The sequence below is a fragment of the Bacillus sp. HY001 genome (assembly GCF_007558965.1).
Lineage (GTDB): Bacteria > Bacillota > Bacilli > Bacillales > Bacillaceae_G > Bacillus_A > Bacillus_A mobilis.
Genome location: NZ_VLTE01000020.1, coordinates 1 through 52,628 on the forward strand (window position 1 = coordinate 1; position 52,628 = coordinate 52,628).

General features: G+C 34.3%; 51 protein-coding genes and 4 pseudogenes. 4 read left to right on the top strand and 51 right to left on the bottom strand.

Translation table 11 applies throughout. The features are described from left to right. From FOT98_RS11605 to FOT98_RS11750, 30 genes and pseudogenes are all read right to left on the bottom strand, one after another. Positions 1–2,063, bottom strand: a pseudogene (locus FOT98_RS11605) (hypothetical protein); the annotation flags it as partial. A 30-nt stretch (positions 2,064–2,093) separates the two neighbouring features. Further along, positions 2,094–3,236: pseudogene (locus FOT98_RS11610) on the bottom strand (VirB4 family type IV secretion system protein); the annotation flags it as partial. Positions 3,237–3,352: 116 nt separating this feature from the next. Continuing rightward, on the bottom strand, positions 3,353–5,185 hold the full coding sequence (gene ltrA, locus FOT98_RS11615; RefSeq protein WP_000914978.1) for a group II intron reverse transcriptase/maturase: 1,833 nt from the start codon (positions 5,183–5,185) through the stop codon (positions 3,353–3,355). A gap of 733 nt (positions 5,186–5,918) precedes the next feature. After that, positions 5,919–6,872: pseudogene (locus tag FOT98_RS11620) on the bottom strand (VirB4 family type IV secretion system protein); the annotation flags it as partial. 2 nt (positions 6,873–6,874) lie between these two features. Beyond that, positions 6,875–7,789, bottom strand: a complete 915-nt coding sequence (locus FOT98_RS11625) for a hypothetical protein (protein ID WP_000892011.1) — start codon at positions 7,787–7,789, stop codon at positions 6,875–6,877. Continuing rightward, positions 7,790–8,140 carry a PrgI family protein gene (locus tag FOT98_RS11630; RefSeq protein WP_001233525.1) on the bottom strand — a complete coding sequence of 117 codons (351 nt, stop codon included), beginning with the start codon at positions 8,138–8,140 and terminating at the stop codon, positions 7,790–7,792. A gap of 66 nt (positions 8,141–8,206) precedes the next feature. Further along, positions 8,207–8,626, bottom strand: a complete 420-nt coding sequence (locus tag FOT98_RS11635) for a hypothetical protein (protein WP_001216648.1) — start codon at positions 8,624–8,626, stop codon at positions 8,207–8,209. A 149-nt stretch (positions 8,627–8,775) separates the two neighbouring features. Continuing rightward, positions 8,776–8,964, bottom strand: a complete 189-nt coding sequence (locus FOT98_RS11640) for a hypothetical protein (RefSeq protein ID WP_000727316.1) — start codon at positions 8,962–8,964, stop codon at positions 8,776–8,778. A gap of 208 nt (positions 8,965–9,172) precedes the next feature. Continuing rightward, entirely contained in the window at positions 9,173–10,096 is a 924-nt protein-coding gene (locus tag FOT98_RS11645) for an Rpn family recombination-promoting nuclease/putative transposase (protein WP_000118205.1), read from the bottom strand. A 106-nt stretch (positions 10,097–10,202) separates the two neighbouring features. Then, a complete protein-coding gene (locus FOT98_RS32330; RefSeq protein ID WP_000353863.1) occupies positions 10,203–10,364 on the bottom strand; it encodes a hypothetical protein in 162 nt (53 codons plus the stop codon). A 665-nt stretch (positions 10,365–11,029) separates the two neighbouring features. Beyond that, complete coding sequence (locus FOT98_RS11650) at positions 11,030–12,913, bottom strand: TnsD family Tn7-like transposition protein (protein ID WP_000888139.1); 1,884 nt, start codon at positions 12,911–12,913, stop codon at positions 11,030–11,032. 6 nt (positions 12,914–12,919) lie between these two features. Continuing rightward, on the bottom strand, positions 12,920–14,560 hold the full coding sequence (locus FOT98_RS11655) for an ATP-binding protein (RefSeq protein WP_001285624.1): 1,641 nt from the start codon (positions 14,558–14,560) through the stop codon (positions 12,920–12,922). Next, positions 14,553–16,697 (bottom strand): Mu transposase C-terminal domain-containing protein, encoded by a 2,145-nt coding sequence (locus tag FOT98_RS11660; RefSeq protein ID WP_000631828.1) that lies wholly within the window; start codon positions 16,695–16,697, stop codon positions 14,553–14,555. Before FOT98_RS11660 ends, FOT98_RS11655 begins: the two co-directional genes overlap by 8 nt. Then, on the bottom strand, positions 16,678–17,517 hold the full coding sequence (locus tag FOT98_RS11665) for a heteromeric transposase endonuclease subunit TnsA (protein ID WP_001129155.1): 840 nt from the start codon (positions 17,515–17,517) through the stop codon (positions 16,678–16,680). Before FOT98_RS11665 ends, FOT98_RS11660 begins: the two co-directional genes overlap by 20 nt. 118 nt (positions 17,518–17,635) lie before the next feature. Continuing rightward, positions 17,636–18,064 carry a protein-tyrosine phosphatase family protein gene (locus tag FOT98_RS11670; RefSeq protein ID WP_033695785.1) on the bottom strand — a complete coding sequence of 143 codons (429 nt, stop codon included), beginning with the start codon at positions 18,062–18,064 and terminating at the stop codon, positions 17,636–17,638. A 27-nt stretch (positions 18,065–18,091) separates the two neighbouring features. Beyond that, complete coding sequence (locus FOT98_RS11675; RefSeq protein ID WP_001027747.1) at positions 18,092–18,373, bottom strand: HesB/IscA family protein; 282 nt, start codon at positions 18,371–18,373, stop codon at positions 18,092–18,094. Between the two features lie 16 nt (positions 18,374–18,389). After that, positions 18,390–19,334: a thioredoxin-disulfide reductase gene (gene trxB, locus FOT98_RS11680; protein WP_000549739.1), complete on the bottom strand. Its 945-nt coding sequence runs from the start codon at positions 19,332–19,334 to the stop codon at positions 18,390–18,392. Positions 19,335–19,357: 23 nt separating this feature from the next. Beyond that, positions 19,358–21,121, bottom strand: a complete 1,764-nt coding sequence (gene arsA, locus FOT98_RS11685; RefSeq protein ID WP_000182869.1) for an arsenical pump-driving ATPase — start codon at positions 21,119–21,121, stop codon at positions 19,358–19,360. 18 nt (positions 21,122–21,139) lie between these two features. Further along, positions 21,140–21,499, bottom strand: coding sequence for an arsenite efflux transporter metallochaperone ArsD (arsD, locus tag FOT98_RS11690; RefSeq protein ID WP_000717840.1), 360 nt, complete (start codon positions 21,497–21,499; stop codon positions 21,140–21,142). 65 nt (positions 21,500–21,564) lie between these two features. Further along, on the bottom strand, positions 21,565–21,969 hold the full coding sequence (gene arsC, locus FOT98_RS11695) for an arsenate reductase (thioredoxin) (RefSeq protein WP_000428325.1): 405 nt from the start codon (positions 21,967–21,969) through the stop codon (positions 21,565–21,567). A gap of 26 nt (positions 21,970–21,995) precedes the next feature. Then, complete coding sequence (arsB, locus tag FOT98_RS11700; protein WP_000072354.1) at positions 21,996–23,051, bottom strand: ACR3 family arsenite efflux transporter; 1,056 nt, start codon at positions 23,049–23,051, stop codon at positions 21,996–21,998. Positions 23,052–23,079: 28 nt separating this feature from the next. Then, the gene (locus FOT98_RS11705) at positions 23,080–23,427 is read right to left on the bottom strand and encodes an ArsR/SmtB family transcription factor (RefSeq protein WP_000416301.1); all 348 of its coding nucleotides are present in this window, start codon (positions 23,425–23,427) and stop codon (positions 23,080–23,082) included. A 585-nt stretch (positions 23,428–24,012) separates the two neighbouring features. Then, a pseudogene (locus tag FOT98_RS11715) lies at positions 24,013–24,554 on the bottom strand (recombinase family protein). 363 nt (positions 24,555–24,917) lie between these two features. Further along, positions 24,918–25,259 (bottom strand): zinc ribbon domain-containing protein YjdM, encoded by a 342-nt coding sequence (locus FOT98_RS11720; protein ID WP_000067663.1) that lies wholly within the window; start codon positions 25,257–25,259, stop codon positions 24,918–24,920. A gap of 135 nt (positions 25,260–25,394) precedes the next feature. After that, positions 25,395–25,634, bottom strand: a complete 240-nt coding sequence (gene dltC / locus FOT98_RS11725; RefSeq protein WP_000077294.1) for a D-alanine--poly(phosphoribitol) ligase subunit DltC — start codon at positions 25,632–25,634, stop codon at positions 25,395–25,397. Positions 25,635–25,675: 41 nt separating this feature from the next. After that, positions 25,676–26,200 (bottom strand): hypothetical protein, encoded by a 525-nt coding sequence (locus tag FOT98_RS11730; protein WP_000426344.1) that lies wholly within the window; start codon positions 26,198–26,200, stop codon positions 25,676–25,678. An 86-nt stretch (positions 26,201–26,286) separates the two neighbouring features. Then, positions 26,287–28,050, bottom strand: coding sequence for a SulP family inorganic anion transporter (locus FOT98_RS11735; RefSeq protein WP_001214613.1), 1,764 nt, complete (start codon positions 28,048–28,050; stop codon positions 26,287–26,289). A gap of 131 nt (positions 28,051–28,181) precedes the next feature. After that, on the bottom strand, positions 28,182–28,622 hold the full coding sequence (locus FOT98_RS11740) for a hypothetical protein (protein WP_000021465.1): 441 nt from the start codon (positions 28,620–28,622) through the stop codon (positions 28,182–28,184). 1 nt (position 28,623) lies between these two features. Continuing rightward, positions 28,624–28,977, bottom strand: coding sequence for an ArsR/SmtB family transcription factor (locus FOT98_RS11745; protein WP_000536398.1), 354 nt, complete (start codon positions 28,975–28,977; stop codon positions 28,624–28,626). Positions 28,978–29,249: 272 nt separating this feature from the next. Then, positions 29,250–29,792 (bottom strand): recombinase family protein, encoded by a 543-nt coding sequence (locus FOT98_RS11750; protein WP_000904931.1) that lies wholly within the window; start codon positions 29,790–29,792, stop codon positions 29,250–29,252. A gap of 180 nt (positions 29,793–29,972) precedes the next feature. On the opposite strand from FOT98_RS11750, the gene FOT98_RS11755 reads away from it, so the two are divergent. From FOT98_RS11755 to rnjA, 3 genes are all read left to right on the top strand, one after another. Then, positions 29,973–31,436: a SulP family inorganic anion transporter gene (locus FOT98_RS11755; protein WP_000229539.1), complete on the top strand. Its 1,464-nt coding sequence runs from the start codon at positions 29,973–29,975 to the stop codon at positions 31,434–31,436. A gap of 22 nt (positions 31,437–31,458) precedes the next feature. Beyond that, the gene (locus FOT98_RS11760) at positions 31,459–31,878 is read left to right on the top strand and encodes a universal stress protein (protein ID WP_000277007.1); all 420 of its coding nucleotides are present in this window, start codon (positions 31,459–31,461) and stop codon (positions 31,876–31,878) included. Positions 31,879–31,981: 103 nt separating this feature from the next. Then, positions 31,982–33,649, top strand: coding sequence for a ribonuclease J1 (gene rnjA, locus FOT98_RS11765; RefSeq protein ID WP_000854867.1), 1,668 nt, complete (start codon positions 31,982–31,984; stop codon positions 33,647–33,649). Between the two features lie 150 nt (positions 33,650–33,799). Here rnjA and FOT98_RS11770 read toward each other — a convergent pair whose 3' ends face one another. The 10 genes from FOT98_RS11770 to FOT98_RS11815 all read right to left on the bottom strand — a co-directional run bounded on the left by FOT98_RS11770 (position 33,800) and on the right by FOT98_RS11815 (position 43,230). Continuing rightward, the gene (locus tag FOT98_RS11770) at positions 33,800–34,288 is read right to left on the bottom strand and encodes an arsinothricin resistance N-acetyltransferase ArsN1 family A (RefSeq protein ID WP_000405749.1); all 489 of its coding nucleotides are present in this window, start codon (positions 34,286–34,288) and stop codon (positions 33,800–33,802) included. A gap of 110 nt (positions 34,289–34,398) precedes the next feature. After that, complete coding sequence (locus tag FOT98_RS11775) at positions 34,399–35,469, bottom strand: flavin-containing monooxygenase (RefSeq protein WP_000658827.1); 1,071 nt, start codon at positions 35,467–35,469, stop codon at positions 34,399–34,401. A 26-nt stretch (positions 35,470–35,495) separates the two neighbouring features. Further along, positions 35,496–35,699, bottom strand: a complete 204-nt coding sequence (locus FOT98_RS11780; protein ID WP_000236376.1) for a hypothetical protein — start codon at positions 35,697–35,699, stop codon at positions 35,496–35,498. 79 nt (positions 35,700–35,778) lie between these two features. Then, positions 35,779–37,164: an FAD-dependent oxidoreductase gene (locus FOT98_RS11785; RefSeq protein WP_000802654.1), complete on the bottom strand. Its 1,386-nt coding sequence runs from the start codon at positions 37,162–37,164 to the stop codon at positions 35,779–35,781. A 182-nt stretch (positions 37,165–37,346) separates the two neighbouring features. Continuing rightward, the gene (locus tag FOT98_RS11790; protein ID WP_000658768.1) at positions 37,347–37,667 is read right to left on the bottom strand and encodes an ArsR/SmtB family transcription factor; all 321 of its coding nucleotides are present in this window, start codon (positions 37,665–37,667) and stop codon (positions 37,347–37,349) included. A 180-nt stretch (positions 37,668–37,847) separates the two neighbouring features. Then, positions 37,848–38,570 (bottom strand): hypothetical protein, encoded by a 723-nt coding sequence (locus FOT98_RS11795; protein ID WP_002019908.1) that lies wholly within the window; start codon positions 38,568–38,570, stop codon positions 37,848–37,850. A gap of 105 nt (positions 38,571–38,675) precedes the next feature. Continuing rightward, on the bottom strand, positions 38,676–39,125 hold the full coding sequence (locus FOT98_RS11800; RefSeq protein WP_001124741.1) for a hypothetical protein: 450 nt from the start codon (positions 39,123–39,125) through the stop codon (positions 38,676–38,678). A 362-nt stretch (positions 39,126–39,487) separates the two neighbouring features. Beyond that, positions 39,488–40,801, bottom strand: coding sequence for a DUF3854 domain-containing protein (locus FOT98_RS11805; RefSeq protein ID WP_001108764.1), 1,314 nt, complete (start codon positions 40,799–40,801; stop codon positions 39,488–39,490). Next, on the bottom strand, positions 40,791–42,566 hold the full coding sequence (locus FOT98_RS11810) for an LPD1 domain-containing protein (protein WP_001048059.1): 1,776 nt from the start codon (positions 42,564–42,566) through the stop codon (positions 40,791–40,793). The genes FOT98_RS11805 and FOT98_RS11810 overlap by 11 nt, the downstream gene beginning before the upstream one ends. Before the next feature lie 112 nt (positions 42,567–42,678). Then, on the bottom strand, positions 42,679–43,230 hold the full coding sequence (locus FOT98_RS11815; RefSeq protein WP_001027668.1) for a hypothetical protein: 552 nt from the start codon (positions 43,228–43,230) through the stop codon (positions 42,679–42,681). A 348-nt stretch (positions 43,231–43,578) separates the two neighbouring features. On the opposite strand from FOT98_RS11815, the gene FOT98_RS11820 reads away from it, so the two are divergent. Then, positions 43,579–44,394, top strand: coding sequence for a hypothetical protein (locus FOT98_RS11820; protein WP_001165543.1), 816 nt, complete (start codon positions 43,579–43,581; stop codon positions 44,392–44,394). Between the two features lie 238 nt (positions 44,395–44,632). Here the strand turns inward: FOT98_RS11820 and FOT98_RS32335 are convergent, their stop codons facing one another. The 11 genes from FOT98_RS32335 to FOT98_RS33550 form a co-directional block, all read right to left on the bottom strand. Continuing rightward, a complete protein-coding gene (locus FOT98_RS32335) occupies positions 44,633–44,794 on the bottom strand; it encodes a hypothetical protein (protein ID WP_000130911.1) in 162 nt (53 codons plus the stop codon). Positions 44,795–44,905: 111 nt separating this feature from the next. After that, the gene (locus tag FOT98_RS11825) at positions 44,906–45,529 is read right to left on the bottom strand and encodes a hypothetical protein (RefSeq protein WP_001088469.1); all 624 of its coding nucleotides are present in this window, start codon (positions 45,527–45,529) and stop codon (positions 44,906–44,908) included. Beyond that, on the bottom strand, positions 45,526–46,071 hold the full coding sequence (locus FOT98_RS11830; protein ID WP_078387195.1) for a hypothetical protein: 546 nt from the start codon (positions 46,069–46,071) through the stop codon (positions 45,526–45,528). The genes FOT98_RS11825 and FOT98_RS11830 overlap by 4 nt, the downstream gene beginning before the upstream one ends. Positions 46,072–46,109: 38 nt before the next feature. After that, a complete protein-coding gene (locus FOT98_RS11835; protein WP_000871008.1) occupies positions 46,110–48,035 on the bottom strand; it encodes a WxL domain-containing protein in 1,926 nt (641 codons plus the stop codon). Positions 48,036–48,066: 31 nt separating this feature from the next. Continuing rightward, complete coding sequence (locus tag FOT98_RS11840) at positions 48,067–49,152, bottom strand: DUF916 domain-containing protein (RefSeq protein WP_000844610.1); 1,086 nt, start codon at positions 49,150–49,152, stop codon at positions 48,067–48,069. Positions 49,153–49,222: 70 nt separating this feature from the next. Further along, positions 49,223–49,828: a WxL domain-containing protein gene (locus FOT98_RS11845; RefSeq protein ID WP_000672678.1), complete on the bottom strand. Its 606-nt coding sequence runs from the start codon at positions 49,826–49,828 to the stop codon at positions 49,223–49,225. A gap of 71 nt (positions 49,829–49,899) precedes the next feature. Continuing rightward, a complete protein-coding gene (locus tag FOT98_RS11850; protein ID WP_000879954.1) occupies positions 49,900–50,106 on the bottom strand; it encodes a hypothetical protein in 207 nt (68 codons plus the stop codon). Positions 50,107–50,178: 72 nt separating this feature from the next. Continuing rightward, positions 50,179–50,382: a hypothetical protein gene (locus FOT98_RS11855; RefSeq protein ID WP_000879955.1), complete on the bottom strand. Its 204-nt coding sequence runs from the start codon at positions 50,380–50,382 to the stop codon at positions 50,179–50,181. A gap of 68 nt (positions 50,383–50,450) precedes the next feature. Beyond that, on the bottom strand, positions 50,451–50,654 hold the full coding sequence (locus FOT98_RS11860) for a hypothetical protein (protein WP_000956364.1): 204 nt from the start codon (positions 50,652–50,654) through the stop codon (positions 50,451–50,453). Positions 50,655–50,696: 42 nt separating this feature from the next. Further along, entirely contained in the window at positions 50,697–51,563 is an 867-nt protein-coding gene (locus FOT98_RS11865; protein WP_000201160.1) for a hypothetical protein, read from the bottom strand. A 1-nt stretch (position 51,564) separates the two neighbouring features. After that, on the bottom strand, positions 51,565–52,497 hold the full coding sequence (locus FOT98_RS33550; protein ID WP_000555803.1) for a hypothetical protein: 933 nt from the start codon (positions 52,495–52,497) through the stop codon (positions 51,565–51,567). Positions 52,498–52,628: the final 131 nt, after the last annotated feature.

Consider the following 52,628-nt stretch of genomic DNA (forward strand, 5'->3'; position numbering starts at 1 on the left):
GCATGATTTTTAAATCCTTGCACTTTTTGACTCAAGTGTTTGTTCCATGCAGCCTCTTTTTCTTGTTGTGGTACATCTGCAGGGAATTGCTTCATGAATCCTGCCTTATGATCTGCTGTATATGCCTTTTTAAATGCAGCAGTGGACGCACCCACAAGTGAGTCTACTTGTCCCATATTTTGATGGCCACTCTCTAGTGTTTCTCCCTTTACTCCTTCAACCGCTTTCCCAACTTTTCCAAGTGCAAGTTGAGAAGCAAAGGCATCTTTATTTACATAAGACTTATCAAACAGGTTGTTGCCTTGCTTATCTTTCGCATCAACTGGCATTGCTCCAGCTTTTATTGCCGCTTGTTCTGCATGATTTCTAAATCCCTGAACTTTTGAGTTTAGATGGTCATTCCATTTTTTCTCTTTCTCTTCCGCTGACATGTTTTCTGGTAATTGACTCATAAACGCATCTTTATGGTCTGCCTCATATCCTTTTTGGAATGCGTTAGTTGCAGCGTTAACTAAATCTCTAGCGTTTCCATATGGTGTAGCATTTTTCTTCATATTTTGTAAATCTTGTTTTCGCTGATTTTTGAAATGAGACATTTGATCACTATTTGTTTTTGCTACTTTTTTTGCAATCTCTGCATCAGATGCACCAGGGAATGCTTGTTTTAAACGGCTCGCAACTGCAGAATCAGGATTATCAGCTTTCCAATTTTCAAAATCTTTCGTAGCTAAGTCTTGTGCAATATCTTCATCTGTTAACTCTGGATATTGTTCTCCATTTAACCCTTTATACGTATCTAGACCTTTCTTCACACTAGAACCAATATGCTTCCCAGCACTAGTAACTCCTTCAAGTCCAGCTGCCAATGTTCTTCCTGTTACTGCACCAGGAACTCCACCTGCTTTACTTCCAGCAAATGTTCCTACTGCCATTCCTTCTGGTCCAAGTCCTGCACCCATTGCTAACCCCGCGAGTCCGCCCGTTGCTTTTCCAACCATGCTTCCAATTTGACCTGCTTTTAACATACGAGCTGCACGAGATGTTGTACCTACATCTGTCCCTAAATTGGCTCCCAACGCGTTTTTAGGGTTATCAGCATCTTCTTTTTTATCTTCCTCACCTTCTTTTCTAGCTTTTGTCTTCTCTTTATTACTACGATGGTCATCACGTATCCCTTTAACGATACCTGCCATACTTGCTAAGGCTCCCATTCCAAGCATCGTACCTGCTCTATTTACCGCTCCCGCCGTATTTGTACTTAAACCAATGAACCCTTTTACAATTTCACCTATAGGAATAAACATAGCAAATAAGATTAATTTAATAATGGTATTATCTGATTTGCCTACTAGTACAAAAATCAACCATATAGTAATCGCATGGATACCTTGGATGAGTACTGTACCAACAAATTCACGCATCCAATATAGAGTTTGTTGTTTCTTTTGAGGAAATAACCACATACCAACCATAATCGGTCCCATTAACATCAAAATATATAGAGATACCGCTCGCATTAAATAGAAGAAGTTTGCCCAAAGTGACAATCCAACTTCAATCAACATCGCAAAAATTTGAAATAAATAATCATCCTTATTTTTATCCATAGACAATTCGGCAATTGTCTGACCTGGTTTAAAAACATCTAGCGATTGTTCTCCTATTGCTCTTTTAAACTCCGATGCTACCCAAGTATTCATATCAAATATAATGTTATAGAAGAAATCTAGATGCCATATACAAATAGAAACGATCATTAAATCCTTCGCATATTCAATGATATATGTTCGATTTGTTGGATTAATAGCAGCAGCTGAATACTTTGCACCAGCAATTACAGCACTGACTAAGACTAAAAAGGCTGCAAATTTAAACATGACTGGTAATCCCGTATTTAATACACTCCCAGCTGTGTCGTCTTTAAATAAAAAATTTAATTTTGCACTATCCCCACCAAAAATTAAATCGGGGATAGTATCAATTAATTTATAGATTGGAGAAAGAAAGGTCTTGACCATAGAAACAATTAAGCCGCCGACCCATCCTATTATCTTATCAAGCATAATTTCACCTTCCTTTTCAAAGGTACGCTATTATCCTGCGTACCCTTGTACTTTCTTCATGTTATTTAAAAGCTCTTGCAGTACGGCTTCATTGGATTCAATGAACATCATTTCTTTATCTGATGGATCTGTTTGAATCCAAACTGAACTATCTCCTATGCGGAAAATCCCTTCACCTTTCCCTGGATTGTTGAGAATAATGTCAAGCTCCCCAGCAGTTAAGTTAAAGTTCTCTTGGATTTTTTTCTTATCAATCTTATTTTGCTCTAAGAAGAAATAAGAGAAAGTAGATTGCAAGATACCACGCGCTTTCACATTTTCCAAAATACGAACAAAGTCCTGACTTGCCCAACACATACCGGCATTTCTTTTACGTGAACGACGTGCTACTTTTTCTAAGAAGTTAACAGTTTGTTCATAATCGATAAACTGCCACATCTCATCCACATATAACACTTTTCGTTTGATAGCGTGTTCTGGACTCTTAATCCAATGCTCCCAAATATAGTTCAAGATAACGTGGAAGGCGATCGGTTTTAAGAAGCCCTCTTCTAAATGACTAATATTAAAGTTAACAACACGTGATTCATTTAACTGTGTTTCTACACCGCGTCCAAAATTACTTTGTCCATCAAATAATGGTTTTGAGCCATCACGTAAAAACGGACGAATCGCAGCAATTAACTCTTCTGCTTTCACATCGTCTCCATGGTTTTCTACTATTACATCATAAATTTCTTTTAACTCTGGCTCCGGCTTTCTCACTTGAGACTGAATTAATTGTCCATCCACCTTCTTCACTTCATCTGTATATAAAGATGAGGGATGAGAAGTAATACCATGTTTATCGAATACTTCACGAATTGCATCTTCTAACATTGTGCGCTGGAATACATTTAATCCTGGTTGATCAAAATCTTGTCCGCGAATAATAATGTCAAAGAATCCTAGTATTTCATTGATTTTCTCTAAAATAGGCACAAATCTTACATACTTCACGCCATCACGCTCTACGAGTTCTTTCTTGTCATATTGTTCAAGCGCTTCTAGCTCTTCATCTTTATCCGTAATCTGAAGTTCTGTTACTGCAATTGCACAAGGATTAATAATGATATTACTTTCTGGTGAAATATTTAAGTTAATACCACCTAATCGTTTGGTGATTTTTACGAATTATGATGATAGGTAAGGCTTTGATGTAATCTCCACCTTTTCCCCCACCTCACACCGTACGTGCTAGTTTCCTAGCATACGGCGTTCCATCGTTTCCAACTGACTTTAAAATCAAATTATGTTACTATCGGTTCATTTCCAGCTTTAGTTCTTAGCACATTCAGTTTATCCATTTGTTTCTTGTTAAGTTTAAAAGACCGAAGGTAATGTGTAATCTTATTAAGATTCGTCATGTGAATCAGTTTGTGTATAAACCAATCTACAATTACCAAGTTGTTGTACTTGTCATCCCCACCTTGTTTAATGGGAACAATGTGATGACAATGAACACGTTCAATACCAATTTCCTCACCAGTTACATAACACTTACCATATTGAGCAACGTATTTTGATATCCTATTATCGTTGTACTCAATACTTTTATTCTTCGAATAAGTCCTCATAACTTGGTTGAGAACATCCTTAGGTATTGCCTTAAGATTACTATGTACTTTATTACGCCCCGTTTCCGTATAGTTACAGATAACCTGCGAAAAATTCCACGGGTTTTTATGATGTATTCCTGTAACTGGTAAGAGTGGAGTGTTCTGTACAACGTAAATCTTAGTGTTAGGTTGTATTCCTTTGGTCTTCCTTTTAAAATTCACAGATGTTTCACAGAACTTCATGTGCTTCATATTGTTTCTAAGTCTGGTTCTTATGACTCTTCGCAGAGAGTAATTTACCTCCGTTAAATCCATGTAAATTGTAACCGCATATTTAAAGTAATTTTGTATACCAAGAAGGGTTGAATTAAATTGAGTAACTTTCTCTGAAGTGGGCTCCTTTTGAATTCCTTTGATTCGTTCTTTTAGTTGTCTTTTAGCTTTTGTAATAGCTTTGTCGGACATACTGGTTTTTGCAATATATCCAAATTTAGCTTTACCTTGTTTAACCACTTTGATTTTGAATCCAAGGAAAACTGACGAGTTTTTCTTGAGATTAACCACTTTGGACTTTTTGGGGTTAATTTCTAATCCCAAGCGGGATTTGAGAAAATCAACTGTCGCATGATAAAAGCGTTGTGCTTCATCATAAGTCCGACACATTATTTTGAAGTCATCCGCGTATCTCACTACATAACCACATTTTAGATTCGTGTACTTCCTAGCATATTGTCGAAACCCTAAATGCCGAGTAGAGATTCTGTGAGGTTTGTAGGTTTCCCATTGGCTACTTATCCACCAATCAAGTTCATTTAGAACAATGTTGGAAAGTAAAGGAGAAATAATTCCTCCTTGCGGAGTACCCTTATTGGGAATACCCTCTCCTTCTATCTCAGATTTAAGGATTTTTGAAATAACACATAGAAGTGATTTGTCTCTTATTCCCAGAGTCCACATTTGCCTTAATAGCTTTTTGTGGCATACATTATCAAAGAACCCCTTAATGTCAATATCAACACAGTAGTGTTGGTGACCTATGTTAATAAGACTTACAACTCTACTTAGTGCATGGTGTGTACTTCTGTTCGGTCTAAATCCATAACTATGGTTATGAAACTTAGCTTCACAAATAGGTTCCAATACTTGGAGGATAGATTGTTGTACTAATCTGTCCCAAATTGTTGGAATCCCCAGGGGTCGCTTCTTATCACTGCCCTCTTTTGGGATAAGGACTCTTTTAACTGCTTGTGGTTGATAGTTATTTAATCGTTTCCTAACTTCATGAATAATCTTTGTATCGTTTAGGTGCCAAATATCTTTAATGGTTAAATTGTCAACTCCAGCCGTGTTACTCCCCTTATTAGTTTTGATGTTGCGGTATGCTAATCTAATATTTTCTTCCGAACCGATAATATCAATTAATTTATAGAAATTGTTACCATTAAGGCTATTAGAATATAACTCATCATACTTTCTTTGCATGTCGTAATATTCACTGTGCCTTAGTTTAGTTTTCTTTAACATGGGCTGTAACCTCCCCTTATTTACTGGAGGTTTACATCTCTTTAGTCTTACTCGAAACCATGTCAACCATAAGTAACAGTCAGTTTTCAATCGACTAGTGGCTATCCCTCCACGTTCATTACACGTTTCATAGGTACTGTGCCACCACTTTCACTGTCATAAACCTAGGTTATACAATTTACAATTGTTTTCCCTAGAACCACTTCATCGGAAGCAAGCCCTCAGTGTTGACAGCTTACCACGTTCCGTCATTCCTATCTGTGCATATACCGTTAGGTTTCTCCTATGAGCCTGCTACCTTGATATTGCCTGTAACAATATATGGACTTTCATAAAGGCGAGTTTTACTCATCCACAGTAGCGACACTAATTGTGTCAGTAAGCCTTTCGACTTACTTCCGATATAGACCCGTACCATCAGAGATTCGTCCGCACATACCATACTCTATTGGTTCATAGTGCATACTAACCATAGGTAATTTATAGACTTCCGGTTTATAGGTTACACCACCCACCTCTGAGTGACTTTCGTATCCTATAGGATTACGGTAACTCTCAACCGACTTCACCGAGCTTCATACAGTTCAGTTCTTGCTAACTTCACTGCATGTCGGAGTATTAAAGGAAGCCCTTCAAGGCGTTACCCTATCATTTGACTTCTTGGAATGACAGTTCACTGTTGAACTGTAAGTTCGACAATGCCTAAGCTTTTCACTTAGGAACGTGTCGCACCACCCTCGGGATCTATGATCATCGCATGTGTATCTGCAAGTGATGTTTCACGAGCTAGCTTCATTTTTAAGAGTAAACTTTTACCGGAACCTGAAATCCCTGTCACACCAATGTTATAGTTTGGTGGACGATAATCTGCGTTACCAAATGAATTTAAAAATTCTACTTGGCCAGTAATTTTGTTCTTTCCTATTGGTATACCACCGTTAAATCTTCCGGAACCTGATACAAAGGGAGCAAATGTACATAGAGCACGTCTATCGATATTGCGATATGTATCTTGCAGAGTATTTGGTGCACCTAGTGGCATAACTGCTTTCAAGCCACTCTTCACACGATTCCAAGTACTCGCTATTTTAAAGTGAGATGCTTGCATTTCATCTTCGATATACTCACATAAAACATCTAATTCTTTCTTTGAGTCAGCATACGCAACCGCCATGGTACTTACCATATAAGAGTCATTCTCATTAAATTGAATTTCATCCATTAAATTGTTTGTATCCTGAATTTTTGCATCTAAATCTTTTTCTTGGTCAATATTTCCACGTGTACGTTGGAAAGAAAGGTTCGAACGTAACATCGTCAGCTGCATATCTAACGAACGCATCGCTTTTGCTTTTGGCTCTTTATGAATATCAATCATGACATCAACCTCTCCAGCTGAAGTTAACATGTTCAGCCAATTGGTCTGCATCATACGAGGGTATCCATCACGTGGAATATAAAATGGACGGAAGAAAGTATTACTTCCCAAAGACTGCTTAATTACCCCATAGTCTTCTGAATCAATTTTCATTCCTTCTGGGGCAATGACATCAAACACAGTTGTTTGATTTTCTAATTGAGGCGGAACTTCTTCTTGTTCGTACGCTTCCTCCTCTAGTTCCAATTCGTCATTCTTTTCAGCTTCTAACTTCTTTTTTTCTTTTTTCTTCTTTCCAAACAATTTCATACTTATGCCACCCCATTATTTGATTTTTCAGCTTTTTCTTCCGCTAGCACTTTCTTCATTAACTCTAGTTTTCTCTCATTTGTTTCACCAGTTGAATAGAGAGAGAAGTTCTCATTTTCAATTAAATCTTGGAAACGTGCTTTCACCGCTTTACGACGGTTAAACGCTACATATTGGAGTTCTATTAATTTATCTTTTGTTAACATTTCTACACTAATTTTTGCTTTCGATAGTAGATTTCGGGAAGCATTATAGCGACGATATAATTCGTTAAACGCTTTATCTACAATCTTTTCTTCCAATTCATCCTCTGTATCAGCTGTAATCGTACTAATATCCACTTTGTATGGATAAATTAAATATCGCTTTTGTTCATATCGAGGCTGCGAACGTTGCCAGTACTCTAAGTTGTCGATAACTTCTTGCCCATAAAGTACTGTCTCTGGTGTAAGGTCCTTCGCACCTTTCATTGTTTCTGTCATTTTTCGTACAGGATCTGTTAAATCTACAAACTTACTTTGGATATATACCTTCGTATTAAACTCTAATGTGGTTAACCATGATTCAATTTTGATATCAATCGCTTCTTGTTCCGCATTGGAAAGTAAATAATAGTTTACTGGGTGTGCCTCCGCGATTAGGATAAACGTGTCATCATGATAACGAATCATATGATTTTCAACTTCCTTAATGTCTTCTATAAAAGCACGAAAGAAATCAACATTATCCTCATCAATTTCCGATTCAGCAGGCGTATTCTTTTTATTTTTCTTTCCATTTTTTTCAGCAGTACGTTTCTCTAACCCGCCCTGGCTTTTCCCCTTTTTCTTAGAACCAAACATCGGTTTTCCATTCATTTTCCGATAAAAGAAAAACCCTACAATGGCTACCAACGCAAAATATATCATTTCTAACATCTATAAATTCTCCTTTACCCATGTAATTGGCTCGTATCCTTTTCTCCACTTGCCTTTTTCAGAACGGCTACGCATTTTGATAAGTAAATATTTATCTAGATACATGTGTTGTTTTTCTTTATAAATAAAAGCAAACGTTATTACAACTACTACTGTTGGTATTGCTAAAATTAAGCAAATAAAAAATGCTACCGCCGCATTAAAAGGTGCAAATAACCGCCATAAGAATGGCACATATAAATAAAGGGATGCTCCGCCACCCAATAGATAAATCAATTGGCGTTTGCTCAGCACACCTAACAGTGTTTTTTGTTCCGAAGTCATATCAACAGGAACGGTTACTTTTCTCATTTTGTTTCCTCCCTTATATAAGAGAAGCTCTCCCCAAATAGAGGAGAGCTTTTACAAACTCTTATGTTAAATTTTTGTAACCCAAGAAGCGATGTCGTATGCTTTGATCATGACAAAGCCTCCAATTGCTGCACACGCTAAACCAATCATGGCTTGTGTACGGTTTTCAGGGTTTTTACCTTGTGCACCAGATAGTTTAATAGCTGCAAATACAACGCAAGCTGCTACCCAAATACCACCAAAACCAATTAGTGTTGTTACAAGGGTATTCATGCTTTTTTGTACAGTGGTAGCATCTGCACCACTGGTGTGCCCAGTAAGCCCCCCCTCAAAACTTTTTTTTGCCAGTAGAAAATCTCCTACTGATGTTGTCATAAGTTTTGCAGACAACCAATTCAACATAATTCCTGCACCTCCGGGTGTTTTTGCTCGCAAAACGCAAAAAGACCCCAATACACGCACACGTCCCCTAAGGACATGGCGCATATTGAGGTCTTCTCTTATATGCGAACTGATTAATTTTTTATTTTATTGTTAAATCTTATTACGTTTATATTATAGCAATACGATTTTAAAAAAACAAGCCTTATTTACGCCTAAAAAGTAAAATTGGACTTTTCGTGTTCCGTTTTATTTCATTTCTTTTTATCCTCTTTGTTTGGATCGTACCATACCATTTGAATTTGAAAAATATCACTGTCCTTAAGACCCAAAACATTCATTTCCTCTTTCAATGAGCGCCATGGTTCTATTTTTATAGATTTTATACTTTTGTCTCTAAGCGTATACACATGTACATAATATGCTTCTTTTTTCTTTTTCATAATACAAATAACTTCCCCTTATATTCTTTATATTTTTTTAATAACAGAATAATTGAGTATGTAAAAATTACACACTTCAAATAGCATTTCCTCTTGTTACTTTCATAACTATTCCCCCTTCCTTCACATCTATTCACTTACTTTCATTAAATCAAAAAAACAGGTAATCGTGTGTACCCACAATTACCTGTTTTTTTATCATTTATATCTACCTTTTATTTCTTATAATTTCATTAACCTCTTCAACACTTAATTCTGCAACTTTTGCAATTTTTTCTATAGGTAATCCTATTTTAAACATATTTTCAATCATCTCTATCTTAGTTGCAATTTTAGTTTCTTCTGTAGCTATTTCTGCAGCTTTTTTCGCAGCTCTTTCTTCTGCTGTCTCTATTTCTGATATTCTATCTTTTATTGCTTTTTCTCTAGCCTCATATAAGCGTAAAAAATCCTTATCGCTACTTAAACGCTCCCAATCCTCTATTGCTTTTTTCAAAACTGGATCTTTTTCCATTGCTATCGCCTCCAGGATTGTTGTTAATCTCTCATCCTCATGCGCAGGAAATAATAGTAACCAACGCGCTAAAGAATCTTCCCACGGATCCATTCGTTTTCCTTGCCATTCTTGAATCACTTTTGGAATTTCAAGAAAATGCAACTGCATATTTTCGGTAATGATACGTTTAGATTTTTTGTTCATCACTGTATTAATACTATGAAACTCCTGCTCTTCTGGAAATAGAATGAAATCCACTATATTAATACAAATGGTTGGTCTTAATTCTGTATATTTCATCCCTTGAGTCATTTGAGAATAATACATACCTGACCAATAGAACAAAGAACGTTCTATCATATCTTTTTTGTCTCGAACTTGAATCTCTATATTAATTTTTATACCACTATTTAGCGTAGCTCGCAAATCTAAAATAGACAATTTATCATCCTTCTGCTCTCTTGGAAGATGCGGATCATCTAAGTGCAAAGATGTAATTTCTTCATCAATAGATGATTGTAGTACCGCGTTAAGAAACCCAATTAATATATCTTCATTTCCTTCTACTCCAAACAAACGCTTAAAAGCATAATCAACTCGTAAATTTACTAGATTCTTTTTTACATATACACTCATGTTTTCCCTCTACCTTTCTCGTTTTAAAATTGTATTTAAGAGCATAAAAAAAGATAGAATTATATTCTATCTTTTTCTCCTCTATTCATCTCATCAAATATGGCTACTAGTTACTTACTATATAAGAAATATCCTCTTCACACATATTTGTCGCATTTGCAATTGTCGTGATAGAAACTCCCTCATTATAAAATCGTTGAATGAGTTCCATTCTTTCTTGTTCCCTAGCTTTTTTATCTACGTCCATTAATTGTTGCATAATATCCATAATACTTAATACACACCTTTCTTTTATATAAAGTCCTCTAGCTAAACTGTTAAGTGTTTTGTTAAAAGAAAGTTTTACACTAATACTTCTACTTTGTTGTAAAATGTACGACTTTCTTTTAACGTGTACAATTTTGTTTTAACTTCACAATTATGTGTTTAATTACAACAAACCCTTTTACTAATATGCTTTTAAACCATTATATTTAAGGCCCTTAAGAGAAAATAATTACAAGAAAGTTGAACACTAATGTATTTCCTTTAGGAATGCATACTATCTTAATTATTACAAGAAAGTTATGGACTATCCTACTAAAATAAATTATTAAAAATTTATACACTCCCACTCAATACTTGAGCATAAATAAAGAGTGTGTTCTGAAAAGGATCAAAACACACTCTTTATATTTTTTCTTGTAAAACAAAAGTTCAGAACAAAATGGGTTAACTTTCTATCTATATCCCCTTGTTTGTTTATACATTCGATATTAATTTTCTTCTTCTCTTATTTATTCATCATACTCACTATATCTCAATAAAAAAACCGAAATCATAGAAAGATTTCGGTTTATCCTTTTTATAAAAGAGTTATATTTATTTTAAACTCACGAATGAATTTTTTTGTTTTAAAAACGATGATTTATAATCCTTAGCCCATACTATCTTTTAGTTTGTTTGATTATGAGCTTTGATCAATTTTTCAACGTATTCTTTTATATCCCCTTCGCCTTCCCTTACAGCCACCTTTATACTTGCAGCCTCTTTTATTTTAGATAAAGTAACTACTTTATCTTTGAATTTTGTATTTAATAAATATCGAACTCTTCTTTTTTGAAAATCTTGTAAAGATTCTTCAACTGTGACAATGTAACTTTGTAATAAAGAATGATTTTTCTTTTTTTGACATTTCTGGTATACACCTAATATTTTCGTAACAGCTGCATACGTTTTTCTAATTAACTTACCTCTGTTTTTTTCATATTCATCCCAGTTATCAACTATTTTTTTTGCTTCTTCGATTAATATTAAATCTTCTCTATTGTAGCTTTCTACACTCTTTTTTTTTGAATGCTTCCCCAAAACCTTAAGTGGTGAATGTTCCTCTAACCACGCTCTCTCATAATTGCTTAGCCACGCATATGCAGCTCTATTTAAACCACTTAATTTCGCTCTCGTATACGCTGGATATTTATTTCGTAATTGTATCCATTTATGCTTGTACTGAGCTGTTTTCTTTTCTCGAGCGACCTTCAAACTGTCTTCTCTCGATTTTTTAATTGGGACATTTTTACGATCCTTCAATATTTTTCGTATAGTCGGTGGTGTAAAACCCGTTTTCATAGCTATTTCTTTTTGTGTTAATCCACTAGATAAAAGTTTGCTAAACTCCACTTCCCATACGTGGCCTTTTTGAATAATCCTATTATTAAAGAATGCAACTTCTAGGGGGTTTTGCTCCCATTCCCTAAGTCTATATATATAACCACAATCACACTCAAAATCCCCTTGAATTTCTCGATTCAATCCGTGAACACTGATTTCCACCTTATCTACACATTTTTGTAAATAATGATTCGATAGGGAATTCATGCATAACCATGGACCTTTTCCAAAGGGTTCATACAAATATTCATTTTCAAAAAAATTTTTTACTGAGCCACACAAACATCGCATAATCAATATATGCCTAATGGGATGACAAAATTGTATACTACCTTTCCCCAGAATATAATTTACCCATGATAATCTTTCATCTATTTTAAATGAGGATTCTAACATCCTTAATAGGGTTTGCGAATAATGATCTTGAAGTAACTCCCTTAAGCGCTGATGTCTTTTTAAAGTGGGGTATCCAATCCCTTTAACCTTCAAAAGTGTCTCATATTTCTCAACATAATAATCTTTTGAAAAAGACGAAAAATTTTTATCTAGCAAATATTTTACATCTTCTGCAATTCCTATTAATTCATCCACAAGTTCACTTTCCATGAATATCTCATTGCTGTTACTATCCTTTAGATTTGGATAGATAAAATTATGAGACCGAAAAGTCATAATATTAACCGGATGTTTCTTTAGAGGTAATTGATGTTTAATGCATACAAAAACTCCTGGAACCTGATGTACTCTATTCCAATACCCTTCACCATAAAGTTGATATTGTTCCTTTACGCATACAGAGCAATAATATAAATGCTCTTTTGACTTTATATTCCCTTTTTTCAAACTAAATAAACTCTGATAAACTTTTGAAGAGATTCCTATGCTTAATTGTTCGTACCATTCTTTTGTTTTAAATGGTCTTATAAGTGGAATCAGTGAATGCCTTTCTATAAAATACTTTTCAGTAAACACATCTGAAAACACTTGTAAATTATCAACTAAATATTTTAATTCACCAATGGATTCAATCCCGAAGAAACAGCCACTTTTATTAAACAACTTCTTCATAGTATGCTTTTTTGATAAATCTGGACTTCGAATATGATATCTAGAGACTATACTATAAAACAATTCATCCTCATACGGTACAGGAAAATAATCAAGCATTTTACATCACCTTGATTCTTTATAATTAAATTCTTTTAAAGGGTCCTTAATATATCCTTCACCATTGAGAGCCTCATACGCAGACTGTCTATTCTTTTTACCTTCATCAATGATACACTTTAATTTATTTTTATCCTCTACTACAACTTTTTTCTTTTTGCTTCCTTTGTCCTTAATATATTGTAAAGCTTCTTTCATCAACTCACTAATTTTAGAGTTAGGTGATTTATTTAATACATATTTTGTTGCTCTTTCTGCATCCTTTTCGTTTATATCTAAGTTTATAAGGGAAATAATCAATTTCTCTACCTTTGTTGGTTCTATTTTCTGACGCTCTTGTGCGATTTTTTCTTTTTTATCTTGGAGTTTGGCTCTCATATCAATTACTGGAAGTTTATTAAATATATAATCTTGTATATCTAACGATACAAGATCTTCATACTTTGCAATTTCTGTTTCACAACCAGATTTAAGAGCTTGAAGCATAGGTTGAACAAGTCTTAAATCTTCTTTACCCACTTTTCTGATTAATTCTGATGAAATTTTTTCTATGCCCGTTTCAATCGCTCGCCCCTGTGCTAGTAAAAACAACTTTATAGCTATATCAGTAATACCCTCGCTTTCCTCGTAAATAACATCTAATAAATCTTGATTTAGTTCCACATGTTGCTTTGTCCACTGATAATCCCACATACTTGTAATTAAAACTTCCCAATCTTCTTTATTGCTCATTTGTTGCCAGACCATATCACCTTGTCCACTACCACGACGTGCTTGTCTAAAATCTTTTTGTAAAAGGCTCCTAGCCCTCATGGTTCCAATTATCATTACCGGAATACCAATTTCATTAATAAGGGTAACAAAAAAATTCATCATTTTCTCAGAGGCATCCCCTGTCGCTGCCAACAGATGTTGAATTTCATCTATGATCAATGCACCAACACAATGTAGTCTAGAAATTTGCCCCATCCTAGTTACCATTGAACTTATAGAATTAGAGGATTTCCCATAACTTTCGAGATAGTTTGTGCCAATTAATTGATCTATCTTTTCAAAGAAGTTTTGACATAATGACTTTAACGACCCATCATGTGGGCAATTTAATTTTAACCAAACAATTTGAAGCGTATTGAGGGGATCTCTATGAATAATAAGTTGAGGATATAATGAAAGTATTCGTTCTATAGCTGTTGATTTTCCAATGCCAGAGAAACCCATTAATGTAAAACTAGATGCAGTAGCCCGTATATCCGCCGGCAGACTTAAATTATTTCTTTCTACTAATTGATGATGTAATTCATTTAATACTTGAACGTGTTGCTTTTGAAGAGGATTCCGATTCACATATCCATAGCGTAAAAATCTTGAAAAACGTCTTTCCAAGTCTAATGTTTGAGAAATTGGTTGAAAAAAACGAGTTAAACGTAATAAGGCATGAAATCGATGATGATCTGATAAATTTCTTTCTTTTTCATGATAATTGGGTAGGAAGCTAAGTTGATCAAAAGCTTCTTCATATGACAATATGCCAGGTAAAGCTTCTATCAGCGGATTCCCCTGATAATCAACTAATTGCTGTTGCTGATATTGAGCTAGAAAAGCGTATGTCCCATTATCTAACTGTATTTCTCTTAGAGTGTCACTCATGCTTATGCCTCCTCCTTTTATTAAATAATTCTTTAACTGAGCGACGCTTGAATTCATCTTCTTGTTGTTTATCCAAATGAATAACCTCTGGTAGAGCCTCTTCTTCATTGTTATCAAGTTGAAATACTTCCTCAGTTCTTCGCATTTTCCTCTCCAATTGGGTATGATGCTTGATGTCTTTAATTTTCTTTCTCTTTATTACATGCTTTGTTTGTTTTTTGCTTGCTTCCTTAACAGCTTCTTTAACAATCGATTGAATATTATCAAAAAAGTTAATTTCATTTTGTAGTAATATATGTTCTTCTTCTTTGTAACCTTTACTTTCTAAGCTATTTAACTGTCTAACCTCCTCTAAGGCTTTATCTTGATATCGCTCTTGATGTTTTAATAAATAGCAGTTTTCAAATATCTTTTCATCCTTTGTATGAATATAAATATTATTCATATTTCGAGGATCATAAGAAGCATCCACTTTCCAACTTTTCTTTGTTCTTGCTGTAGCAAACCATGATTGTTGTATTGCCGTGTCACAGCTATACAACATTTTTTCAAATCTGATTCCTTTTGCAGTGATTCTAGCAACACCTCTCGGCATTAAATAAAATTTCATGATATCAGGATGAACGACTCGTAATTTCCCAGAGCGATTTTTTATTCCCCATTTCCACAATTCAATTGGTGTTGGTTTTACATTATCAACTATCATATCTTTGTCCCGTATATAATTCTTCATATAGAAATTTTTATTGTAATGCAGAATAAAATTGATAATAATTTTTGTATATTGTTCTATATTGAGTTTCGCCTCTAAACGTGGATCTTTTGCCCCTCTTTCACCCCAATCTTTTAAAACATATCCAGGTAAAAAGGGGCGTATTGTTTCTTGAGATGTATCAAATAATTTTTCTACAATGCCTTTCCAGTCTGGACGAAAGGATGGATTATTTTCCACTGTAATATTAAGCCCTTGTATCAAATGATTTACATTATATCCTTCTAACTCTCCGCGATCTCCTAAAATAATCTCTGGTAGATGTGCTGCTGGCCAACAATTATCTGTAATATTAATACCATAATCCGCACAAAAGTCCTTTTTATAAACTGTAGAATTCAAAAGTGCCATCATCATTCCAGTCCATGAGGGGCCTTCAAGCCCAATATAAAAACCAGTAATTAAATGGGTAAAGACATCCGTTACATAGTATATAGTTGGTCTCTTCAATACCCAATCAGAATTATAACGAGAAACTATATATACGTTAGCGATTGTCGCATCAATTTGATATCTGGATCCCGGTCCAAAAACTTCAAAAGAAGACGAACCTAAAACAGCCCTATGATCTCTTTCGAATTTCTTTCTCCCATGCTTAGCTGACGTAATTTCTTCAACTCCATATTCTTTATGAAACCAATAATAGAACTGTCGAAAAGTAGGAATGGTATCTGCGTCTTCAATCACAATATACTTTGTTCCATCTTGATAACGAATGCTTGCCTGAAAAGCATCCCTAATCATCATTTTGTATGTATATGTCAGTGTATTTTCTGGACTTGTAAAATAATAATTTTGTATAGCTTTCTTGAATATTCCTTTTAATTCCGATGTAATATTGATTCCCGTGCTATTAGTCATTCTCGGTCTACCCGTCTTATTTCCGCTCCAATTCTTCGACTTCCCCTTATTACCGCAATTTTTAAAATCAGGAAGTAGGCTATCTCTGACCTTTCCTCTTTGCCAATACCGCTTTAAATATTTGTAAATCGTTTGTTTTGAGCACCCAAAATTCCCTCTCGTTTGTCTAATTAACGTACCTCTTTTATCTCTTTTATAAATGTTAGGTTCTTGAATTATTAAATCTTGTATAATATTCCATGCCTTATCTCTCATAAGTATATCTTTTTCTGTCAATTCTTGATGATTTACAACTGGAAATACTTCATCATTGCTTACTTTCATATACTGTCCATTCGAAAAGCCTTCTTGAAGACTTTTCAGTGTATCTACAAAAGGCATAGCTTTTTCATCATATACATCGATTAAATATGTAATAACATTACTTTCATCTATCCAGAGTAATCTGTATATCTTTGAATCATCAATTGACTTAAATATTTCATTAACTGATAGCGTAATCAAAATTCTCATCGCCCCTTTCACTAAAAGCTAGTTCGCTTATATGTAAACCTCGCATATTTAATTTTTGCGTATTGATATCTACAGAAATTAACTTTCTAGCTACTAAATATTTAAAATAATTAATTGACGAACCTTGTTCCAAATTATACTGTTCTTCAAACTCATTGCAGATTTCTATAAAGCTCTTATCCACATTTTGAAACGTCATTAAGTAACTAAAAAAGAATTTCACAAAAGTTTCATCCTCAATTTCTTCGAGATAATAATGGTTATGAATCCACGAAATATTCTGACTCATCGTATCGGGAATATCCTTTTCTGTTACAACTCCCCAATCGATTCCTTTCCTTTCCCAATATTCTCTTTCTATCTCAAACTTTTCAATTACCCTTTCATTTTCTAATTCACTACTAGGCTTTATAGTCCTAGCAATATATTTAATTTCTTTTCCGTCTCGAACCGTCAGGAAAAAATCTGTTGTCAGAACTATTAACGTTTCAGTTCCTTTACAAATAGGATGATGTATCCCTTTTTCTTCAGCAATTTTATATGTCAATTCTCGATTTAATGGAAATTGTTCACGAATATCAATAACTTCTTCTATCCATTCTAATATAAAAAAGTAATCCCTCTCTAAATCCGACAGAAACTCATGTCTCCTATTAGTTTTCCACCCCATTATACGAGAGCTATTCCCCGTTGAAGATACATTTTGTATCGTTAACCAGGGTTTATAGTTATTTAACTCCCCTTGTCCTCTGCCTTCTTTTATATACTTCTCTATTTTCTTTTCCGTCCAATCATTTTTACGCTTTGCCATTTACATATCTCCTCTTAAAAAATTTTTATCATTTCCATTATCGGATATTTTTATGCGTACAATACATATTCTTGTTTATAAAAAAACGGATATTTTATAAAAAATATCCGTTTCACTCTTAGTGTTGATATAGGTTTTGTAATACTTGTTTTAACTCTGGTTTAATTGCAATAATAGAACGAACTGTTTTTACTTGTTGTTCTGCATCTTCTACATTAGAAGCATGACCTAATTCTAATAATAATCCTGTAGCAACCGTACCAGTACGATTTCGTCCACCAGAGCAATGGAAAAATACTTTTTCTCCTCGTTCTACAGCTTCTTTAACGGCTCCAATTGCACTTTTAACAGATTCATCTTGCCCTTCTACACCCTCTACAATTGGATAAGCATGTCGCTTAGCTTCACCTGGAAATCCTTCTGGCTCTTCTCCTCCAGCACGTAAATCAAACACCTCTGTAATCCCATGCTTTTTTACTGCGTCTTGTATAGCGTCTACTCCACCAATATATACTTTTCCTTTTACAAGTTCGTGATAGTTCGTCATGTTTGTTAGTCTCCTTTTATTTATACTTTAGCAGCAGTTAGATCCGCCACTAATAACAAGGCCTGCACCTTGTTGATCTTCTACATAGTCTAGTGTCAATGTATTTACAATTTCAACAACCTTTGGATCCATTGCAACTTGAATACCGTTTACTGTTTCTGTGACATCATTTTCTTGTGCTTCGCCTAGATTAATACCGTAGCTAGGACCACAGCAGCCAGCACCATCAAATGTAAAACGTAATGTTGTAACACCATTTTCTTTCATAGCAGTTTCAATAAACTCTTTTGCTTTATCTGTAATATTCATTTTAACTTCCCCCGTTTTATAAAGATTGACTCCAATCATGCACAGCATGATTTTCTAAGAAGCGTTCGGAATCCAATGCAGCCATACAACCAGTTCCTGCAGCCGTAATTGCTTGACGATACTTATGGTCTTGCACATCTCCACATGCAAATACTCCTGGTATATTTGTCTCTGTCGTTCCTGGTTTTACAACAATATAACCAGCTTCATCTATCTTAACTTGACCATTTAAAAACTCTGTATTTGGACGATGGCCAATCGCAATGAAAATACCGTCAGTTTCAATAATTTCTTCCTCACCAGTTTCGTTATCTTTCACTTTTAGACCTGTAACTTTTCCATCTGCTATTACTTCTATCGGTGTTTTATTTAATCCCCAAGTAATTTTCTCGTTTGCTTTTGCACGATCTTGCATGATTTTAGATGCACGTAGTTCATCTCTACGATGTACAATATGAACTTCTGTTGCAAACTTTGTTAGGAAGTTTGCTTCTTCCATTGCAGAGTCTCCACCACCAACTACAATGACTTTTTTACCACGATAGAAGAATCCATCACATGTTGCACAAGTTCCTACTCCACGACCCATATTTTCCTTCTCTCCTGGAATCCCGAGTAATTTAGCAGAAGCACCTGTAGAAACAATAATGGATTCAGCTTCTATCTCTTCCATTCCAGTTACAGTGATTTTAAATGGTCGCTTAGATACATCCACTTTTTCTACCCAACCATTTTTAAACTCTGCACCAAATCGTTCTGCTTGTTTCCTCATATTGTCCATTAGCTCTGGTCCCATAATACCATCAGGGAAACCTGGAAAGTTCTCTACATCCGTTGTCGTAGTTAATTGTCCACCCGGCTGAGTTCCTTCAATAATAAGTGGATTCATATTCGCACGTGCTAAGTAGATAGCTGCTGTTAATCCGGCTGGTCCTGTTCCTAAAATAACGACTTTATGCATTGTGAATGCCTCCTAATGAACAATTATTGAACTGTCAATTCTTTTAGTTTTTCATATCCAATAACATCTTCTGATTGCCAAGGAATAATCACACTATTATGTTTTGATTCTTTTTGAACTTCTTGAATCCATTGCACTTCAGATTGTGATCGTCCCTTTAATACTGGGTCTATTGTATGCGTTGCATAAAAGCTTTGATTAATTACCCACCATTTCGGATAAATTTCTGCACGTTTTAAATCCTCTTGTAGACGACTTGCTTCATGAACTGGTGTCGCTTCTGCTAACGTTACAATTACAACACTTGTTTCCTCTGGATTACGAAGACGTGGTAGTAAGTTTTTCACAGACTGCGGTACTTCACCTGAAGATCTTGCGATTTCTTTATGATACGTTTGCGCCGCATCTAGTAACAATAATGTGTGACCTGTTGGTGCGGTATCAATTACCACGATTTCATCATTTGCTTTTTCAACAATATCAGCTAAAGCACGGAATACCGCAATCTCCTCTGTACAAGGAGAACGTAAATCTTCTTCTAAATACGCTAACCCTTCTTCATCTACTGTATCTTTCGCCTGCTCAATAACTTCCTTACGGTAATTTTCTACTTCTAGTTTTGGATCAATACGGCTTATCGTAATATTCCCTTGTTCGCCATGCATAACATAATCAATATGTGCCGCTGGATCCGTTGTAGTTAAATGTACATGATGTCCTTTTTCAGCAAGCCCAACTGCAATTGCTGAAGCTACAGTTGTTTTTCCTACTCCACCTTTTCCCATTGTAAAAATAACTCTTTTTCCTGTCTTAGATAGGTCTGTAATCAAGTTTTGAAGAGGTGGTATAGAAACATTGTGTTGTTCTTCATCTGAAATTGAAAGATTTTCTATTGGTTGAACCAACTTTCTCATATTCTCTATGCCAGTAACATTAAACGGCACTAATGGAATTTCATAAGCTGGAAGATCTTTCAGTTCTTCTGTCATGTTTTCTAACGCACGTACTTGTCTTGTAAACAATGCTTTAGAAACACTATCATTTTGCACATAGTTCGTTAAAACACCATTTACTAGCAAATATTGATTACTAACTCCAATTTCTTTTAACTCTTTGGCTGCACGTTCTGCTTCTTGCAACGGGGAACTATCAGGACGTGTCACAAGCATTAACGATGTTTGCTTTGGATTAGATAACGCTTCAACAGTTTGACTATATAATTCTTTTTTATCTCCAAGTCCCGCTAACGGTCCTAGACAAGAAGCTCCATGTGTACTTTCTTCTAGGAATCCGCTCCAAGCTGTTGGAAGTTGAAGAAGACGGAGCGTATGTCCTGTTGGCGCTGTATCGAAAATAATGTGATCGAATTTCGATGTTAATTCTTTATTTGTAAGTAACGTAGAAAACTCATCAAAAGCTGCAATTTCTACTGTACACGCTCCGGATAATTGCTCTTCCATTGTCGCAATAACCGTATCAGGTAGCTTTCCACGATATGGACCAACAACACGCTCTTTATATTCATGAGCAGCTGTTTCAGGATCTAAGTTAGCTACATGTAGATTCGGAACATTAGGAATGACTTTTGGTTTATTGGTTAGTTCGATTTCAAATACGTCTTGCAAATTTGAAGCGGGATCAGTACTAATTAACAAAACACGTTTCCCCATATCAGCTAACGTTATGGCTGTTGCACATGCGGTTGATGTTTTACCTACGCCACCTTTACCAGTAAAGAATAGAAATGGTGTAAATGTCATTGTGCTTGGATTAAATAGGTTTGTCATTGCCTTTCACTTCTTTCTCTATTTTTTTACGTTTACATTTAAACGTATCTTTGGCTTCTGACTTAACTCTTCTTCCGTCATATTCGTTAATTGTGCTAATTCTTCATTTGTTAAATGAACTCTTTCTTTTACTATCTTTCCATCTACTATAGTTACAGGTAACACATCTGGTCCTTTATCCATTAATAACTGACTAATAACACTGTTATTAGCAAAAGCATCTGGTTCACTCGCAAGATTATAACGAGTTACATCAATTCCTTTATTTTTCAAATTGTTAACAGCAACTGATATACGAATTAATTCTGAATCAACACTTGGGCCGCAAACTCCGGTAGAGCAACACATTGCAGGATCAAAAATTTCAATCTTTTTCATCTCTGATTTCTCCCCTTCTTTATAAAATAAGCCGAGAAAAAATTCTCGGCTTATTTTGTTTTCAATTATTCTCCTGTTTCAGCAAACTTTTTAATACGTTCACCAATTTCATCACGAACTTTTTGGAATACAGACCACTCTTGACCAGCTGGATCATCAAAGCCCCAGTGAACTCGTTTTACATGTGGTGGCGTTGTTGGACATACATCATTTGCATGGCCACAAAGCGTTACAACAAGATCCGCTTTGTCTAAAATGTCGCGATCAATAATATCAGATGTTTGATCCGTGATATCGATGTCTACTTCATTCAGTGCTTTAATCGCATTTGGATTTACTCCGTGTGCCTCAATACCAGCAGAAAGTACATTCCATTTGTCACCTAAATATTTTTTGCCCCAAGCTTCTGCCATTTGGCTACGACAAGAGTTTCCTGTGCATAAGAAGTAAATTGTTTTTTTGTTTTCCATGATAATTCCACCTTTATTATAATTAGTTATTTTGGTTGTGTTTGAAAGTATTTACGTTGGAACCAAAGTGCTACATTTACAAGCGCTATCATAACTGGCACCTCGACTAAAGGTCCGATAACTGCCGCAAACGCTGCACCAGACTGGATTCCAAATACACCTACAGCTACAGCGATTGCTAATTCAAAGTTGTTACTTCCAGCTGTAAATGCTAATGTTGTTGATACTCCATAACTTGCACCAATTTTCTTACCCATATAGAAAGAGATAAAGAACATTAATACAAAATAAATCAGTAATGGGATTGCAATACGTACAACATCGAATGGTACGCTAATAATAGCTTCACCTTGTAATGAGAACATCACAATAATTGTAAATAATAATGCGATTAATGTAATTGGGCTGATTTTGGGAATGAATACTTTTTCGTACCACTCTCGCCCTTTTGTTTTTACAAAAATAAAACGTGTTAACATTCCTGCGATGAACGGAATTCCTAAATAAATAAAGACTGATTTTGCAACCTCTGCCATTGTAATATCTACAACAGCTCCTTCAATTCCTAACCATTCTGGAATGACTGTTACAAACACATAAGCGTATACTGAGAAAAATAACATTTGGAATACAGAGTTAAAAGCAACTAATCCTGCCGCATACTCCGTATCACCTTTCGCTAAGTCATTCCATACGATAACCATCGCAATACAACGAGCTAAACCAATCATGATTAAGCCCACCATGTATTCTGGCTTATCCTGTAAAAATATAATTGCCAAGGCAAACATAAGAATAGGACCAATAATCCAGTTTTGTACAAGTGATAATACCAATACTTTTACATCTTTAAAAACGCGCCCCATCTCTTCATAACGAACTTTTGCTAATGGAGGATACATCATTAAAATTAACCCAATCGCAAGTGGTATAGAGGTTGTTCCTACTTGTAAGCTATTCATGCCCTCAACAAATCCAGGGGATATATAGCCAACTCCAATTCCTACTGCCATTGCAAGAAAAATCCAAAGGGTTAGATATCGATCTAGGAAAGACAGACGTTTTTTCCCCGTGTTGCTCATCCTTCTCACTTCCCTTTCTAACTATTTATTAACAACCACACTGGAGTGTAGGATTGCTCTTCTCAATTTGTTTAATTTTCTCTGTTTGGTCTGGTACATGCGCTAAAATATCTTCTAAAAGTGCGTATAAATCACTTGTTTGATTTAAAGAATAATAAATCCACTGACCTCTACGCTCTTCTTGCACCAAGCCTAAATCCTTTAACTTTCGAAGATGTTGACTGATTGAAGGTTGACTCATGTCAAACACTTCAAGAAGTTCACAGACACAACATTCACGTTGTTTGAGAATTGATACTATTGTTAGTCTTGTTTTGTCTCCTAGTAGCTTTAGTAACTGTGACACTCTTGTTAATTCTATAACCGTTTTTTCCATATCCACACCTCCTATTTATAAATACATAAGCATACACTTATATATTGAGCGAAAATTAAACATAATATTCATTAAATAGATTCTTTTTTAATTTTCTCTCCTTCTTGAAATAAGTATATAATTAACTACTTATATAATCAACCGAAAAGCTCATTCTTTACAAAACCTTTACAATACTTCTTTACAACGTATTCTTACAGACCTTTGTATCTCTTGCCACATAACAGATATAAAAGAAAACCGAATGGACCTGTTAAAAAAACAGCAACTAACCATACTACAAAATACTGTTTACTCATTTTATGCTGTCGATACTCTAATGTGATATATGTACACATAAAAATGATTAGTAGGTAAATCCCCACAATAAATAATTGATCAATCAAATAGATCTCCCCTTTTAATAAATTTTTCATCCCTTTTGTAAAGATTTGTTAGAAATTCTTTTCTATAACAATAACATAAGTATATAGTTATATACTTAATAATTCACTTTTTTCTATTTTTTAGTTGTTACTACATACTGTAAACATACTGTACCTAGATAAAATAAAAAGAGCCTTTTACAAAGGCCCTTAATGTGATTTAATTTTCTAAATATCTATATAAAGTAGATTTACTGATTCCAGTTTCTTCTCGTATTTCAGCTAAACTATAGTTACCACTTTGATACATTACAATAGCACGCTTTACATTCTCATCAGGTTTTCTTGGGCGTCCTGCTGTAACTCCCTTTTGTTTCCCTTCATACAAGCCTTTCTTCGTTTTTTCACTAATTACATCACTTTGAAAATCAACAAGATGTTTTATAATATCTCCAAAATGATACCCATTTGCATGACTCGTATCAATATCTTCTTGAACAAAGTAAATGTAAGCACCTTTATTATCAATGACTTGTAATAACTCAACAAGATGACGTGTTGAATCAGCTAATGTGAACAGTTTTGTAACAACAATTTTATCATCTTGCTTTAGGTTATCTATCATATTTTTAAGTTGTACTCTTTTTTTGCCGATGAATGTTCCTCTGAGATAATCATCGTACAATTACATTTCTCTAAGCTTTTGAGTTGTTCTTCACATTTCAAGTCATCTTGGGGTTCAGCCGGGATACGTGTAAAAATGGGTCATAGACTGGATTTCATTTCCATGACATAACCTTTTTCTACTTTTATAGATACATGACGGGGTCCCGCCAACCAAATGACATAAAAACCACTCTAAGACTCTAATTTCCAATTTAAAAACTGTTTTTCTATATATTAAGTAATTTCGGTTATTATACTTCCAACATACTCATGCATCGTTTTCCCCAAAAACACAGGTATGGTTGAAATAAGTTCAAAAAAACAGAAAGACCTCGTTCAAGAATATTTATCATGAATGAGGTCTTTTTATTATAAAAGTTGTTTCATTTCTACCTTAAAAATGTTGTATATTCATTGACTTTAAACAATTAAACTAGTTCTGTTGCATGAAAATCGCATTTATATCTTTTTAACAAATTCAGATTTTAATTTCATCGCTCCAAAACCATCAATTTTGCAATCAATATCATGGTCTCCATCCACTAAACGAATACTTTTTACTTTTGTACCGATTTTTACAACAGATGAAGTTCCTTTTACTTTAAGATCTTTAATGACTGTTACAGAATCACCATCGTTTAGTACATTTCCATTTGCATCTTTAATTACCTTTGTATCTTCACTATTTTCAGTTTCTGATTCTAAAGTCCACTCATGGGCACATTCTGGGCAAACAAAAAGATTTCCATCTTCGTAAGTGTACTCTGAATTACATTTTGGGCAATTAGGTAAATTAGACATATTTTTATTTCCTCCACTTGTAGTCATTCATTATATATAGCTTTTTAAAACTTCCCTTTTATAATTTCATAAGACTAACAATTCTAAAGTTGAAATTTAAGAAGTTGCCCTTATCTATGTTTCAAGAACCTATTTTTATCGCAGATCCTTCAGTTTCTTAATGATCATGTTCGGTGTTGCCCATTCATCACGGTCAAAGTCAGAAATAGACACTTCAATGTTTAAACGTTCTTGAAATTCTACTAATAAAGATACTGTAGCAAAAGAATCTAGAATTCCTTCTTCGAATAATTGCACATCTGGGTTCTCTTTTACGATATCATTTTCACATACGTCTTCTAACACATTTAATACTTGCTCTTTAAATTGAGACATTATTTATTCTCCTCTATATCCATGATTTATAATGAATTTCTTCATAGTATTCTATTTTTTAACACATCATTTAAAAGAATTTGCCCCATCATCATTACAAAGTTATCCCTGGTCTTTGTATAATAGTTATTAAGGCTTAACAGATAGTTGTTCCCTGGAACATATGTGATTACAAATCCATTGTTTGTTTCTTTAGGAAAAGGAATATATATGTTTTTAACATCCGGGTTTATGGCAGAAAAATCTTTTGGAAATAAACAATTTAGATTACTTAAGAACTCTTTTCCATTAGAGATAGGTTGGATTTTTTTAGCTATGTTCACACCATCTTTATTTTTACTCGAAGCTACTCCCCATATAATTACACCACCAGAAACATGAGAAAAAAACGAGACATTTTTTTCATAATTATTTTTATCCTCTTTTGAAAAGATACTGTTTGTATAATCCGTTTTTCGTTTAAATGTAAGGAAGATATTCTCTTCTTGCTGTTTCATGATCATATGTTGGATGTATGAAAAACCTTCTTGTTCACACCTTGCAAAAATCTTTTCCGCATTCTCCAAAGCAAACTTTCTCCTTCTCTATTTTTTAATAAAAGGATTAAAAGAGTAGATCTAATCAAACAAACTTTGTATGTGAAGTAAATTTTTTAAAAATCTAATGCATTTGCCTTATTCTTTATTGTATTCACTTCCTGAGATTGTTGAGAAAGCTCGGTACATTCATGAAAAGCGAAATGCTTACACCCTATACATTTCTTTGTATTCAAATGTCCTAAAGCACAGTTAATGGCTTCCCCGGTATGATCAAAAAAGTTTTCTTCCCCAATCTCAGCATACAATCCATTCTTATCTAGAGTTGCTTTTAGCTCTGATTGAATTCCTGAAATGAGAAGTACGCCACCTTGTTTTTTAAAATGCTGAACAATATTCCTAAAGTAAGACTCTCCTGTTGTATCAATAAAAGGAACTTTTCCCATACGTAAAATTAAAACTTTGGGTTTATAATGAATGGTTGCTAAAATATTTTGTTCAAATGTTTGAGCAGCCCCAAAGAATAATGGCCCTTCTATTGTGTAAATACCAATTTGCGGGCAATCATGAGCTTTATTTACCACATGGGGTAACAATTTTTCATTCTTTTTTGTATGATCAGGAAGCACTTTAGATATGACAAGCATATTACTCATACGTTTTGTAAACAAAATAACCGCTAAAATAAGACCGATTTCTACAGCTGTTGTCAAACTTGTAAATACAGTAAGCAAAAATGTTACAAGCAAGACAAGGGAATCCCCCGTCTTCATTTTAAGTATGTGAACAAAATGTTTTTGTTCACTCATATTCCAAGCTACCACCATTAAAATGGGAGCCATACTGGCAAGTGGAATATGTGAAGCATATGGAGCCAATAGTAGAAGTGTGAATAACACAAATACCCCGTGAAAAACACCTGACATCGCAGATGTAGCTCCGCTCTTAATATTAGTTGCTGTTCGAGCGATCGCTCCAGTTGCTGGAATTCCTCCAAATAACGGTGTAACAATATTGGCAATTCCTTGACCAATCAGTTCTTTGTTACTGTTGTGTTTACTATTTGTCATACCATCTGCCACGACAGCGGATAAAAGAGATTCAATACCACCCAACATAGCAATAACAAATGCAGGACCGATTAACTGTTTTATACGCTCTAATGTGATTTCGGGTATACCAAATTGAGGAAGTGTGTTTGGAATCGTACCATATGCTGTACCAATAGTAGGTACATGACCTGAGAAAAATATAGTTGCAATTAAAGTTGATATAACAACACCTACTAATGAACCTGGCACTTTTGGCAAAATCTTTGGTGTTATGAGTATAACAAAAAGGCAAATCAAAGCAGTTATAACACTGTAAAAATTGATCGTACCGATATGAGTGAAGATTTCCTTCAGGTTTGCTATAAATTCCTCATGCTTTTTTATACCTGTTAGACCTAAAAAACTAGCAATTTGTCCCGTAAAGATAATGACAGCAATACCTGATGTAAAGCCAATTGTTACAGGTCGTGGAATAAACTTAATTAAAGAGCCTAGTTTAAAAATTCCCATAAGACATAAGATAATTCCAGCTAATAAACCAGCAAGTAGTAAATTTTCATACCCATAGGTAATAACAATTCCTAAAAGAATCGGAACAAAAGCACCTGTAGGTCCTCCAATTTGATACTTTGAACCACCAAATAGCGAAATGAGTATCCCGGCAATACATGTTGTATAAATCCCATACTCTGGCTTAACACCAGAGGCTATAGCAAAAGACATAGCAAGTGGAATCGCAACAACTCCAACAATTATTCCTGAAAGAAGATCCTTTTGAAAATGTCCCAATGAATATCCTGCAAACCTTCCCGTAAATAACCCTCTCATTACAAACCCTTCTTTTCTATTTTTAATAAATCTTACTTCCTCCGAAAGAATATTATCTTTTATTGAATTTGAATTGCAAATTCATTTCTTATACTCTTACACTTTTTCCTTATTTAAAAGAGAGCATCATCCTAATATTGGTTATATGTTTTGCTTAAATGACGCTCTAGTTTGCTGATATCTCCACCTTGTTGTACGTAGAATTTCAATCTTTCCGCTAGAAGCTCTCCGGCTCGACTATCTAGCTTCTTCGTATCTATAAACGAGGTAATTCTTACCTTATCTGGAGTAATATCTCTACGAAACATTTGTCCTGGAATTTCAATCCAGAAACGATTCCATTCATCCAATAACCCTATTTGGTCAAATAAAAAGCTCTGAATCCCGCATAACCAAGCTGTACAAGCAGTATTTCTTTTTTGACATCCAACTCCATCCTGTAAATGTTGACATGAAAAACAACAAGAATTTCCACTTTTAATACAAACATTACAAACGTGATGAGCTCCTATTGAGCGAAATATGTCCATTCCATGTTGAATGATATCTTCTTTCTTAACTTCAATGCTCAACCTAACCCTCCTTACCTATCGTTTCAAGTTCTGTTTCATCTAGTTCTTCTAACATTGAAATCGTATCGATTAAATGGTTGTTAAAAATTTTTCGTGCAACTACCAGTAAATCCACAATCATAGGGTCTCGTAGAGAATATAAAACTCGTTTTCCATCTTTAGTACCAACAACAATGTTTTTTGAACGTAGTACACTTAATTGTTGAGAAACAGCTGAACCTTCCTTGTTAAGGATGGTTTGAATTTCATTTACACTTCTTTCACCCTCTGACAATAGTTCTAGAATACCTATTCGCAAAGGATGTGATAAGGCTTTAAAAAAATCAGCTTTAAATTGTTGCATTTCGGTTCCCATTAAAACACCTCTAGTATTTATTTTTAATTATAACCCCAAAAGTATCATATACATCTTCAAATGTTTGAATATGTATATGATACTTCTAGAACTTAAAATTTTCAATATAAACATTTAAACCAACATGATGAAATTTTTAACATGATTTATATAAAATAAAAAAACAAACGATTCTTTAGAGAAAGAATCGTTTGTTTTTTATTAGTGAGTAACTACTTTTCTACACAATTTTTGTAGGTTAAATTAGGTTCTATGCCAAGTATAATTACTATTTAATTTTCTAGATACCTGTATAGCGTGGATTTGCTAATCCCTGTTTCATCTTTTATTTGAACGAGACTATACTCTCCACTTTGATACATGACTATCGCACGTTTTACATTTTTGTCAGGTTTTCTGGGTCGTCCAGGAGTGATTCCTTTTTGTTTTGCTTCATATAAACCTTTTTTTGTTTTTTCACTTATCACGTCACTTTGAAAATTAACAAGATGATTTACAATATAGCCGAATGGATATCCAGCTGTATTGCTTGTATCAATTCCCTCAGTAAGAGATTGAAAATAAGCACCTTTCCTATCAATGTTTTCTATTAACTCCACTAGATGGCGTGTTGAATCAGCTAATGTAAAAAGTTTTGTAACGACTATTTTATCACCTGGGTTCAGGTTACTTATCATACTTTTAAGTTGTGTTCTTTTTTTGGCTGATGAATGTTCCTCTGAAACGATTGTTGTACAATTTACTTTTTCTAATTTTTTTAGTTGTTCTTCGCATTTCAGATCATCTTGATACGGTCTCATATATCCGATTAACATACATGCTCTCCTAACAGTTAAGACGTTTCTTTTATCATACCATAACTTGGACGAGTAAAATAAGTATCAAAAAGGTTCCTTTTTGGGACGATAAGTGTTAGACTGTTTTTATCGTAATGTGAACACGGCTTTTATGAGACTTAAAAGCCAAAAAATAAATGATATGAGGTGTATAAAACAGTGGTAGAAAAATTAAAAACAGAATGGTTTTCAAATGTTAGAGCGGATATCCTTGCGGGGATTGTTGTTGCACTAGCATTAATTCCAGAGGCAATTGCATTTTCAATTATTGCAGGTGTAGATCCGATGGTGGGATTATATGCATCCTTTTGTATTGCAGTTATTATTGCCTTTGTAGGTGGTCGTCCTGGAATGATTTCAGCGGCAACAGGTGCAATGGCATTACTTATGGTTCCTTTAGTAAAAGAGCACGGGCTAAATTATTTATTAGCCGCAACAATTTTAACAGGTGTTATACAAATTATTTTTGGTGTATGTAAAGTAGCACGATTAATGAAATTTATCCCACGTGCTGTCATGATTGGGTTTGTTAATGCTTTAGCAATTTTAATTTTTATGGCTCAAGTACCACATTTTATTGGTATTTCCAATCTGACATATGTATTTGTTGCAATTACATTAGCAATTGTCTATATTGTACCGCGATTTATTAAATCAATTCCAGCTCCATTAATAGCGATTGTATTATTAACAGCGATTGCGATTTATATGCATTTGGACTTACGAACTGTCGGTGATTTAGGAGCGATTACAAAATCATTACCATCGTTCTTTATTCCAGACGTTCCATTCACATTTGAAACATTAAGCATTATTTTTCCATATTCCATTGCTTTAGCGATTGTTGGACTATTGGAATCTTTACTAACAGCGTCTATTGTAGATGACATGACTGGAACAGAAAGTAATAAAAATCAAGAGTCCCGAGGTCAAGGAATCGCTAATATTGTTACGGGTTTCTTTGGTGGTATGGCAGGTTGTGCAATGATTGGGCAATCTGTAATCAACGTAAAATCAGGCGGACGTGGTAGACTGTCTACTCTAATCGCAGGACTATTTTTAATGTTTCTCATCATTGTATTAGGAGATTTAGTTGTACAAATTCCAATGCCTGTTCTAGTAGGTATTATGATTATGGTTTCCATTGGTACATTTGATTGGTCTTCGTTCTCATATTTAGTAAAAGCGCCAAGAAGTGATGCAGCAGTTATGTTAGTGACAGTTATTATCGTAGTTGCAACGCATGATTTATCTAAAGGTGTAATTGCTGGTGTATTACTAAGTGCTATATTCTTTGTTGCTAAAATTTCAAAGATAAAAGTTACAAAACGACAAGATGGTTCAAATATGATATTTGATGTAGATGGTCAATTGTTCTTTGCATCTGTAGAAGGATTCGTAGAATCATTTGATTTTAATGTTAAAAATAGAAGCATTGTCATTGATTTCTCAAACACGCATGTTTGGGATGATTCGGCAGTTGGAGCTATCGACAAAGTTGTTATTAAGTACCAAGAAAATCAAAATATTGTTACCATTACAAACTTAAATTCTTCTAGTAAGAAACTCGTAGAAAAATTAGCTGTATATAATAACCCAAATAGAAAAGCTTCTTCACATTAATTCATGATTAGGAGTGAAAATTATGTATAAAAAAATCCTATTGGCTGTAGATGGTTCTGAACATTCCTTACGTGCTACACAAGAAGCAATAAAAATTGCATCCTTAGCTAACGAATGTACAGTTGAGATTGTATTTGTAGTTGATTATGCAAAAGCAAAGAATGAAGTTATTCACGCACAAGGGAAAGAAGAATTAGAGTTATCCCGTCGTAAGAGACTTTTACCTATTGAAGAAAAATTAAAAGAAAATCGTATTTCTTATGAAGTTAAAATATTACATGGTGAACCAGGGCTAACCATTGTAGAGCATGCGAATAAAGGTCATTTTGAATTAGTGGTACTTGGTAGTCGTGGACTCAATGCGTTGCAAGAAATGGTACTAGGAAGTGTGAGCCATAAAGTAGCTAAAAGGGTTCAATGTCCAGTACTGATTGTAAAATAATATATTTTTTGTATGATTCCTGATTTTGAAAATTCTTATTCAAAATCAGGAATTTTTATAATAAAGGAAACTTGAAATATTTTAATATGTAAGGAGTTGGCACATGAAAACACTACAAAGTGGAAAAACAAAGATTTTTGCTTTAGGTGGCCTTGGAGAAATTGGAAAGAATATGTATGTCATTGAGTATGAAGATGAAATCATCATTGTAGATGCCGGATTTAAATTTCCTGACTCTGAACTATTAGGTATTGATTATGTTATACCCGATTATACGTATCTAGAAAGAAATAAAGATAAAATAAAAGGATTATTCATCACACACGGACATGAAGATCATATTGGCGGGGTTCCCTTTCTATTTAAATGCATACAAGTACCGATATATGCTGGGAAGCTAGCTGCAGCATTAATTAAAAGTAAATTTGAAGAACATAATATCCGCCATGTTGAAATAAGAAATATATTGGATGAAACAGAAGTTAAATTTCAACACACGAAAGTACGTTTTTACCGAACAACACATAGTATTCCTGACGCATTTGGTATAGTAGTCACCACTCCAAATGGAAATGTTGTACATACTGGTGATTTCAAATTCGATTTTACACCCGCTGGTACTGAGGCGAACCTACACAAAATTGCTGAAATCGGAAAAGAAGGTGTATTGTGTTTACTATCCGACAGTACAAATAGTGAAGTTCCTGGCTTTTCAATGTCAGAAAAAAAGGTTGGGCAGTCTGTAAAGGAAATCTTTTCAGAGGCTCAGGGACGTATCTTATTTGCCACTTTTGCATCTAACGTTCACAGATTGCAACAGGTTGTAGAGGCTTCTATTTTGTATAATCGTAAAGTTGTAGTTGTAGGAAGAAGTATGGAAAAAACAATTCAAATCGGAAGAGACTTAGGATACATCCAAGCTCCAAAGGACATATTCGTTGGCGTACATGAAATCAATCATATTCCAAGTCACCAAGTAACTATTATATGTACGGGAAGTCAAGGGGAACCAATGGCAGCTTTATCAAGAATTGCATATAATAATCACCGACAAATTCAAATTATTCCTGGAGATACAGTTGTTCTTTCTTCCTCCCCGATTCCAGGGAATGTGTTAAGTGTTAACAGAACGATTAATCAACTATATCGAGTAGGTGCAAATGTAATTCATCATAAAATAAGTGATATTCATACATCTGGTCATGGAGCACAAGAAGAACAAAAATTGATGCTCTCCCTTTTAAAGCCGAAATATTTCATGCCTATTCACGGAGAATATCGTATGTTAAAAAAGCATGTAGAATTAGCTGTAGAATGTGGTGTCCCTTTAGAAAATTGTTTTGTTATGGATAATGGGCAAGTATTAGAAATCTCCAAAGGAGAGGCTAGAATTAGTAGTAAAACCATATCTTCTCAGGCTGTGTATGTTGACGGGAGTGGTATAGGTGATATTGGAAACATTGTTTTACGTGACCGTAGAATTTTATCTGAAGAAGGAATCATTATTATAAGCCTAAATTTAGATTGTAAACAAAAGCGATTAGTATCTCAGCCGGCGATTGTTACAAGAGGCTTTGTATATATGCGTGGATCAGAAGAACTCATGAAGAAAATAGAAGATATTGTAGAAGATTGTATATGTAATTTACTAAATGAAGGGATCATAAATTGGGCACAAATAAAACAAACACTTGTAGAAGTATTAAGTCCATTCTTATATTCCAAAACCGGACGTCGGCCAATGCTTCTTCCAATCATTATGGAAGTTTAAAAAGAAAAACATTCATAATATTTATACCTTATTTTATGTATTCCAATACGTCAGGTTCCAAACTATTAAGGTACTAGATTAATAAAAAGCAAAAACCAGTGATGCCACCAATCACTGGTTTTTGCTTTTGGATTTGAAATCATTACAATATTAGCCTAATAATTTTTCCATAATCATAACATCGACATGCTCGCCGTCCATGATTCCCTGTTTTTCAAATACCCCTACTTCTCGATAGCCCATTTTACGATATAACCCTTGGCCAAGATTATTAAAAGAAAAAGTGAATAAAACAAATTTATAGAATTCATTTTGTTGTCCATTTTTTTCTAGTGCTAAAAGTAAATTCTGTCCCAAACCTTTTCCTCTATATTCTCTTTTTATGTATATAGATAATTCTCCTACTCCACGATAGGCGCATCGATGACTGTATGGATTAATGGAAGCCCAGCCAACGATATGAGAATTTTCTTCCATGACAATTACTGAATATCTTTTTTCTCGTTGAAATAGCCATTCCATTACATATTTATCTGTTCTTATTTCTGTCTCTAAAGTTGCAATACGATCTTCGATACCCTCATTATAAATAGTCGTAATTTCTTGTACATCTTGTTCAGTTGCTTTTCTAATCTCCATACTTATTTCCCCCTAATCTCCCTTACCTTTACATTACTTTTGATTTTTGACTTAAGTTGTGCAATTTAAGGACGTAACCAAATCCCCACCAAGTCATAGGGTTAATATCATTATCTAAAATATTCATTTTTCAAATAGCTTATTAGCTTTCTCACAACAAATTTAGCATCCGATCCAACTCCCCTTAATGTCGCAGAAGAAAACGAACGTTGACCTTCCAAGCCAACATAATACACCCCTTGGACCTCTGTACTTACACCAGCTATTTGTAAAGGTCTTCCTTCTGAGTCCAGTGCTCCAATAGCATTGAAGTAAGAGAGATTAGGGTGATAGCCCGTTGCAAAAATGACCGTATCGATTGGCTCCTTCTTCCCATCAGGCCAAACTACACCATCAGTGTAAAAAGATGTAAACATAGACCTTTGATCTGGATTCCCCCTAGCTAATCGTTCCTTGTAATCACCTAAATCGATGACTCCTCCTGAACTCGGTGCTGTTTTTCCAAATCGCCAAAACGGAAAGGTATCTACACCTAATACCTTAAGCCAAAAATGTAAATCCTTCCCCCACACTTTTTGTTTCATGAGTTGAACAGGCTTTCGTACAGCTAAAGATACTTTACTTACATCGGCCAGTTCAAGTGCAATTTGGACAGCTGAATTTCTCCGCCCCACCACCACTACTCTTTGATTAATATACTGATTCGGACTCCGATACATAGCGGAATGTATAATATTCCCCTTGAATTCCTCTTGATCCTTTATTATCGGATTAAACGGACTGTGGAAAGAACCAGTTGCATTTATAATAGTTCTAGTCAAAAATGTCTTTCCAGAGACTGTTTGAACTTTAAATATTCCATCTTCTTTTTCTATAGATTCTACTCGCTGATTTAACATAACTGGTAGCTGAAAATTGTCCACATAATTTTGCAAGTAATCAATCACTTCGTTCCTCGTGGGATAATCATCAGGATGCCCTGGGAATTGCATTCCAGGTAACGATGAAAAACGTGCGGGAGAAAACAATTTCAGACTTTCATAATAGTAAGGCCAAGACCCAGCTGTTCGCTCACTCGCTTCTAATATTAAAAACTGTAATCCTTTTTTTTGAAGGTGATAACCAGACGCAAGACCAGCTTGCCCTCCTCCAATTACAATGGAATCTAATATTTCTTTCATCATTATCCCACCTTTGATTTACTTATTTAATTAGATTCTTTTAATTCTCGATACGCTTCAAGGAAACTCTGATAAGTTTTCTTTCCTAAACTGTTTTTTTCGAGTCTGAACATACTTTGAAAAACATAATCCTTTGCATTTTCAACATTACATTGGTGGGCATTCATTATTAATCTTATATAGGATACAAAATAGTCTTTCTTTAAATTACCCGCATGATTAATAACCATTTCATTGTGTTCTCCTTTCAAACTTAATTCTTCTGTAAGGAGGCGTAATATAAATTACTACTCCTTACAGTCAGTCTCCTTAACAACAAGATTCTGTACCACAACATGAATCATCTACTTTATTAGGCTTTACATTCACACTACAAACACCAGTCTCTGGCAAATCAAGTTCTACTTTTTCAGCTGCCTCATAATCACCAGTAAGGTAAGCAACTATAGATCTAACTTGTTCATATCCTGTCGCCATAAGGAAAGTAGGCGCTCTTCCATAACTTTTTGAACCTACAATATAGAAACCTTTCTCTGGGTGTCGAAGCTCTTTTTCACCATGGGGGCGAACAGTGCCACAACTATGAAGGTTAGGATCGATTAGTGGTGCTAAAGCCCCTACACTTTCAGTAGCAGTATCAATAGAAGTACGTATTTCACTTATCATAGATAAATTAGGACGATTCCCTGTATTTACAATCATCTCTTGGATATCAGTAATTTTTATTTCTTTCTCATCTTGATGACCTACAATGTCCATTCCATTTTTTGTACTAACTACGTATTGAATTTTATATGGTGTCATTACTTCCACGATTCCTTCATCAACCAATTGATGAATGTGGCTACCTAAGGTTCCGCGCGCTTCAAGAGCATCTTTTTCCTCTCCCCCGTATGCTTCTTCCACACGTTGCTTTCTCATAATCCATACAATCTTAGTCCCTGGATAGGACTCCTTTAATTTTGCCAACTCCAATAAAGCATTGATTGCAGAATGACCACTTCCAACGACAGCTACATGCTTATTGGCATATCGCTTTTGTTCGTTTCCTAATATATCTGGAATACCATAAAAAATATGCTCGTTAAGGGATTGCTCTTCTTTCAACCAGATACCATTAGAATTTGCCGGATTTGGATTTCCCCACGTACCGGAAGCATCTAATATCGCTCTAGCTTCATAAACTTGAAGTACACCTTCTTTTTCTGTATAGATCATAAATGGCATTTTTTCACGATTCGTTGTTTTCATTTTATCTGTATCCTTCTTACCTATAGATAGTACTTTAGTATTCAAATGGATAAATGGTTTAATTTCCGGAAGATTCGCAAGCGGTTGTAAGTATTGTTCTACAATTTCTCTTCCTGTTGGTAATGCTTTTATGTCTGGTGATTCCCAGCCATGTTGTTCAAGAAGAGCTAGAGCTGCTTTATCTATGTTATATTGCCAAGGTGAGAATAACCGCACATGGCCCCATGTAAGGATGTTTGAACCTATATTTGCCCCAGCTTCTAATAAGATAAATGATTCACCATGTTTTGCTAAATGTGCAGCTGCAGCTAAACCTACAGGACCTCCCCCAATAATGGCAACTGGTAACTGTTTTAATCCTTGCATATCGATATTGCTTTGTAATGTTTGATTGTCTGTTCCACAACAATCTTGTACTTTGAATGAAAGTTGAATAGGTTTCATAAAAAAACCTCCTAATTTTCTTTAAATTTGTAAGTGTAAAATATAAATTTAATTATTTAAATCAAAAAAAGTTGATTTAAATACCAGAATGATTATTCGAGTTTAATCATTTATAAAAAGCTGTATTGATCAAAAAAAATTGATTAATAATATATTAAAATGCTATTTCGCCCCAACCAAAATTATGACATAGGACGAAATATACAGCATAATTGCTCAGATAATAGTGCATCTACTTCTTCTTTATTAATGTTATAGTAACTCCATGTCCCTTTTGTTTCTTTTGTAATAAGATTTGCATCAAGTAAAAGTTTTAAATGATACGAAAGTTTTGATTGTGGTAATTCAAGAACACCCGTTAAATCGCATACACAAGTTTCTCCACGTTGGCACAATTCATACAAGATGTGTAACCTTTTTTGATCTGCCAATGCTTTGAACTTTTTTTCATATTTTTCAAAGGATTGAGGAGTTGATTGATTGTATAATTTTATTTCTTTCATGGTAATTTCCTTTCATCAATTTTTTTTGATATTTATAATATATATGCCTTTCATTACTTTTGCAACTAATAAATCAAAAAAAATTGATTTATTAGTTGCAAAAGTAATTATTAATTAAAAAGACATTTACTAATATCATCCGTAAATGTCTTTTTAATATTAACGTAAACCACTGACTTTTTAAGAAATCCAACTGCTCACTAGATTTACAAATTGACCAATCTTAATAGCAAGTTGAGATCCCCCTTCCACCGTTGAATTAATTTCCGTCAAAGCATTTGTTGTTCTTCTAAGAAGAGACGGCTTCGGTTCATGACCTTCCTCGATATTTTGTACTACCTCTCCAACAAAATCTATAGCATCTTCTTGAACATCTTTATTTTCCATAGATGCCCCTCTTAGGAGTTCCATTAGTTCTTGAGCTATTTTTTTAAGCTCCTTCCCCTCATCTTGGTTATTTATTTGATTAGCTTCAATATTCCCTTGTTCTGCATAATTAAATTGTCCTACATTACCTTGAATTAATACTTTTGCATTCGGTTTTTCATCAATTCCCAATTCAATTGCCATCTCCTCTAAATAATCTGTAATATGATTTACTAAAAGTCTTACAACTTGATAATTAAATTCTCGTACTTGATCTGAAAATTTTGCTCCTTTATAGAAAGCATATCCAAATGTTAATTCATGATAATCATTTAAGTGCACTGTTGCATATTTTAAAAGTTGATAAATAAAGCTGATTTCTTCATTATTATCAATAGGAATATCATACTTTGAACCATATGTCTTTAGTCCTATCATTTCCTCTAAATTATAGTCTTGTGTATGACATTTACGTATAAAGTCATAAATAATAGGTTCACTTTCAATATATGTAACAAACTTTTTAGCCAATCTCATGGTCTCATGTATATCACTTGAATTCAACAAATCTCCAGAGACTCTCCTAAAATTTTTAGAGAGAATTTTAAATTTTTTAATAGGAATAAGAACTGAAGCTTCCAACTAATTCACCCCACAGTATGGACAAAATGGAGAATGACCTGCTTTAGTTAATATAGTTAATTTAGCTTTTCTATCACAACATAAAAACATCACTTCATCTAAATCATCTTTTTCATATAATACTCTTGGTTGTTTTGTTGTCATAAGTTTCCCAGCTTTAAATTTCATGCCCTTACTTCTTTTCAAAGACTTTTCTAATCCTTTAAATAGATCATTTACCGCTTTTGCCATTTCATTCTCTGCTAATATCATAGCATTTTCCTTAATATCCTCAGTGTAGTATGTAGAAACTGGACAAGGAATACCACAACTAGGACAAAATAACTCCATAACATCATCTTCTTGTACTTCATCGGCTCTTAATTTAAATTCTTCTCCACAAAATGAGCACTTAAAAGATGAAAATCCAGCCATGTCGCTTTGTTTAGAAATTATAAATTTTTTTGGCATTACTATAGCTCCCTTTATTATGTCTTAACTAAAAAGTTAGATATATATATGCATGTATGTAAAACCGACTTCTTAAATTAATAATTAGTATAATTCTTCAAATTTCTATTTAATATATACCTCAATAAAAACAATAATTTTGTCAATACAGAATCCTAACCATTATTAATTCTTTAAAACCTCCTAAAATTCCTTTTTTGACCTATAAAAAAAAGCATGACGTACAATTGTCATGCTTTTCCTCATATAATCTAATAATATTTTAAGTCTACATCTTTCATGTATCATGTATAACTTTGTTGTAGAATAAACAACTTTCTTGTATAATCCACGACTTTGTTGTAATTACACATTATGATTTTTTATATTGTGCGAAAAACTGGTTTGAAAGCAGCTTGCATTGCATCATCCAGACCTTTCCCTTGTGCTGGGTTCCATGCCGCAATAATTACGTTATAGCCCTCTTTCTTTAACTCTGTCGCAAAAGCAATTAAGGCAGCTCTTACTTTTTCATTCTCTACTAAGTCAGCATCAAATGCTAAGTATACATTTTCTACTCCCATATCTTTTAATACTGGCATAACGATTCTCCATGCATTTACACCTGGAATCGCAAGAACTGTTGTCCCTACTTTAGCTATTTCTTCTTTATTTAGTCTTTGAGGAAGTAAATCGGCAATCAAATCCGCCTTCATCGGCCCTTCTGTAATCATTACTGATTTTGTTTTGTGCAGCATACCAGACTTCCAATGTTTCAAATGTGAGCTTGGTACCGCTACATGTACAGGAAGTGGATTTTCACTACCTCCCGCACCGGTTCCTTCATTTTTATTTGCTGAAGAGATCCATAAGTATTTTTGACCTTTATGTATCTTTACAACAACCTTTTCCCCGTCGATTAATAATTCTTTATTTTTCCCTATTTCTAGTTTTCCTTCATAGATACAATCCTCGTTTTTCGTTATTTTCACAACATTAGGCTGTTGGACTAGTTCGGCTTGTATACCTGTAGGCCCAGATTTCACATGAACAGAGTTCTTTACTTCATCTACACGTACTTGCCAACCAACAATTTGATTATATTGGTTTCGGAATGGAATCATAATTCCTGGAAAACCTGCCATTAAACGAAGAGAAGTTTGTCCTTTCTTCATTTCATAAAATCCAGGTATTCCCTTCCAACAATCTTTTTTGCCAATTTGTTTAAATAACTTTTCCCAAATAGTTGTGTACGTATTATCATCTTCCAACACAATTTGTTGCTTTAAAAACGAACGATATTGACGTACCTGTACTTCTTCTTCAGTCATTTTTCTATCTTGCAGTAAATGTATATGATGCTTCTCCTCTAACGGCAAAAATCCGATTAAATTACGATTAAATACATCTAATTCTTCCTTACTTCGCTTACTATGCCCCTTTACTACATCTACCTCTGGTAATTGGTATTGCTTCTTACCATTTAGATAATGGATATAACTTGGATTACTTGAATTTTTACCGTATACCCACTTACTTTCCACACGGGTACATGCTACTTTCTCCTGTGAAACATGCAGCATACAGTTTCCAATACCATTACAGATTGGGCATGGAACACGATAAAATTCCCACCAACTTCCTCTTGGATGTGCAGTTGTTAAACGAAATTGTCCTTTTTGTATGTTATAATTCATCATTTCCCACTCCTTGTATACTATTTATTATATATGGAACAGCTACTTCCATTAAACTCTTTATACTTCTATTTAGATGTTCTCTTTGTTCTCCTAACGGATAGACAAAAGAATATGTATCACAAACTAAATAATCGTTTCTATGTTCTTGATCTAGCAAAGCTGATTCTACATATGCTTCAAATGCTCTAGCAAACATCTCATGATTTGTAGACCAATACTTTTTGGTTCTCTTCTTATCTAACTTAATGGCTGTATCAAAGTATATAGACCCTTTCACTTGATAGGATATTTCAACAAGTTTTTCGCCAGTTTTTTTATAATGATATGCAGCTAACATTTGTGCGGTTTTCTCGAATTCTTTTTCAATTTTACGCTCCATACGCGTTTTTGTAGCTCCTGATAAAGTATCAAGCTTCCTACACAAACTAGCATGATGTGATTCTAAAATATTTGAAAGATTTCCTTTAAACACATCATAACTATCGATAACACCACCATAGAAATACCACTTTCTACTGTAGGCATTTTCCACGTTGATTACTCTGGCAACTTTTCCTTGTTTACAAGCCTCTAACACAGCTTGCATCTTTTCCTTGATAATAGCAGGCAAGATATTCCCAATACTCTTCCCGCTTGATAAGAAAGCAAGACTACCATTTTGAAAATCGTGACTACAATCATATAAGAAATGATCCAATGCATGTCCCCATTCATGACACAATGCCCCGACTCCATTATCACGAGTTAAATTAATGACTTTGGTAGAAGGTTCATAATGTGCTAATGCATTGCCGCTTCCTCTCGCACCAATAGCAAGTCCTAAGCGTCCTCCTAACCCTATATACTCAGGTGGAATTCCCAATATACGAGCTAAATCCTGCAATGCTTCGGATACATGCCCGATATGTTCTTTTGCATATTGTTCGGTGCAATAATGACCAAATTGCATCCCCTTCAACCCAAACATAGCAACTACGTCTTCAGGTTTGGTAGCAATTTCTACTTCTGGTCCTTTTCTTTGCAGAGTATCTGGCAGTTTCCTACTCCAAGCAGCTGCGGATTTCTTACGAGTCGTAACCTTTTTCGTAAGTAAATCCTTCCATGTTAGTTCATGTGATACACGAAGATACGTAGAATTAATACTTTTTGAATTTGTGCAAAGTGATATGAATTTCTTTCCTAATATTAATAACTCCATACCATCTGCATCAATAAACTCATCAAAATATTCCTCTACCATTCTTTTAAATGTGAATGTTACATTCTTATTTTTTCTAAATGCAGACCAACTATTGTTCATTTCCATTCCATAAGAGACCACAAGATCTACCCATTGTTCTGAGGTATGTACCGACTGTATATCATGCCATATTCTTCTACATGCTTGAACATATAGTTTCCTTGCAGTCGGTGTATCTACAATTGGCTTCTTATTAATTCTGCCCACTAGCAGTTGCTTTAACTTTGCAACACGTGGTGGGACATCATTTTCTTTTTCATGTTCAAAAGAGAATGGAATCAATGTATTTCGATCCAATGCATTTAGCGCCTCTACTGGAGATTCTTTTTCAATTTCAGCTAAAATTTCTAAAGAAAATGATACTAAAAATGATTCTTTTAAAGCTCGTATCTCTTTCTTTGCTCCCACTAATTTCTCACCTACATCATAACTGTATCGATTGCGAACTTGTTTATCTGTTCTCACATCTTGTACCATTACGTCTTCTCCAACCTCTAAACCAAACAGTTCAAATAAATTCATACTAAAATCCTCCTGAATAAAATAAAAGACAGAAATTCATAGTCATTTTGCACTACGGATTTCTGTCATTCCCTCTGTCTGTACACTTCCATATAGTTATGTAAATTACTCATTACGATACACTCACACCTGTTAAAGAGAATAGATCCTCTTTTGTCGGATTTAGTGCTTGTAACCAGCTATCTACCTCTAAGAAGTTTACTTTTTTTAATTGTTCGCCTTTTTCCGCACGCTTAACCACCTCTAAACCTCCATGATGATGCACAATCATTACAAGATCATCTTTCTTGAAAATACAATCTACATCTGCAGAGTTTATGTGGTGGTTACGTAGAATTGGTTTCCATTTCTTAAGTGAATACCCTTCTACATTTAAAAAACCACGGATAGCAGTAAAGCGAAAACTCGTTCCTCTAAAACATCTTTCCAATAAAAAAAGGAAATCCCGTACACATCCATTAAAATGAACATGATACAAATAGATTTCCCCTGCTTGTTTTGCTGCTCGCTGTGACAAGTTTGATGGTTTAATGGAAAACTGATAACAATCTCGTTCCCAAAATGCTCCTTCTTTTGTAACTCTCATTCGTAATGCACGTAAACTTGGAATAAGTTCATCTGGATGTGCAGAACAAAATAAAGATACTTCATAACTGATATTCATAAATAAATCCCCCTAAATAATAATTTTGCCCAGTGTAATAATGGGTTCTAACAATCAAACAGACTTGAAAACAACACAAAAAGGGCTTCTTCAAGTCGATTAAAAATGTGCATAGCAAAATAAGCTATATATACACTAATCGGCTCAAAGAAGCCCTTTCATAAGTGAAACAAGACGCAACTTGCTTCTACAACTCAACCACAACACAATAAGGTGTGGGAATAAACGGAATCAATTAAACAATAAATATAGTTATATATTATTAAATTTATTAAGTATTATCAAGTGTCGTTATATATTTATAGTATTTAGCGGTATAATACAAATATATAAAGGAGGTAGAATATTTTGCAAATAGGGTATGATTCAAATAATCCAAGATTAATTCCTTCAGTTGTATCTTTTATCGATGTATTAGGATTTTCGCAATTGGGCATGAAAGCGATTAATTCCGACGAAGGAGATGTATTTTTAAATCAGATACATACATCATTAAACAAAGCTCGACACGCTATCACCAATCAATTGTCGCTAGCAAAGGTTAAGGTTTTTACTGACAACGTGGTAATTGGATGGCCTATTTATGGAGATGGCGAGGGAGAATTAGGAACCACTTTCCTTAACCTAGCACAATATCAATTCTCTTTAGCGCTTGATGGATTCTTTATACGTGGTGGAGTAAGTGTTGGTCCTCACTTCATGGATGAAGAAACTGTTTTCGGCCCTGAATTGATTACAGCATATAAACTAGAATCTCAAGTAGCTGTTTATCCTAGAATTATTCTAGGTGAAAAAAGTATAGAACAAGTACATAAATATATGGCTTATTACCCATCACAATATGATAACCCTTTTTATTTTGAACTGCTTGAGGATATGGACGGAGAGTGGTTTTTAAATTACCTATATGTTTTATTTGAATTGTACGAGGAAGAAGCGTTTAATGGGGATTTCACACCATTCTTCCCCCATTTAGAAACACATCGTAATCAGATTTTAAGTGCATTACATACCTATGCAAATAATCATAAATTACTAAAAAAATATTCATGGATAGCAAATTATCATAATTATTTTTGTGATGAATTTGTACCTGATGCACCTGATGATCTTAAAATCGATTCTCCAATAAAAATGTCACAACCAAGAAGAATAATTACATAAATCATAAAAGCATACTATTTTTAACAATTTAGCATTTCAAATATTTTATAGTTATATCGTGCATATTCTTTTTCACTTTCTTGAAATCATGTATAATTAAAGTATCCTACACGAGATATTGAGTCATATCTCATCGTCATTTTAAAAGACCTCCATTTTATATGGAGATCTTTTTTTAGGGGATAAATAAATAACTACTAATTTTACACGGCAGGAAATTCCCCCTACACATTCTCTATTAATATCCACCCATCTTAATTACTAACATAGTCATAAACATACTAAACATGAGGCTTTTTAAGTACTTATTTTCATCTTTTGCTCTAAAAAGAGCTAAACAGCAGAATAAAGCCCATCCTAACCAAAATAGCATTCCTAAAATCATTGGTAAATCAGTCAATTAAATCTACTCCTTCGAATATTTTATCTATTACACTATTTAATATATTCATTTTGACTTCATATTTTAAGCCCAAAATAAAAAAGACAGAAGTTTTTCTGTCTTTTTTATTTATCTTAAAGTAATCCATTCATAACTTGCCCACTCTTTTGGTTTTTTATCGTACTTAATACGACCAGTCGTACAGAAGGAAGCAATCATCCATTGTATAATGTTCATCTTGGCATATGGATCAATACAATCCTCTATTTTTTTTAATTGATAGCCTGTACTATTTTTCTGCCAAATTGTATATAAACGAAAATGTGTTGTAGTAACAAGCCTAGCTTTTGTTGTAACTTGCCATTTTGCAATTTTCGTTAAATCCTCTTTGACTTTTCTCTCATACTCTTGTTTTATCACTTTATAAGTCTTGTCTTTATTAATTAATCCATTAGAGAATGTAAAAGGCATTTGATGCACCTCATAAACTGTTCCTTCTTCATCTCCTAAAATATTTGATTCTACTAGGAATATGTTTTTTAGTTTTAACTGTTCCGTTAATTCTTTTCCGCTCCGATAAAACGGTTTTTTTATCTTCTGAAGCAAGACAACCTGTACAATTAATCCGATAAGTAACGGATACGCTAGTATAAACACCATATTAATAAACATATTGGTAATAAGTACCCCTACTAATGCGAATATCGTGAAGTAAATATACGTTTCTCTTTGATGAATGATTCTACTATTCAAGCTAAAATACCTCCGTTTTGATAAAAAGTGAAAGCAACATATACAATTGCTCCTAATAAAATAGAACAAGCCCCCGGAAAGCTCTGTATCAGCTGTATATCTTTCTTTGGTAGCTTTGCCCCAAATATAGAAGCAGCATGCTCCAATTGGTCTTTAAACGCCCCCACAAACCCCAAAATTTTAATTAATCGATACACACTAGCAATCCAAAAGAATAGTAAATGGAAAGCTGTTAATGTAATAGCAGTAAGGATTGCTGATTCTTCCACTAAATTACTAACATATATAGCTACCACCACAAGCATTTTTGTATCACCGGGTGAAGAAAATTTAAATGTCTCTAACAACAAACCACACGCTAATGCCATAGCTAGTACAATCACAATCTCTTTCCCTGTTCTTATTCCAGCAAAATACGTGATTCCTATACCTACAATTAAGAATAGCAAATGCCATATATTTTTCGTTTTTCTATATTTCAAATCAGTAAATACATTCAGGGCCATATATCCTAGTAGTATTCCTATTACATATATACTCATAATTTTTTCTCCTTATTTTTTCCTATTTTAATGAATTATTACGGTCCACTCACTAGAGACCAGGTGACCGTAGAAGTATAAGTAGCTTGCCGATTCTTCCCTACATAAGTTGTCCCTGGATCTAACTGCAGTTGTAATCCATTTTGTCCAAAATCGACTTGATATTCTCCAATTGCTACATCTTTTGAAGCCCGTATAATAGTGTGTGCCGCCCCAGTATCAATAGGTGTACTTGGAATTTGTATGATAGGTTTCCCTGTCTCTGGACCTTTTACTTTAGTTATACTTACCTGATTTTTTAAGGATAAAGAACCCTTTGGCAATTGTTTTGCAATATTCGGCTCTGTAAATGGAGAAATTGTCATATTCAATCTCCATCCATCCGCTTGATTTCGACTATCATGTATCATGAGTTTCCCTAATGTACCAAATGAATTTTGCTTTTCTCCATTTAGTTGAATAGGAGTAAACTCTACACTTTTAGGAACAGTAAGCATGTCTACTCGTCCTTTTTGTGTTGTAGATATATGCTTCGTCGTACTTTTATTCCCAGCTTTATCTACTGTACGGATATGTACATATTGTGGTTTCGCATAATCAGTTGGAAACTGAATGCTAGTCTGATTTGTAAACTGAACACCACCCACTTTATCAAGTGAAGTGTCGGATTTATCATTCACTACATATTCATATCCCTTTACACCACTTGTTACAGTTGCAGGAACTTCCTTAGAAAAATCCGAAACGCCATTCCTGCCAACTCCACGAATTTTATAATGATAGGTACTCCCTTCATCTTTAGCAGGGGCAAACGTTACTTTAGTTTCTTTCAGTTCTCTATTTTCAAATTGGAAGCTTTCAGGTGTTGTTGGCACTGCCTGATCTTTTGCTTCTTTATCTACATAGTCAGAGAGTCTACCCTTATATATTTGCTGATTTCCCCTGTATACTTCCGCTTCCGATGCATATCCCACTTTTAACTCATCCACATAGGTAATCCCTTCTGAATAAGCAAGCATATAAAAAGTTACACCTCGTTGCTCGGTAATATAAAACGGATTATTTGCAACTTGAGTATTCATACTAAACGTAGACCATCCATTTATATCTTTATTAGAATCATTCTTTGTGATCGTACGATTATTTGGTAATTGGATAGGTGCTGCCCATTTTCTTGTTTTTAGGCGATCACCTTGTTTCATCGGGGTCACAATAGGACTATTTAATATTATCTTTCCCTTTCCAGAACCATCCTGATACGGTATTACCTTTTCAATCATAGGGGAATCTTGATACACATCTTTGTTTATATCCGAAGTTATATGTCTTCTATCCCTTGGTATGTTGGTACCCGGTTCCTTCTCTGGAAACAAAGAGATATTACTAATTTCTATTTCTTTTGAACCGCCTGGAACATCTTTCAAAACAGTAGCATTATAATAGTCAAATTCTCTCCCTGTTTCCCAGCCTCCATCACCATAGAAACTAATTCTTCCTAATCCTTGTGACTTTGCTTTAAACGTTGCTGAAATATAAGCATTATTAGGTACGTTTAATCGCTTAAAAACAGCAATGGAACTCTCTCTTACTGTATAAGGATATAAGACACGATTCCCTCCCGATTTTGTATCAAATACTTTGTATCCACTAGTATCTGTACCATTTGGATAAAAGACTTCAGATTGTAAACTTTGATTCCCGTTTCCGTAAAACTCTCCCCAACCACTCATCAAATTAACGTCTTTGGGGTTATTAAAATCAATTTTCCATAAGACGTCCTGCTCTAAGATATCAATCGCCCATTCTAGCTTCACTTCATTTTCTTTTCCACTTGCAGTGAGTGTTGGAATACCACTTTGCTGTTTTACTATTTGATCAGCTAATACAGAGTTATCTTTTGAATCACTAATTACGCACGATACACCTAAAAGTATGATCGAAGTAAGAATCTTCCCCCATTTCACTGTTTCCTCCCCCATTCCATTTTTACGCTATCTAAGCTGCCTTATTTTGCTCCTTCTGACTTGCATGTTTTTTTCTCCACCATACAAATACAAACATTGAAATAATTAATATAAAAACACCAGCGGCTATTATATATATTTGATTAGAATATCCAGGCAACACTTTTATTGCACCTGTTTGTTCCGCATACTCTGTTACATTAGAAGCAGTTATGCGTATCTGTTCTGTAAATATTTTTGGTATACCATTCTCTTTTATAGTGACTTTTAGTGTATACTTTCCATCTTTGTATTCTTTCGCTTTCCATGGGATTGCTAATCCTACCTTAGATTTTGGCGCTACATTGAACGCTGGAATATTACCATGAAATAGAACGTTATCCTGTGATAAAACTTCATAGTAAACTGCTACATCCCTTACAATATTTGCATTTGTATTTTGAATAAGTGCATGGACTTGTGGTTGTGTTGGATAAGATTCTACAGTTGTGCCATTTAGTTTAAGATGTTCTTTACTAACTGAATTTTCAGTCTCTTCATTATTCAATTGTATTGCTACCGCATATTCAATGCGATTATGTACAGAAAAGTTCAATCCGTCCTTTTCAAGCTTCTGTGCTTTAGTATCGTGGGCTAACTCAAATAATAATCCTCCTAAAAACACTCCATCTTGATTTGGTGTCGTTAAATGTACCTCTATAGTTTTCGTTTGATTCCCCTCTAAGTTAACAGCGTCAGGAGCTTGTACATACTGATCCATATAGAAATCTGTATCTGTTAATATACTTTGTGAGACTTCACGATTTGGTACATACATAATACCTCCATTTGTAGAGGTGAGAGCGTTAGCAACTTTTACATTGACTTTGATTGGAGTATTAGCTTTATTGTGTACATCCATTTTTACTGTTTGATTCTGTTTCTTTTTCACCTGTAAATTAAAATAATTTTTTATATCGCCTAGTTGATTATCCGGGACATGAATGCTTACATCAAATGGTAAACTATCTTGTTTTTCTTCTGCATAAACTACTTTAAAAGGTTTTAAGCTTATACTTAAAATGAATATAATCACAACCAAAATACTAATTAAAATTTTATATACATAGCTTTTCATTCTGCCCCTTCTTTCTATGTACAGAAGAGAATCATACATACGTGATTCCCTTCTATATAATAAATTTCTTTTAAGGTCCTGTTACAATAGAATATGTCAGTTTTGACTCATATGAGGTAGCACCAGCCTTATTCTCAACATACGTACTATGTGGATTTAACGTTAAAGCTAGAGACTTATCATTGAAACTAACATTATATTTCCCCATACCTTCATCTTTTTTCGCACTTAAAATCGTAACTTGATTATCAGTATCTATAATAAAGTTAGTCGTTTTAAACTCTGGATTGGGTGAACTTGTCCCTCCTACTTTCGTTATAGCAGCACCACCACTATTCAAAACTAAGGAACCCTTTGGAAGTGTCCGATTTGACTTTGCATCTCCACTCACTTTAAATTGATCTGCTTTCACATTGATTCTCCAACCATTCCCTGAACCAGTTGCATCTGTCACTGTTAGCACACCAGGATTTGCATGTGTCACTTGCGTTTCTCCACTTAGTGTTACCGCGTTAAAGTTACTAACTGGTGTAACAGCAATATTATGTTCCCCACCTGTTATACTTTGATTTAGTTTTGTATCAGCTGTTGTTGCTGCACTTGCAGGTGTACTAATTAATGACATGCCAAGGGCTAATGTTGCTAATGTAGGAATCATTACTTTACTGAATTTCATCATAGTACCTCCTTATATTTTAAAAGGAGGGAGCTATATAAAACACGCCCCCTCTTATTTTCAATTAAAATTTATTTTTTGTTCCAAGAATCTACATCCGCATTGCTTGATGCTTTTGTGAATCGAGCTAGAATTGTATCATAACCGCCTTGGATTGCTTTCCATACAAATGGCCCAATTACTAATACAATAATGACCGCTAAAGCAATTAACATACCGTTTTCTGATGATAGTTGTGAATCCTCATTTTTTAACCAATTCTTCATTTTTGCTAACATTACATTTCGTCTCCTTTATATATCGATTTTAAGAATTTACTAAAATAAGAACTTAATTATTTAAATCTTTTATTACTTATTCCAAGAATTTACGTCTGCATTGCTTGATGCTTTTGTGAATCGTGCCAGGATCGTATCATAACCACCTTGGATTGCTTTCCATACAAACGGCCCAATTACTAATACGATAATGACCGCCAAGGCAATTAACATACCGTTTTCTGATGATAGTTGTGAATCCTCATTTTTTAACCAATTTTTCATTTTTGCTAACATGATTGAATCTCCCTTATTCATTTATTTGAACTATATACATAATAAACATCATGAACCTAAAACTTTTATTACTTGTTCCAAGTATTCACATCTGCATTGCTTGATGCTTTTGTGAATCGAGCTAGAATTGTATCATAGCCGCCTTGGATTGCTTTCCATACAAATGGTCCAATTACTAGCACAATAATTACCGCCAAGGCGATTAACATACCATTTTCTGATGATAATTGTGAGTCTTCATTTTTTACCCAATTCTTCATTTTCGTTAGCATATATTTTGCTCCTTTACCTATTCCATTTTGAATAATGTTTTTCTATATACTTGCAAATCCTTGCATTAAGGATTGAATAAGAATGACCATCGGAGAAGTAAGCATACATCCAATAAGCGCAACGTTAAATTTATTCATTTCCATTGGCTTATTTTGAATGAGACGATTATAGTTCTCATGTTTTAACTCACGCATCATTTTAATCTGTGCATCCATAATACGTAGACTCTGTACCTTGTCCGTTTTTTGTGCTTGTTGCAATGCAATTGTAAAGGTATTTACCTCTGGACTATTTAAGGCAGCTGCAAAGTTTCTAAATGGTTGATCCGAACCCGCATACATTTCTAATTCCGCTGTAAGTGTAGATACATACGGTCGAAGATGTCTTCCAGCATATATCTGCGCCTTTTTTACTGCTTCTAATGTTGTATGTGTTTTTAACAACTGCAGCATAGGAATTAAATACTCCGGTAATTCGAACTTCCTTGCTTCTATCGCCTGCTTGATTCTTATCTTTAATAGATAATCTGGATAGAAATAAAGCAGTGGTGAAATCAAAACGCCCACTTTAAATAAGTAGTAATCGTGAAACACTGTACATATCAAGAAAACAGAGGTGAAAATGATGGGATATGCTACCTTCATTTTCAAATATTCTTCTGGTTTCGTATCCAAACCAGCTTCTTCTAATTTTTTCTGGATCAGCTCTTTCTTTTCTTCTGTCAGATACTTATGTGATAGCGACTGGAAGGGAGCGAGCATCATTTGATTTAAATTCTTTTTTTCAATTCGTTTTGCATTTTCTACATAGTTTGTAAGTAGGCTACCGCTGTCTTTTTTACTTTGTAGAAAGGTAGAGAATACCCAGTACATGACAACGAATACCACTAAAGCTAGAATCGTAGCCAATTTATTCCCCTCTTTCTGTTGGATTATAATTTGCAATCTTTTCTACACGGGTCGCTAAGAAAAATACAATGAACATATTTACCGCTAATGCAATTTTCCCCATCATAGAGCCTGCTACAAATCCATATGCTTCTTTTGACATCAACATAATCACAATCGGCATGGCAATCACGATTAAGCAATTCTGTACAAACGCACGTTGTGCTTGTGACAAACTAGAACGTAATCTTGCCAAATATAACTTTTGTTTTTCGAAATCTTCTGCAATATCTAATAAGACTTGTACTGAATTCGATCCGCCTTCTCGACTACACACTTCCAACATTTCATGGAAGAAAACCAATTCTCTAAAATTAAAAGTTTCATTGAATCCTTTAAATGCACGGTGCATTGTAGTTCCACCTTCTAATAAAAGAGAAACTTTTTCTATTTCTTCTTGAATGCTCTCATGCATCATTGGCTTTACTTGTACTAACACGCGTTTAGCGTTATTACTAATTTGAAGCGCATTCGCTACTGCCTTCATATAAATAGAAAGACGGTCAATGACAACTAAGTAGTAACGTTTTTTTCTTCGATAGAGAAGAAATTTCGGAACTAAAAATCCACATAAAGCAGAAATCAGTGTAAAAGGATCTCTTCCAAAGGAGAAGTAGAATATTGCTGCTATACTCATTCCGGAAAGAATCGTATATACCCAGTACATGCTTTTCGTCAATTTCCACTCGTACTTTTGGGCTTCTTGGATAACAGATTGTGGAAGATACATTCGTATGCCTTTAATATTCCTTAATTCCAAGCGCCTTTCTTCTTTCTCATTTTCTTGTACAAATTGGGAAAGTGCAGAACCTTTAGATTTTGCAAAAAGTAAAACAAGTAATACTACACTAATAAAGATTAATAATATACATCCATAGGCGAACAAACTATGCATACTGCACCTCCTGTTGTGATAGGAACGGTGCATAAAGAGCTGGATTTACAGAAGTAGCAGAACGGAATTTTTTCTCCATTTTAGCTGACATTTTCCCTGTAATAATGTGCTGTCCATGAATTTTTCCTATG

What these genes read in the sequence shown, in the direction of transcription:
- FOT98_RS11625 (WP_000892011.1), bottom strand. Translation starts at nt 7,789, where the DNA reads ATGTTAGAAATGATATATTTTGCGTTGGTAGCCATTGTAGGGTTTTTC.
- FOT98_RS11770 (WP_000405749.1), bottom strand. Translation starts at nt 34,288, where the DNA reads ATGGAGATTAGAAAAGCAACTGAACAAGATGTACAAGAAATTACGACT.
- FOT98_RS11705 (WP_000416301.1), bottom strand. Translation starts at nt 23,427, where the DNA reads ATGGAAAAAACGGTTATAGAATTAACAAGAGTGTCACAGTTACTAAAG.
- FOT98_RS11630 (WP_001233525.1), bottom strand. Translation starts at nt 8,140, where the DNA reads ATGAGAAAAGTAACCGTTCCTGTTGATATGACTTCGGAACAAAAAACA.
- FOT98_RS11805 (WP_001108764.1), bottom strand. Translation starts at nt 40,801, where the DNA reads ATGAATTATAACATACAAAAAGGACAATTTCGTTTAACAACTGCACAT.
- FOT98_RS11810 (WP_001048059.1), bottom strand. Translation starts at nt 42,566, where the DNA reads ATGAATTTATTTGAACTGTTTGGTTTAGAGGTTGGAGAAGACGTAATG.
- dltC (WP_000077294.1), bottom strand. Translation starts at nt 25,634, where the DNA reads ATGTCTCAATTTAAAGAGCAAGTATTAAATGTGTTAGAAGACGTATGT.
- FOT98_RS11650 (WP_000888139.1), bottom strand. Translation starts at nt 12,913, where the DNA reads ATGCTTGATTATTTTCCTGTACCGTATGAGGATGAATTGTTTTATAGT.
- FOT98_RS11665 (WP_001129155.1), bottom strand. Translation starts at nt 17,517, where the DNA reads ATGGCAAAGCGTAAAAATGATTGGACGGAAAAGAAAATAGAGAAGTAT.
- FOT98_RS11845 (WP_000672678.1), bottom strand. Translation starts at nt 49,828, where the DNA reads ATGAAATTCAGTAAAGTAATGATTCCTACATTAGCAACATTAGCCCTT.
- FOT98_RS11840 (WP_000844610.1), bottom strand. Translation starts at nt 49,152, where the DNA reads ATGAAAAGCTATGTATATAAAATTTTAATTAGTATTTTGGTTGTGATT.
- arsD (WP_000717840.1), bottom strand. Translation starts at nt 21,499, where the DNA reads ATGAAAAAGATTGAAATTTTTGATCCTGCAATGTGTTGCTCTACCGGA.
- FOT98_RS11815 (WP_001027668.1), bottom strand. Translation starts at nt 43,230, where the DNA reads ATGAATATCAGTTATGAAGTATCTTTATTTTGTTCTGCACATCCAGAT.
- FOT98_RS11675 (WP_001027747.1), bottom strand. Translation starts at nt 18,373, where the DNA reads ATGAATATTACAGATAAAGCAAAAGAGTTTATTGAAACTGCTATGAAA.
- FOT98_RS11645 (WP_000118205.1), bottom strand. Translation starts at nt 10,096, where the DNA reads ATGAGTGTATATGTAAAAAAGAATCTAGTAAATTTACGAGTTGATTAT.
- trxB (WP_000549739.1), bottom strand. Translation starts at nt 19,334, where the DNA reads ATGCATAAAGTCGTTATTTTAGGAACAGGACCAGCCGGATTAACAGCA.
- FOT98_RS11640 (WP_000727316.1), bottom strand. Translation starts at nt 8,964, where the DNA reads ATGAAAAAGAAAAAAGAAGCATATTATGTACATGTGTATACGCTTAGA.
- FOT98_RS11670 (WP_033695785.1), bottom strand. Translation starts at nt 18,064, where the DNA reads ATGACGAACTATCACGAACTTGTAAAAGGAAAAGTATATATTGGTGGA.
- FOT98_RS11860 (WP_000956364.1), bottom strand. Translation starts at nt 50,654, where the DNA reads ATGCTAACGAAAATGAAGAATTGGGTAAAAAATGAAGACTCACAATTA.
- arsC (WP_000428325.1), bottom strand. Translation starts at nt 21,969, where the DNA reads ATGGAAAACAAAAAAACAATTTACTTCTTATGCACAGGAAACTCTTGT.
- FOT98_RS11655 (WP_001285624.1), bottom strand. Translation starts at nt 14,560, where the DNA reads ATGAGTGACACTCTAAGAGAAATACAGTTAGATAATGGGACATACGCT.
- FOT98_RS11775 (WP_000658827.1), bottom strand. Translation starts at nt 35,469, where the DNA reads ATGAAAGAAATATTAGATTCCATTGTAATTGGAGGAGGGCAAGCTGGT.
- FOT98_RS11795 (WP_002019908.1), bottom strand. Translation starts at nt 38,570, where the DNA reads ATGAGATTGGCTAAAAAGTTTGTTACATATATTGAAAGTGAACCTATT.
- FOT98_RS11850 (WP_000879954.1), bottom strand. Translation starts at nt 50,106, where the DNA reads ATGTTAGCAAAAATGAAGAATTGGTTAAAAAATGAGGATTCACAACTA.
- FOT98_RS11720 (WP_000067663.1), bottom strand. Translation starts at nt 25,259, where the DNA reads ATGTCTAATTTACCTAATTGCCCAAAATGTAATTCAGAGTACACTTAC.
- FOT98_RS11790 (WP_000658768.1), bottom strand. Translation starts at nt 37,667, where the DNA reads ATGAAAGAAATAAAATTATACAATCAATCAACTCCTCAATCCTTTGAA.
- ltrA (WP_000914978.1), bottom strand. Translation starts at nt 5,185, where the DNA reads ATGTTAAAGAAAACTAAACTAAGGCACAGTGAATATTACGACATGCAA.
- arsA (WP_000182869.1), bottom strand. Translation starts at nt 21,121, where the DNA reads ATGACAAACCTATTTAATCCAAGCACAATGACATTTACACCATTTCTA.
- rnjA (WP_000854867.1), top strand. Translation starts at nt 31,982, where the DNA reads ATGAAAACACTACAAAGTGGAAAAACAAAGATTTTTGCTTTAGGTGGC.
- arsB (WP_000072354.1), bottom strand. Translation starts at nt 23,051, where the DNA reads ATGAGCAACACGGGGAAAAAACGTCTGTCTTTCCTAGATCGATATCTA.
- FOT98_RS11735 (WP_001214613.1), bottom strand. Translation starts at nt 28,050, where the DNA reads ATGAGAGGGTTATTTACGGGAAGGTTTGCAGGATATTCATTGGGACAT.
- FOT98_RS11745 (WP_000536398.1), bottom strand. Translation starts at nt 28,977, where the DNA reads ATGGGAACCGAAATGCAACAATTTAAAGCTGATTTTTTTAAAGCCTTA.
- FOT98_RS11780 (WP_000236376.1), bottom strand. Translation starts at nt 35,699, where the DNA reads ATGGTTATTAATCATGCGGGTAATTTAAAGAAAGACTATTTTGTATCC.
- FOT98_RS11855 (WP_000879955.1), bottom strand. Translation starts at nt 50,382, where the DNA reads ATGTTAGCAAAAATGAAAAATTGGTTAAAAAATGAGGATTCACAACTA.
- FOT98_RS11800 (WP_001124741.1), bottom strand. Translation starts at nt 39,125, where the DNA reads ATGCCAAAAAAATTTATAATTTCTAAACAAAGCGACATGGCTGGATTT.
- FOT98_RS11750 (WP_000904931.1), bottom strand. Translation starts at nt 29,792, where the DNA reads ATGTTAATCGGATATATGAGACCGTATCAAGATGATCTGAAATGCGAA.
- FOT98_RS11785 (WP_000802654.1), bottom strand. Translation starts at nt 37,164, where the DNA reads ATGAAACCTATTCAACTTTCATTCAAAGTACAAGATTGTTGTGGAACA.
- FOT98_RS11760 (WP_000277007.1), top strand. Translation starts at nt 31,459, where the DNA reads ATGTATAAAAAAATCCTATTGGCTGTAGATGGTTCTGAACATTCCTTA.
- FOT98_RS32330 (WP_000353863.1), bottom strand. Translation starts at nt 10,364, where the DNA reads ATGGATATTATGCAACAATTAATGGACGTAGATAAAAAAGCTAGGGAA.
- FOT98_RS11830 (WP_078387195.1), bottom strand. Translation starts at nt 46,071, where the DNA reads ATGAGTATATATGTAATAGGAATACTACTAGGATATATGGCCCTGAAT.
- FOT98_RS11635 (WP_001216648.1), bottom strand. Translation starts at nt 8,626, where the DNA reads ATGCGCCATGTCCTTAGGGGACGTGTGCGTGTATTGGGGTCTTTTTGC.
- FOT98_RS33550 (WP_000555803.1), bottom strand. Translation starts at nt 52,497, where the DNA reads ATGCATAGTTTGTTCGCCTATGGATGTATATTATTAATCTTTATTAGT.